Consider the following 57,671-nt stretch of genomic DNA (forward strand, 5'->3'; position numbering starts at 1 on the left):
CCCGTATGTGGCGAAATAGAAGACAAGGTAATAGACTCCCGATTAGCAAAGGATAACACTGCAATTCGAAGGCGCAGGCAGTGTCTCAATTGTCTCAAGAGATTTACCACTTATGAAAGAATCGAAGATATTACTCCGTTTGTAATTAAAAAGGACGGCCGTCGGGAGGCTTTTGACAGGCGAAAAATCGTCGAAGGAATATTGAGGGCCTGCGAAAAAAGACCCATAAGTGTCGAACAAGTTGACGCAGTTGCAGACACCATCGAGCAAGACTTGATGGAAAGATCCGAGAAAGAGATACATGTTTCTTATATTGGCGAGCGAGTGATGCTGGCGCTCAAAAAACTCGACGAAGTCGCATACGTAAGATTTGCTTCAGTATATAGGTCATTTCGAGACATAGATGAATTCATCAATGAAATAAAAGAACTTTATGAACTTAAAGAAACCAAGGAACAACGAATAGAATATGAGCATGTAGATGAACCTGAAAACCCACAATGCGATCCATGAATCGCGTAAGTTTATGTCCCGGGCTCTGAGCTTGGCCAGAAGGGGTCTCGGACGGACATCTCCCAATCCTATGGTGGGCGCAGTCGTAGTCAAAGATGGAAAAATTATTGGGGAGGGTTTCCACCGCGCGACAGGAGAGCCACATGCAGAGGTAGAGGCTATTCGCGCCGCCGGCGTAGAAACTCATGGCGCCGAACTCTTTGTAACATTGGAGCCATGCAACCACTATGGCCGCACTCCTCCCTGTACTCAGGCGATTATGGCGGCAGGGGTCAAAAGGGTATATTATGGAATTGGCGACCCCAACCCATCAGTAATTGGTGGCGGGGCTGAATTTTTACGTAGGGCAGGAATCGAAGTCGTGGGACAAGTCCTGGAAAACCGTTGTAGGGCTCTTAATGAGGTATACCTCGCAAATGTTACACTCAAAAGGCCATTTGTTTATCTGAAATTGGCTATGAGCCTGGACGGTCGTATAGCAACCCGTACTGGGCATTCCCGATGGATAACGTCGGAGCAGTCCAGAATGAAAGCCCACAGGCTAAGAGACCGCGTTTGCGCGATCATGGTCGGCATTGAAACCGTGCTTATCGACAATCCCTCACTTACAACGCGATTGAAGGAACGACAGGGACGCGACCCAATCAGGATTGTGGCTGATTCAAACTTAAGGACACCCCTTGATGCGAACATTTTTAACCAGACGTCTCAGGCTGGGGTAATTATTGCTACAAGAAGCAACCCACCTTCCCGTCTGAAGTCCAGGTTGGAAAAAAAGGGCGCTAAGGTAATCCAGACGACTGGCGCCGATAGGGTCGATTTGAAAGATCTTTTAGCAAATCTGTATAAGATGGGGATTACTTCACTCTTGATCGAAGGCGGAGCAGGATTGGCGTGGGGGGCTCTTGAAGCCAAAATAGTGGATCGATGCATGTTCTTCTACGCCCCCATGATAATTGGTGGAAAATCGGCGCCTACTGGAGTCTCAGGGACGGGAATAAACAGACTTGAGGAAGCCCCTCGCCTGGTCGAAATGAGATCGCTCAAAGTCGGGCCTGACATTCTTGTAGAAGGTAAAGTAATTTATCCAGGCGAACATTAAATGATATTACAGATAAATCCAGTCAACCCTCAGCCAAGACATATTACCAGGGTAGTAGATGTTCTTCGTAAGGATGGGGTAATTGTATATCCAACCGATACCGTTTACGGTCTAGGTTGTGACATCGCAAGCAAAAAGGCGCTGGAGCGTGTACGTCGAATTAAGAAGTTCGACAACAAAAGGCATCTCTCGTTTGTCTTTTCGGATTTCAAGGCTATTTCCCTTTACGCCCAAGTTACCGACAATGACTTCAAGTTGCTTAAGCGCAGGCTTCCCGGCGCCTACACGTTTATTCTCAAAGCCACCAGACTTGTCCCAAGAATTGTCCTCACAAAAAAACATGAGGTGGGAATACGCATCCCGGACAACAGAATCTGCCAGGCTTTACTGGAAGAACTGGGAAACCCGATTCTGAGTTCCTCCGTGAGGCTACCTAATGACCATTTACTTGATGACCCCCGTGAGATTGAAAGAATTTATAGAGGGCAGGTGGATTTGGTGATAGATGGCGGCATTTTCCTACCCGAACCGTCTACTGTAGTGAGTCTTCTTGATGATCCCCCAAAGGTACTGCGTGTAGGCAAAGGCGATGTCAGTCCTTTCGAGGAAGATTAATAAGATCAAAAAGCAGTTCCGCTGTAATTGACGCGCTCCCGGCATGTTTGGTCAACTCATGACGCCCTCGATATCCCAGACGTTTGGAACGTTCAAAATCTTTGAGCGCTTCACGAACCACATGTGAGAGATCTTCGGAATCCCAAACCTCCGTCGCCGCCTCCACACTGACCAGTAGATCCCTGGCGTCTCTAAAATCCTCCATTGAAGGCCCAAAGCACAGCTTTTTTCCCCATGCGGCTGGTTCCAGAATGTTCTGACCGCCTCTTTTTACTAATGACCCTCCCACAAAAACTACGTCCGCTACTGAGTAGAATTTGAACAACTCCCCGGTCGTGTCCAATATGATAATGTTTCTGGAGCCACGCTGATGTCCGGAATCACGTGAACTTCTCAGGAAAGGAGACGGAAGATTTCGGTCCTCAATCGCCGATAAGATCCCAGGAACGGTTTCAATGTGGCGTGGAGCAATGATCAAGATAAGATCGGGAAAGTTATTGAGAAGATCCTTGAAACAGTCCATGACCAGTTCATGTTCCCCCGGATGGGTGCTACCAGCCATAAAAACCTTGTGATCCGGACTTAAATCGAGGACATTTCGCGCTTCTATTAACACCGAATCTGAAATATCCTTAAGAGCAGCGTCGAATTTAGTATTCCCGACAACCTTAACCCGATCCGACTTGGCCCCCATTTTGACTATTTTGTTTCTGTCCGCTTCGGAAACCATTAAGAAAGAGTCAACTTTTTCCAAAATCCTAGAGACTAGAGGTTGGATTTTCATATAGCGAGGGAATGAACGATCCGAAATCCTTCCGTTAGCAAGAGCGATTACAGCTCCTGATCGCTTGAGAGCATATAGCATATTCGGCCAGATTTCGGTTTCCATAAGGACAAAAAGATCCGGTTTTATTCTCTCAATCACGGGATTTAGACACATAGGGGAGTCTATTGGCATATATATAAACGAGTCAGCTTGAGTTATGCTTGTCCTTGCCATCTCCTGGCCGGTTTCAGTCCCTGTTGAGACGATCATAAAACACTCGGGAGCCAGTTTCCTGAATTCCCGAACAACGGGACCCAATGCTACTGTTTCACCCACTGACACAGCGTGAAACCATACAACAGGAGATTTAAGCACGGATTTCGGGAATGTTTCAGGGAGCCTTCCCAGTTTTCCGGACAGTGATTTCCGGTATTTGCCGGAAAAGACAATTTTGGGCGCATAGTAGGCGCATAGGATTGGAGCGCCGATCGCGTGAATCAACAAATTGTAGAAAAAGCGAATCATTTGACAAAGAATCTGTAAAGATTACCGGCAGGTCTCTGTCTTTACTGAAAACGTAGGGTCTATTTGAAAATTTTTTTCAACTAGAAACGGGTTTGGTTCAATCTTGGATATTTTAGCCACTGTGCGCCAACCTCCCAATGGAGAAGCAACCTCAAACTTTCGAGGAAGCCAGCCATTGTCGCCCTGGCTGAAATCTCCGAAGTCGGCGGTCAGATCGATGTCACCTTGTGGATTGATTCTTACCAAGCGCGTCAGGTTGTAGTTGCGGCTATCCAATGTAGCTCCCCACACCCTGCCCTGGAATGTTATCCTAATGACCATCTTCTCCGCGTCTCTTGAAAGAACACGGTCAAAACGAACATCTCGCCATTGGAGCAAAACCATAGGGATGAGCCCCTCTATTTCCGCTACATCCGGAAACTTTCGAGAGAAACATGGCCTGTCACCTTTGATAATTTTGCTTTCTTGAGGAATATAGAGTTCGAACATGTTGGATTTGATAACAAGTTCAAAAAGCGTCGCTCCCCCGGGGCCTAGCCCCTGAAACCGAAAATCACTGGGTCTTCGATAGAGTAGAAAACCCCTGATATCCTGCCTGGATTTGTCGACCTCATTCATTGTAGTTACATTCATGGACGCCTTGAACGCTGACAGGTTTTTTCCACGGTTAAAAAGAAGGTTGGGAATATCTTCAGGCTTTGCGACGGTCTGATCGGCGCAAAAACCTTCACTGAGACAGTACATTACGGAAAAAAGAATCACGATTGCTAAACAGAGATTGGTACGGTGACTGGTCATAGGTGAAACGATACCGGATTCCTCTGGCCCAAGACTTCATTCAACGGTTTTCATAGCAGACAACGTTGTCCAGCGCAACCCACACCGGCATTACAAGGAGGTTGATAAAGTGAAGGATTCAACAATGGAGTACGCAGCCATTATGAAAAGAAGCCACTATCGGCGTCGTCTCTTATTGGCCATCGCTTTTCGGGGATAAACGATAATTCTTCTTAACGGTCCTTCCCCATAGCTCTTGGTATAGACTTCTCGATCCTCCGCAAGAATAAGGTGAATAATCCTGCGTTCGTTTGCAGGCATAGGATTGAGGGCTACCGGTTTGAGAGACTTCTTGGCCTTTTGACTCATCCTGAGAGCCATCTCGCGGAGATTTTCATATTTCCTTTGTCTATAGTCTTCGGTATCGACTATGACTTCGATCTTATCTTCAAGGGGGGCCTCTCTGTTTACCGCCTTGTTGATTATATACTGAAGAGCGTCAAGAGTCTGGCCTCGTTTGCCGATGAGCAAACCACTCTTGTCTCCATCAATCTCCAGCTTTATAGAACCATTCGAAAAGGAACCAGCGACCGTAGCTTCTACTGGAATCCGGACCAGAATGCCTTCAAGCAACTCTTTAGCCTGCGACGCAATTTTTAACTTCTCAGGATCCTGTTCATCAACTAAAGAGGAATCACCCTGTTCCAGAGGAACGACCGGCGGTCGCCGCAAAGATGGTTTCGTCGATTCTGATTCAATTAAAGACACAGGCATCGTGTCCTTAGATTCGGAGGGTAATACTTCCATCACCTGTTTGACTACTTCTCGTTTACGCACTCTGACTCTTGCGTTCCGATGGCCTACCAACCCCAGAAAGCCCCTCGCGCTTTCTTCTACCACTTCTATTTCAAGAAGAGCTTCCTCAGCGTTCAACTCTTCGCATGCCTTTGCAATAGCGTCCTTGACAGTCTTCCCGGTAAATTCCATATAACTCATACTTAAATTCCTGTTCTAGCGGTTAGTCTATTTGTGAGCAATTGTTGTCCGATAGAAAGAATATTGCTGACCAACCAATAAAGGACCAAACCCGATGGAAAACTCAAAAACATATAAGTGAAAACCACCGGCATCAACAGCATCATTTTTTTCTGCATAGGATCCCCTGCCGACGGAGTCATCCACTGCTGTAGAACCATCGTCCCACCCATTAGAATAGGTGTGACATAGTAAGGATCCGGAGCCGACAGATCCTGGATGCACAGGTAGATGGAAGGAATGCACAGAAAAGCCGCGTGCCGTAGTTCAATAGCGTAAGAAAGGGCTTGATAAAGAGCTATAAAAACGGGAATCTGCAAAAACATCGGCCAACAACTGCCGAGAGGATTCACCTTGTTGTCCCTGAACAACTCCATGGTGGCCTTATTGAGCGCAGACTTGTCGTCCTTATATTTCTCCTTTAGTTTCGCTATGTGAGGCTGCAAATCCTGCATTCTCTTCATAGACTTCATGCTTTTGTGAGTTAGAGGGATAAAAAGAATTTTTATCAGTAACGTCAAAATTATTATGTCAATGCCATAATTCCCCGTACCCGGAACCTTGAAACCCAAAACAGTGAAGCCTGAATTGCAAAATCTCAGGAATTTCATCAGGTACTCGGACATAACATTCAAGATTTGATAGTTGCTGTACACTAAGGCCCTACCAAGATTGGCGCCGGCCGTTTGAAGGGCGTCCGCCTCTTTTGGCCCCAGATAAAGGCCTACCTGCGTCTCAGTGGACTTTCCCCCCGATGGGATATTAATTGAGCCGCATCTAACTAGTATTTCTGCGACTCCTTCTTTGGTCGGTTTTAAAAATGTAACCTTGGCCGCAGGCTGCCGGGGAAAAGTCAAGGCCTTGAAAAAATAAACTTCTCCAAGACCGGCCCATTCCACATGCCCTGAAAGTTCTTCCTCGCCCTTGACGTCCTTGAAATAGTAGTCCTTGAGAGACCCATCAAGTAGAACTTCCACACTATTCCAACTGAATTGTTTCGAATCATCGGAGAAATATTTTCTCAATGGCAGAGTGACGAGATAATCTCTGTCTTCATTGGATTTGTTCTCCAGGACATAGGACAGATCAATTAAATAGTTGTCAGCATGGAATGTGAATTTTTTGGATAGGACGAGGCCACTTGATGAAACCCCTCGGAAGACAACCGATTTTTCCGGGGACGCTTTGTCGAGTTCCACCGATAAGTCTTTCATGTCGGAGGTGTAAACTAGCTTGGCGTCCGAGAAAACTTCGTTCGACCGGGTAAGTCTTATGGTTGGCTCAGATGTGTCCGGTCCCTCTGGTGGGAAAAGATTAACCAACTCTGGACTACCAAGATTGGCTGTGTAATCCTTTAGCTTGAAAGAGATTATTTTGCCGCCAATATTGGTTAGGACGGCTTCATACTTCGGTGTCTCAATCTTTATGAGCGATTCTTTGGCTTGAACGCCAGGAACATTTTGATCCACCGACTCTGCGGTTGACGTCGAGGACAGTTCAGGAGCGGTTTTACCCTGTTCCTTTAAGACCTTTGGTTCCTCAGATGCCTTTTTAGCAGGGGTTTCCGTTTTTTTTGTAAGTTCAACTGTTGAAGGCGCGTTGACGGGAGTAGGTGGCGCAAAAGCATTAAAGAAATATTGAAAACCTACGATTATCAACACCGACAAAACAATGGCCAGCAGTAAATTTCGATCCATTATTGGATATCCCGCCTTAAATGTTCCACGAACGGTACATAGTTACGCACTATCGGTTGAGTCCTCAAGGAACCGGGTCAAAGCCTTTTGGTCCAAATGGCCGACACCGCAGAAACCTTCTTAAAGCCAAGTAGGTTCCTCTCAGCGGCCCATGGGATTCGATGGCCTCCAAAGCATATTCGGAGCATGTGGGGATGAAACGACACGATGAAGGAAATATCGGGGATAAAAAAATTTGATAAGATCTTATGAGTGCAATCAAAAATTTTCGGGTCACTACAAAAAACCTTGCTCTACGGCTCTGTCAAGTTCTTCAAAGATCTTTCGCGTATCTAGATCGGATGACCCCTGAGCCGCAACTATAACCAAGTCCATACAACCAGACAGCTTGTGCCTGTTGTGCCTGAAATATTCCCTCAGTCTTCTTTTCACCCTGTTCCGAGCGCAAGAGTTTCCGACCTTCTTGCTCACAGAAATCCCCAATCTTGGAATACCGAGTGTATTTACGCGCCACCGGATAACAAAATGGGGCGTTCTAATCTTTCGCCCCTTCATCATAATTTCTCGGTAATCCTCAGATCGGCGTATTCGGTCTAATTTGGTGAGCTTAAGATCGCAAGAACTAGACGGTAAGCCTTTTGCGTCCTTTGGCTCGCCTCCTCTGGAGGACAATACGTCCATTCTTTGTGCTCATACGAACTCTGAAACCGTGAGTCCTTTTTCGAGACAGATTGCTAGGTTGAAATGTCCGTTTCACTGTTCAATCACCAACCTTCGATCATTTTTCTAAAAGGCTGATTCAATCAGATGTTGAACACTAAGTCAAGACCCTTTTCCCAACTGTGCGGGTAACGCTCCAGTATAACCTGCGGTGGTGAAATTTCTCTCCGTACAGACAGCCAACTGTAAAAATATTTCCCAGTTGGAGAGATCAACAAAATTCGAACATCTCCCAAACCTCTTTGCGCGGTCCCAACATTTGTTCAATACAATCGACTTATTAGAGTCGAAGCAAAAAAAAAGCCCTCGCGGAGGGCTTGAAAAGGTATGGTTTAGTTTCTTCTTTATGCCTGTATATCAAGCAATTATTGTACCATGTCTCGACTAAATATATTTTTGTGGCCAATTCGGCCTTAACACAAAGTTAATAAAATTAATCTACTAAAACAATATATTATGAATATAATATAATATAATTTATTAAATATCATTGCATTTATCTCTTTCTAGTGATAATTCCAGTCATTAATATACTAGAGGTGCTTAATATGGCGCTACAAATCATATTCTCGATACTACAGGTAGCTTGCATTGTAAGCTTGGTCGTGCTTTGGCGAATGTGGATCAAAAAGAAACTTGCTTCATCTTTTCTCATTGAAGATGAAGATAGACTGCTTTTCCCGTTTCGCTATCTTTCGTGGATCATCGGAGGCGTGGTTCTGGTCACCGCTCTGGCCCAAACCCACTTCCTCTGGGTGTCGATAAAGGAAACCAGGGACAACTCCAAGATTAAGGCTCTCTATACCAAGGTAGAGGAGCAGGGCCATTCGATAGACGAAACAAAAAGAATAGTTGAAAAGCTGGGAAGAGATGTGGAGCTTAATTTCAAGGCTCTAAAGGTGTTTGGGAAAGACCAGTTGACTCAAATGAGAACCAACAAACTCACCAGTGACCTCAGGTTGCGACATAATGAGCCCGTTCCGAAAGAATCGGCTCCGCAAAAAGCAAACACTATTAAATCCGCTTCGCTCCAAAACGCTTTTGCTCAGGAAGCCAAGGCTTCGTCCGCTTCCACGTCAGTCCCGGACTCCCAAAAGAATAATGACCACCCGACGGACTCATCTTCGATGAGATTGACCCGCAAGGCCAAGGCTATCGCGGACAACCTCAGGGTTAGGAAACAGCCCAGCGAAGACGCTCAGATTGTTGATAAACTCATGTCAGGACAAGTTATTAAGGTCACAGAGAAAAAAGTGGCAGGAGACAAAGTCTGGTTCAGGATCATCACGCCCTCCGGCAAAGCCGGTTGGGTTGATTACAGCTACGTAAAGCTGGAGGGCGCAGTTTAGTCCTACAGTAGCAAAGGGTAAATCAGTTTGTATCGGCAGTCGAACCTATAAATGAAAAATCGGCTATCTGGCTGAACAATCTTGAAATCTGACGCAACAGGGCCAGCCTGTTTCGTCTGATACCCGGGTCCTCAGCCATGACCAGGACAGAATCAAAAAAAGTGTCTATTGGGTCTTTGAGTCCTGTCATTGTCTCCAGCGCGGACCAGTAATCTCTTTTTTCAAAAGAACTTGCGCACTTTTCTTCCACCGAACACAGTTTCTCATAAAGACTTATTTCAGATGGCGCTTCGAGGAGTTCAGGCATCAACGCTCCTGGTTCTTGGTCCTTCAAAATATTCACAACCCTTTTGACGCCTGTCAGAATGGAGTCAAAATCTCGCTTCTTCCTCCATTCGGCAAGGGCTTCCAGGCGCCGCCTGGCATCTACTATGTCCTGGAAATCGGCTCTGACCACCGCTTCAACAACATCGAGCCCAAAATCTCCGGCGTGAAAATTTACGAATCTGGCTTTAAAGAAGTCCAGGATTTCCAATACGACATCCCCTCTAGGTCGGGTTCGCTTCGATTCCACAAGGCTGACAGACTGATCAATCAACCATGGTAGATCCATCTTCCATTCATGACCTATCAGAATCTGAATTATCGAAAGAGCGTGTCTTCTCAACGCATAGGGATCCGCGGCCCCCGAAGGTATTAGTCCAACAGAAAAACATCCACAGATGGTGTCCATCCGGTCGGAAATTGACACAATCGCTCCCAGGACTCCTTCAGGTAAATCATCACCGGAGCGCGTCGGCAAGTAATGCTCCCTAATGGCGGTAGCGACCTCATCAGATTCGCCATCGAGTCTCGCGTAATAGCTTCCGATGATTCCTTGAAGTTCAGGAAATTCATAAACAATTCCTGTCTCAAGATCGCATTTGCATAAGAGCGCTGTTCGTTCAACTTGCGATATTTTTTCCGGGGCCCATATCTGGGCCAACTTACGAGCCAGATAAGAGAATCTTTCCACTTTTTCGAACGCGGTCCCAAGTTTGGAGTGAAAGACCACTCCCTTTAGAGAGTCCAGGCGACCCAAAAGAGGCTGTTTTCTATCCTCCCTAAAATAAAACCTTGCGTCCTCCAATCTTGCTTTTAGAACCCGTTGATGACCTCTTCTAGAAACCTCCTCGTCTTTTACCGGTGTATTATTGATAGCGATAAACCTGTTTCTGATTCGACCTTGCGCGTCCTGAAGACAGAAATATCGCTGGTGTTTTTTCATACAGGTAATCAGAATCGAGGCAGGCAGTTCCAGAAACTCTTCGGAAAAAGAACCTTCGATTGGATGAGGGCTCTCAACCAGGAAAGAAACCTCGTCCAGCAGAGCTTCATCCTCGAAAGGTCTCAAACCTTCATTTTGGGCCATCTGTTTTACTTTGTCTCTTATAATACCCAAGCGTTTTTCAAAATCTATCTCTATTCCCTGTTCGGCAAGGCGCTCTCGTAATTGATCGAAAGATGAGACAGAAAACGCTTGGGGGTGAACGAACCTATGGCCAAAACTTTGATTTCCGCTGGAGATATTTCCAAAAGTAAACGGTGTTACCTTTCCATTGAGGATCGCTACAATCCAGTGAACCGGACGAACAAATCTTACTTCCAGATCCATCCAACGCATTGTCTTGGGAAAGTAAACCTTTTCAAAGAGTTCTGGAAGCGCCAGAGACAGAATCTCGCTCGTCGGTTTTCCCTGTTCGGTCTTCCTCACTCCCACAACCGACCCTTTGGGAGTTTGGATTGTTATCAGGTCTTCTACCCCAATGCTCTGGCTCCGCGCAAAACCTTCAGCGGCCTTTGTAGGTTTACCCGAGTCATCATACGCTGAAGACAGCGGTGGACCTGTTTTCTCGTAGATTCGCGAATCGGACGAGTCCGCCAGTTCTGAGATTCTTACGATAAGGCGACGGGGAGTGGCGAAGGTCTCAATCAGCCCATAGGTGATCTTGGAGTTCTCCAGAACACGTGACAATAAATCGGCCAGAGATTTGAGCGCCGGCTTTATGTATCCGGCCGGAATCTCTTCTATTCCTATTTCAAGTAAAAATTCGCCTTTCATCTATCCGCCCTTCATCCCCTAAGAAATTAATCGTTCACGTGCCTCAGTAATGGAAATCCCATGGATTCGCGTTGGGTCAAAAAAGCCTGGGCCGCTTTTTTCGCCAGATTTCGGACTCTATGAATGTAAGATGTTCTCTCCGCCACGCTGATTGCGCCTCGGGCGTCAAGTAGATTGAAAACATGGGAACATTTCAAACAGTAATCGTAACCAGGCAAAGCCAATGGTTCGTCACTGTCGAGCAAAGCCTCAGCTTCAGCTTCATACATTGAAAAGAGCTTGATCAGCATGGCTGAGTCGGACCTCTCAAAGTTATAGAAAGATCCCTCCACTTCCGACCTGTGGTGAACATCCCCATAAGTGATTTTTTCGGTCCATTTAAGATCGTATACGCTTTCCGCTCCTTGCAGAAACATACATATTCGTTCAAGTCCGTAGGTCAGTTCTACGGAGACTGGCTTTAAGTCGAAACCTCCCGCCTGCTGGAAGTACGTAAATTGGGTTATTTCCATACCGTCAAGCCATATCTCCCAGCCCACGCCCCAGGCGCCGAGTGTAGGGGACTCCCAGTCGTCTTCTACAAATCTGATGTCGTGGCATAATGGATCAATTCCTATTGAAGCCAACGATTGTATGTAAAGATCCTGAACTTCAAGAGGGGAAGGCTTGAGAATAACCTGATACTGATAATAACTCTGGAGTCTATTTGGATTTTCTCCATATCTGCCGTCGGTAGGCCGCCTGGATGGTTCTACATAGGCCACATTCCAGGGCTCAGGTCCAAGAACTCTGAGGAAAGTCGCAGGGTTCATAGTACCTGCGCCCTTCTCTACATCGTAGGGTTGCTGTATGACACAACCGTGATCCGCCCAAAACCTTTCCAAAGCGAAAATTAATTCTTGAAACGTGAGCATTGACGGAGCCTTCCTGAACTTGATTGATCCCCGACCCTCTTTGTATGAATAAATGCAGAATCGAGTTATCTGTTCTTCGTAACATTAGAGCTTTTGACAAGTCAAGGTCCGCTCTGACATTTGATTAACGCGAAATATCCGGCTATAATCCGGCGACAAACACTTGGAGATCCCACAGGAAAATATTATATGCGAAGAGCAGGACTAAACGATTTGATTCTCTTTATATTCTCATTCTACGCGCTTGTCTTTCTTTGTGACCCTGCCATGAGTCAAGTGGCCTCACCCGATTACTCGAATATTCATCTGATGCTGGAACAGGGGAAATTCCAGGATGCGCTGAATTTGGTGTCCCGATCGAGCGACGCTGCCTCGGATCCTGTCCTTACATATTACAAGGCGGTTGCCCTTGCCGGACTGGAAAAAAGGTCATCGGCAATAAAGGAATTGACCAAGGCCATATCGCTTGATCCTACCAAAAGTCAGTTCTACCTGAGAAGAGGTTCGATATTTTTGGAAAATGGCAGGCCTTCAGAAGCCATAGCGGATTTCACGGCCGCTCTGGAGTTAGCGCCCACGGCGCCTTCAGCTTTGGGCCGTCGGGCCCGCGCGTTCCTTGCGACTGGACAGACTTCAAAAGCCCTTGAGGACGCTAATAGCGCTATTCGCCTAGCGCCATCAAACGCTGAGTTATACAAATTGAGAGCGGACATATTGTCTACCGTGGGAGATTATGAAAACGCCCTGCAGGATTATAACAAAGCGATAGGGCTCGCGCCGAATTTTGTCACGGCCATAAACAACAGAGCCATCGCTCTTGCAAACCTTAACAGGCCAAAGCAGGCGCTCGAGGATCTTAACTCCTCGATGGACCTATCCATTTCAAGACCTAGTCCTTCCAGTCCCTCTGTTTTTCAAGGGTCACAATGGTAATAAATTTTCAGGTTTGATTTAGTATGGGCAAATTCACTTTGCCCAGAATCAAGATTACTATGACGTATACGTTTTCATTAAGCCGTCGTGTATCATTTCTTGGTCAAAGCGCTACGCCCTCCAAATAGGGCTTCCCAAATTTGGGTTGAGAGGTTTCACTATTGGTCATGTCTGGAAGCGAAGAGATGCGGGTGATAATAGTCGGAGGCGGGATAGCCGGACTCGCCGTGGCCCGGTTACTTTCCCAAAATAACTTGGCGTTCTCCCTAATAGAGAAATCCGACAGGTTGGGCGGCCATGTCAAGGAGTGGGCTTGCATGGCCACAGATGAGTGCAAGAATTGCGAATGCTGCATGGTTTACGACTATGAAGACGCAGTGGCGTCATCCTCGAAAAGTGAAATTCTGACGGCACATGAATTGTTGGAGGTCATTAATTCCGAATACGGGATTCAAGGCGTAAAAGTCCGAAATAGGATATCCGGAGCCGAAAAGGTTATTAATGGGTCGGCAATGGTTATCGCGTGCGGTTTCGAGACGTTTGATCCAGTAGACAAGGGCTTCTGGGGCTACGGCCGGATCGACGGGGTGATTACACTGGCTGATCTCAACAGAGCCCTTCGATCCAACCATCCTGAGAAGTCTTTTCCAAATGAAGAGGCTGAACTGGACTTTGCTTTTTTCCAGTGCGTAGGTTCCCGCGACAAAACCATTGGGGCCGACTACTGTTCGCAGTACTGTTGTGGGGCGGCGATCAGGGCTGCCCTCAAGCTGGCCCACAAGCTCCCCAAAGCCAGGATTACCGTCTTCTACATCGACCTTCAGCTTGCTGGGAAAACAGCTCCTACCCTGTTAGACGAGGCGCTCGAAAAAGGAATACGATTTGTTCAGGGTGTTCCGGGTGAAATTTTGCCTCTCAAAGAAGGCGGATTGCAGATAATCACCGAAATTGACGGAAGAAACATTGTAGAGCGTTTTGATCAGATAGCGCTTTCCGTTGGCCAACGTCCACCTGCTTCAGCAACCATGATTTCGTCCTTGACGAAGGTCCCGTTAAATGAGTTCGGTTTCTTTCAGACTCAGTCGGACTTAGACACGGCCAGAAGCGCAGTGCCAGGAGTCTACCTGGCTGGATGTTGTTCAGGACCGGGGTCTATCTCGGACGTTTCCATAAGCGCAGGCAAAGTCGCCTCTGCCATAATTGCCGATATGAAAAAGGCAAATTGAGGTAATTATGAGTAATCAGAATTTTTTAACGAATGATCATCAAGGACTTGAAATCGCCCAAACAGCGATGGTTGTCGGGAATGGCCTTACAGCTTCTATCGTGGCTTCATCGCTAAACAGGCTAGGTGCGCAAGTAACCCAGGTAATCTTTGGACCAAAAGCGGATAGTCTTTTTTACAACTGTGAGAGTTCCCAGTTTGACGCCTTCCTGAGGATACTTTCTGAGAACACTTTTCAGTCCGGGACTGTATCGGCTTCGGCCCCAGTAGAAATCGCGCCCATTCAAAACGGATTCCTGGTCACTTTTGAAGATGGTTATAAATGCGTTTTCAACTCCATTTTCGTGGCTACAGAGGGGGAGTTCAATTCTCTCCCCAGAACAGCGCCTGACACCGTAACGCGTTTCACCCCCGATTGCTTTGATCGGGTTTCGGGTCGATCCGTGACTGTCGTGCTTGATTATGATGAGATTACAGATCCCTCCATAGGGATGCAGGCTATCAAAACGGCTCTCAACAATAAACTGGCGGGGGGGGAGTCATCAATAATCTTCAGACATGCTCCTGTGAGAGGATTATTTGGTGAAAAATTGTACGGCCAGGCACGATCGGGCGGAGTTAAATTTTTTAGGTTCGGAAACATACTCCCACTAATTGAACCGCTTTCCGATGACAAGGATTCAAACGCCAAGTTCAGGATATCAGTTCAAGATGTTATTGAAACAGGAACTGTCTTTACTCTCGAGAGTGAACAGGTGTTCATGGCCTGTAATCCAATCCCCGTTCAAATACCAGGTTTTTTCAGTTCGTTGCTGATCAGGGAGACTGATCATCTAGGGTTCCTCTTGCAGGACAGCGTTCATTGCTCAAATGGGAAATCCTTTTGTAAGGGCGTCTACTGCGTGGGTCCATCCGTGGGAATGGTGGATCTTATGGAAACTTCCTGGTCCGCTGCGGCTGCGGCTGCCGAGGCGTTGTCATGGCCCTCCCTATCTCTTGAATCACCCTCCGAAGCCAAGGTTTCGGTTTCGGATCAATGTATCAGATGTCTTACCTGTCTCAGGTTGTGCCCCCATTCAGCCATTTCCTTGTCGCCGGAACCTTCCAGATCAAGGGTCAGTATTGCTGACTCAAGATGCCTTGAATGCGGAATATGCGTTGCGGAGTGTCCACGAACGGCCATGGATCTCACTAATTTTCCAGAAGAAGGGTTTTCATGCATGCTTGAAAAACTCAGATTCGCGCCTTCAAGCAAACCCTATGTAGTTTTTGGGTGTTATCGGTCTGCAGGTCGGGCCTTGTCCGAGATCAGCTTACCGCCTAACGTCATATTTTCCCCCGTTTCTTGCGCAGGGCGTCTTTCCGAATCCATCTTGTCGGCGACACTTCTTGCTGGAGCCAGAGGATTACTTATCCTGGGCTGCCATCATGGGAACTGTCGCTCCAATAATGGAACAGATTGGGCAAAGGCCAGAGTTAGCTCAGTCGCGTCAAGACTCAATTCCATATTTGGGAACAACTCCCTGGTTTCTCACAAAACGATGGCGGCCAACGAATCCCAGCGCATGTCAAAGCTAGTCGACGATTTTGTCAGATCATTCGAAAAAGAATGAGCTTTGTTAAAGGCAGAGAGACGGTTTTCGCAAGAAAATGACCAACCATTGGAGAAAATAGATGAACAGCGTCACCATTTCTGACACTACCAACCATGCCAGGCCGGATAGCCCCTCAATGTCTTTTGAGAGCCCTGATTTGTGTTTGACCTGCGGAGAGTGCATATCCAGATGCTTTCTCAGTCAGAGTTATCCCGAAATTAATCCTCGTAAAATAATCAGGAAAACCGTTCTGGGACGAGAACAGGAAATCGTGGATTCAGAATTCATCTGGGCATGCACCCTGTGCGCAAGATGCACCACCGACTGTCCAAAAGATATCCACATGGACACTATAATCAGAAGACTCCGTGGTTTGGCCTGGAGCCAAGGCAAGGCTCCGGCTCGTCTCTGTGAAGGGATTGAGAAGATTAGAGAAATTGGTAACAATACTGGTATCGACGGCGAAGAGTTTCGGGAAACAGCGGAGTGGATTGCTGAGGAATGCGAAGAAGAACTGCAGGAAATTTCTGAAAAAGCCTCAGAGGTCCCATTCGACCTTGAAGGGGCCGAAATCCTGTATATGCCTAACCCTAGGGAATACACCTCCAATCCCACCTTGTTTCAGGCTTATCTGAAATTTTTCGCTCATGTTGAGGCTGACTGGACTTTGTCATCCAAGGTGTTTGACATAACTAACTGGCCCTATTACTTGGGCGACCAGGAAGACGCTGTCGCCTTGATCAGGGCCATGGTTGACGAGACTCGAAGACTGGGAGCGAAAATCCTCCTCTCCACAGAATGTGGCCACGGATTCAAGATACTCAGAAAGGACGCAGAAAACTGGCTGGGGGAAAAGATCGATTTCGAGGTACTGTCGATTGTTGAACTCGCCCACAGGTATTTCAAACAAGGAAAGCTCAAATTGAAACAGGGAGCAATCGATACAGCCGTCACCTATCATGATCCATGCAATGTGGGAAGAAAGGTTGGGGTTTATGATGAACCCAGAGAACTCCTGAGATATATCTGTTCAAATTTTGTGGAAATGTGGCCTAACCGGAAATATTCGATCTGCTGCGGTGGCGGAGGCAGCGTCAGTCAAAATTCTGACATGGGGAAGAAACGCTTGGAACACGCTGTCTTGAAAAGAGACCAAATTCTAAGAACCGGGGCGCAAATTCTCACTACATCTTGCCAAAACTGTCTCACACAACTTGGTGACTTGCAGGCCCGTTATGAAATGCCTGTTCAGATTAAATCCGTCATTGAACTGGTTGTGGAGGCTATGGAACCACTAGACTCCTAGTCCTCGTTAGATCAATCATTAACTGTTCTTTGTAACATCTTTGGACGCCATGGGCATGCTAGTCGTGACGTTCGTCGGTTCCAGTGGATTCACCATGAAGAATCTGTTTCAAATTATTGTTCAAAATAAAAACACAGCAACCAAAAGCTAATAAGTTACATTATAGTTTAGCTGTAATATATTAAAATAATGCTGTGTTTTATATATAAATTACTTGACTTTGTGGCTGGTTTGGGTTAGGCATCATAAGCATAGTTTGAAAATTCGCTTTTGCGAAGTTTCAAACCCCAGGGGAAAAAATGGTGCGGCCCGGGGAGAACTAAAGCCCATTCTCGAATTAAAAAGATTTTTCATAATTAACGGTTTTAGACACTCCGGTTCATCACCGGCTGGAGGTACGCTTATGGTAGCAAGGGGCAGAAATCGAATTCCTTGTTTTGTAACTTTGGTCCTAATCATGTTGTTAGGCTTGTCTAGTTTGGCGTTGGCCTGGGAGCGGACGGCCTATCGCTATCCTGTAAAGGTGAATGTTTCAGACGCGAACTCACAGAGTCCCAGTTTCGGTTCGACCCGCTCTTTTCCTAGAATAGGCGAATCAAGTTGGGATGTCGCCGCAGGGCAAGCGCGGGCTGAGATACTTTGCCCCAAGCGCGGTTACAGCTTCGAAGTCGGCATTCGGCCTTTCTTTAGTTCATTAACTGGAGCATCCAAACCAATGAGCCGAGGTGGAGAAGGGTCGTTTCTGAGCTTCCGCGGACATTTACGGCTTCCCGACGAAAAGACGCTATGGGAGTTCTATTCCAAGCTGCGACTCTGGGACAAGGTGGCGCTTCGACTCGAATACGCTCCCTGGACATGGGCTGGTCCCGGTCATATTCCCATTGACGCCAATTTCGCAGGAATGGCTCTAAAGAGCGGGGACGCTATTCAGTCCGACCTTGGTATCACGACATTCACAGTCGGTGGCGATTATGACGTGTCGTTCGGAAGAGATCTCGTATTTGGGCCAAACGCCGATCTAAATATCATCAAATGGACGCAAAAGGTTACCAAGGAGCAGGGAGCCTCAACGGATTTTTCTCAAACGATCCTGCAACCTGCTATAGGCGCCCACGTCCGTTATGAACCCACGAATACCGGTTATTTCTCATGGTTCAAACCCTATCTGGAAGCGAGATTCACCTGGATGAGTTTTGATGGCCTCGGTCTTTCAACCTGGGACATGTTCGCCGGCATAGCGCCTCCCATAAGTAGAAATGTCGACGCTGGTTTCAAGGTTGGTTATAAGCAATGGAAACTTGATGGAAATCGTGGAAGACTGTTTACCGATGTAAATGTAGAAGGCCCTTACATGGACTTTGCCCTCCAGTTTTGAAATTCGCATAGCCCCAAAAGCTATTAACCTCCACCAAAAAAACAGGGTTTACAACCCTGTTTTTTTACTTGTTGAATCAATACTCTAAAAATATTGTCATAGTTGTTGTAAAATGAAGACGCGTCTTAAGAAATTCCGCCGCTGCTCTCAGGTGAAAATCATGCCGACAAGACATACGTGGAAATTTTGGCTCTCAGCGACACTGATCACTTGCCTGGTTCTTTTTGTTTCTGGGGCTGTTTGCCTAGCGGGACCCGTTTCACTGAACAGCGGAGCGTCAACTGACGGTCTTAGATATACTTTGCCACCACAAATTGAGAAGAACGGACTCCAGTTTGCCTCTCAGGACGTTCCCATCAGACGACCGGACGTTCGCAAGAGAATACTCAGAGAAATCAATTACCTGCTTTTGGACAGAAGATCTCGCGTTTTCCACTGGCTTTCCAGGGCGGATTCTCTAAAAACCACGATCGGACCGATCTTAAAAAGCTACAATGTTCCCCCGGAATTTCTTTATCTTGCCGCTATTGAAAGCAACTACAACGGCCGGGCGTTGTCGTCGGCCGGCGCTTTCGGTTACTGGCAGTTCATCAAGTCAACTGCGTTGTGTGGGCCGAGAGGATGCCCCGACTACGATTGGAAGCGAGAAATCAACGCATGGAAAGATGAGCGAGCTGATCTGGTAAAGTCCACACACTCAGCGGCGCGTTATCTAGCATGGCTTAACAGGGTGAAAAGAGTCAGCCTAAACGGCCATGACGACAGAAACGGATTTAATGACTGGTTCCTGACTGCCGCTTCCTACAACGCCGGCCCCACACGCGTCGTGCAAAGGCTCAACGCCTATGGAGTAACAAGCTACTGGGACGACCCCCTTCCGATTGAGACAGAGAAATATGTCCCACGATGGATAGCTTTAGGAGTTATAAGCAGATACCGGGACTTTTACGGCGTCAAGATCAAACCCTTAGGCTCCTCTCCATTTGACACAGTGGAGCAGATCAAGCTGGTCAAGGATCTCAGCTTTGCAGATGTGGCAAAGATGCTGAATACGACGCCCCGAAATATATGGTTTCTGAACTCTCAAGTTCCTGTTGAAAAATCAATATTTCCGGCGAAGCATTCGGGTGTGGTTATAAAACATACCATTCATTTGCCCAAAGGAACCCAAAAGAAGTTTCTGGCGCAGTTGGAAATTCGCGGTTTCAAGAAAAAATAGATCCATAGTCATCGATCAACGTTTGGTGTGGACAATCAACACCTTGGCCAGAGACGGCCGGGCGTTCTTCAGCGTAGCCTCCGCATCCGGAGCCAGGTATACCCCCTGCCCTTCCTTTATGCGCGCCTCGTCCTCTGCAGTCGTCAATATCAGTGATCCACACAGGACAAAAGCAAAACGATCGGTATTTGCGCCCGGGACACTTGTCGGACCAGCATTGGGGAGGAATTCCATCATTTTCGCGTCGAGTCTGTTTAGTGTAACTCCGGAAGTCAAATTGTATTCCATGATTTCATTTCGACTTTTTCCCAGCGGCCTCAGTTCATCCGGATCACATATCAGAACCTTTCTGTAGAATATCTCATCCAGAAATTCGCTGATTTTTACGTCAAAAGCGTCCGCTATTCGCGCCAATGTTTGAAGTGTGGGAGAAGTCTTATTCAACTCTAAAGAACTCAGATTTGACGCTGCTATGCCGGTGATTTCGCTCAATCTGGTCAGCGAGAGCCCTTTGCGTTTTCGATACGATCTGATTTTTGCCCCTGCGTCTATTTCGGACTGATTCATGTCGCAGTTGTCATCCTTCAAAGAGTATTGAGGGCAAATCCCTGATGTGTGAAACAGGAACAAACGAAGCGATTCCCGGCATAGTACACAGATCCAGATTCCTTTTGGGACCTACAATTCTGGTATATCCCAATCTCACCGCTTCGTTGATACGAGAAGCCGCTCTTGCAACCGGCCTGACTTCCCCTGAGAGGCCAATTTCTCCGAAAACCATGGACGAAAAGGGAATGACCTGCTCCAAAAATGAAGATATTACCGCAGCTACAACGCCGAGATCCACGGAAGGTTCAGTAGCCCTGACTCCGCCGACAGCGTTGAGGAAAATATCCTGGTCGTTAAGCATGAGACCAAGCTTTTTTTCGATCACCGCCACCATGAGGGCAAGGCGTTGGGGATCCGTTCCGAGGCAGGTCCTTCTTCCTGATCCCAATGTAGGCCCTGAAACCAGAGCCTGAATTTCCGCCAGTATCGGCCTTGAGCCCTCTACCAAAGATGTGACGACCGATCCTGAAGCCCCCTCGGGACGTTCGGACAGGAAGAATTCCGACGGATTGACTACCTGACTCAATCCGGCGTCTGTCATCTCGAACACCCCAATTTCACTGACTGACCCAAACCGGTTTTTTACTGCTCTTAGAATACGGTATGGATGACCTCTGTCACCCTCGAAATACAATACCGTGTCAACCATATGTTCGAGAACTTTGGGGCCCGCCAAAACCCCGTCCTTAGTTACATGCCCCACGAGAAAACAAGCCGCATGGCCCTTCTTAACTGTTTCAATGGACATGGAGGCGACATGACGAACCTGGTTAATACTCCCCGGATGTGAGTCAACTCCTTGGGCCGACACTGACTGAGCTGAATCCAGGACAACTACGGACGCTCCGGTTGTCTTTATCAGCTCCAGTATCCGTTCAAGCCGGTTCTCCGCTACAACGAGAAATGAAGGGGAATGAATTCCAAGTCTGTCGGCCCTGATCTTGATCTGTTCCAAAGATTCTTCTCCGGACACGTAAAGGACCGTCTCTCCCCGGGTCGACATTGCGCCCAAAGCCTGCATCAGCAGTGTGCTCTTCCCGATTCCAGGATCGCCACCAACCAGAATTACGCTCCTGTATACCAGCCCCCCACCCAGCGCTCTATCCAATTCATCAATTCCTGTTGAAAGTCGAGGACTCCTGTCATCTGAAATATCGAGTATCGAAATGGGCCCGGAGTCGTTTTCTTCCATTCGCACCCTTGATTTGGGGGGGATCTGAGAAATTTTCTCCTCAACTGAATTCCATTGTCCACATTGTGGACAACGCCCCATCCATTTCACTGTTCTTGCGCCACATTCCCGGCATACAAACGCTATTTCCGTTTTCATTCATTGTCCTGAGAAACATCAGTCACAGATCGTCAAGCTGACAAAAAAACCTAAAATAAGTGTTGATCCTTTGTCCGTCTGATCAATCGGAGCAAATTCTGATTGAAAAGTTGTCATTTTCTTCAGGAAGCCTGACAACTACAATTATTGATTGTAAGCTAGGCTTTCAAGAGGTCAACATGACTACTTCCAGATATAGATCACTATCGTCATGGTTAAAAGAGCTTTTCTCCGAACCGGTCCGAAAGATTTCCCTTGACGCGGGTCTCGGTTGTCCAAACAGAGATGGAACAATCGGCAACGGTGGATGCATATACTGCAACTCGAGAGGATCTGGAACAGACGCTCTCGACCGTGGTTTGTCCGTTCAGGAGCAAGTCGATCAGGGAATCGAGTTTTTGTCCCGACGTTACAAGGTGAACAAATTTATAGCCTATTTTCAATCTTTCACTAACACATATGGAGATCCTGAGCTACTTCAAAGGATTTATAGCTCTGCTCTACTCCGTAAAGAGGTTGTCGGACTGGCGATTGGAACCAGACCTGATTGCGTTCAGGAAAGCGTTCTAGAACTGCTGGCCAATTTGAGCAGAGAAAGACTCGTTTGGCTTGAGCTTGGCCTGCAATCATCTCATGAGAAAACTCTTAAGCTAATCAGAAGGGGGCATGGTCCGGAGGTCTTCTTCGAAACGGCGAACCGCGCTCTGAAGGCAGGTCTCATAGTGGTCGCTCACACAATTTTGGGATTACCCGGTGAATCCACAGAAGACATGACACTAACGGCCAGAATGATCGCTGCTTCTGGAATCCAGGGCATAAAGATCCACCCGTTATATGTAGTCGCTGGTACCCCCTTAGAAGACATGTTCAGAGCTGGGAAATTTTTGCCCATGACGATGGAACAGGCTGTTGACGCTACTTTGGCGGTCCTGGAAGTCCTGCCGAAGCAGATGGTCATCCACAGACTGACTTCCGACCCCCACGCGGATGAACTTGTAGCGCCTGCCTGGATGCTCGATAGAATCAGGGTAAGGACTTATCTAAACTCCGAGATGGAAAGTAGGAACGTATTCCAGGGCTCCAAAGCGCAGTCTGCCTGGAGGATTTGGTGAGGCAGCGTCGAGACATTGGTATGAATAGACGCAATACCTATTCTAGAACGAATATAACCTCAGCCCTAATACGGTATTCCTGAATCTCTCCCGCTTCACACATGACTGTCATATCGACAATTTTCATGCCGGTTATGTTTCTTAAAGTCTTGTTTGCGCGCTCAAAAGCCAGCTTAACCGCTTCATCAAAGCTGGTAGGAGAACCCGCAATTACCTCCGTGACTCGAGCAACTCGTCCTGGCATAATATCCTCCTGACTAGCTTGCCTCACCAGATAACAGAGTACGGAATCGATTGACAAATTGTCAACAAGACAAGTTGATCAAACACACTTTATTGCACATAAAACATAGTAGGGTCTTACGGCGCAGGAATAAATCATCCAAGATGTTGTGATATATTTTTCGTTCTATGACCTGGCGCTACCGTTTGGGGCGCGTCTGGCCTTTGCCTGGTCCTTTAGGAACGTTACTTGAGGATCTTGGTCTTGTTTCAGATTTAGAGCGCGATTCGCGTCTTGGTTGTGGCTCGTTTTCAATCAGTTCCATCAACTTCCTTCGTTCATCCGCCGTCACTAGTCTCCATGCCCCCGTTTCCAGACTCCCCAAGGTTAGAGGACCAAAACTTATTCTTCTCAGTTTTCTCACAGGATAATTGATACGAAAGAATATTCTCTTGATCTCATTCTTTTTTCCCTCGTAGAGGACGACCTTGAGCCATGATGTGGTTTCCTGGCTTCGTAAGAATGTGACGCTGATCTCACCTACGCGCACGCCGTCATCGAGCCGCATGCCTCTTTTTATCATTGCCATGGACTTTGCGTCAGGTATGCCCCTAACTTTCACAAGATACGTCCTCGGGATTTTTCTTGAAGGGTGCGTAAGAGCCTGCGCCAGTTGTCCATCATTGGTAAGGATCATGAGTCCTTCAGCGTCAAAGTCGAGCCTGCCGACAGGAAACACGGGATCCTTGATATTACGTGTGACATCACCCAGGCAAGGCCTCTCCTCAGGATCTTTCATAGTGGAAACGACATTACGCGGCTTATTAAAAACATAGATAAGTTGGGTAGAATCGATCCTTTTGAGTAGCTTGCCGTCGACCTTGATGTAGTCTGCCCCGGAATCGACCAGAAAGGCAGGATCTTGAATCACTTGTCCATTAACAGTGACTCGTCCTTCCCGTATAGCCTGCTCGGAAAATCTCCGAGATCCGGCTCCCGAGTTACGAATTCTAAGTTGAAGTTTTTCTTTTGTCATGGTTTGTTCCAGCAATTTGAATCAATTTCGTGGATGGGCTCCAAAGCTTGACAATCAGGCTGTGATAACCCATTTTAAGAATATGAGTAGATTTAATTGTTTACCTAATCCAATCGTGATATAAGTTCAAGAAAACCGTTAATAAACATTGTGATCGGAGTTTTTGTTGAACAACATATACAAAAATTTGGGGTTGTGGCTTGTCATATTTCTAGTGATGATCTTCCTTTTTCACCTGTTTAATCAAACAAAATCTCCCCAAAAGGAAATTTCATACAGCCAGTTCAGACAAGATCTCGATCAGGGCGCCATAAAATCCGTAATACTCCAGGGAAACCACGTCAAGGGGACCTTCCTGGATGGTAGTGGAGCCTTCAGGACCCTTGCCCCTACGGATCCTGGCCTGATTCCTTCACTCATGAAGAACAGAGTAGATATACAGGTAACACCCGAGGATGACAATCCTTGGTACTTGACAGCCCTTATCTCGTGGCTGCCGATGATCTTTCTGATAGCCATTTTTGTGTTTTTCATGCGGCAAATGCAGGCAGGGGGCGGCAAAGCAATGAGCTTTGGGAAAAGTCGAGCCCGTCTCATTTCCGAGGATCAGAACAAATTTACTTTTGCCGACGTGGCCGGTATTGAGGAGGCCAAAGAAGAGCTTTCCGAGATAATTGAATTCTTGAAGGATCCGAAAAAGTTTACTCGGTTAGGCGGCAAGATTCCCAAAGGCGTGCTGCTTATGGGTGGCCCTGGAACGGGCAAGACGTTGCTGGCGAAAGCGGTAGCAGGCGAGGCGGGGGTTCCTTTTTTCTCGATTTCGGGGTCGGACTTTGTTGAAATGTTCGTTGGGGTTGGGGCCTCGAGAGTGCGAGATCTTTTTATTCAGGGCAAGAAAAACGCTCCGTGTATTATTTTTATAGATGAAATTGACGCTGTAGGTCGTCATCGAGGCGCTGGTCTGGGTGGCGGACACGATGAAAGGGAACAAACCCTCAACCAGTTGTTGGTTGAAATGGATGGATTTGAAACGAATGAGGGCGTCATTCTGATAAGCGCCACCAACAGACCGGACGTACTGGATCCTGCGCTATTAAGACCCGGACGATTCGACAGGCAGGTTGTCGTTCCTCCTCCTGACCTGAGAGGCCGTGAGGCAATACTCAAGGTCCACACCAAAAAGACCCCTCTTGGCGACGAGGTTGATCTTCGTTCAATCAGCAGGGGAACACCTGGTTTTTCAGGGGCTGATCTGGCCAACCTCGTAAATGAAGCGGCCCTGAACGCCGCGAGGCACGATCAGAACTTTATCAACATGTCGGATTTCGAATTTGCCAAGGACAAGGTTCTCATGGGGGTTGAACGTCGCAGTCTCGTTATCAGCCTTGAAGAGCGCCGTAATACAGCTTTCCACGAAGCTGGTCACGCATTTGTGGCAAGAAAGATTCCCGGCACTGACCCCATACACAAGGTCACCATCATACCAAGAGGCAGGGCGCTCGGTGTAACCCAACAACTCCCGCTTGATGATCGTCACACATACGAAAAGGATTTCCTGCTTGCCCAAATTGCGGTGCTCATGGGAGGCCGGGCAGCGGAAGAGATTTTTCTCGAACACATGACCACCGGCGCTGGAAATGACATCTCACGCGCCACAGAATTGGCGCGAAAGATGGTGTGTGAATGGGGCATGAGTGAGAGTCTGGGACCTTTGACTTTCGGTCAGAAGGAAGAACAGATATTTCTGGGTAAGGAGTTGACCCGTCATCGTGACTATTCTGAACGAACAGCCATAATGATCGATGATGAAATCAGAGGGCTGGTGACCACCAATTACGAACGGGCCCACAAAATCATTATGGATCACGAACAAACCGTCCGTAAAATAGCCGAGGCCTTACTGGAAAGGGAAACTCTCAACGCTGCCCAGATAGAAACTATAATTGAAGGCAAGGACTTACCCAAGCTGGAGAGTCCTCCCGATCCACCGCCAACGGAGCCTCAGAATCCGGCCGAAGCGACAGTTGAAGCTTCAAGCAAGGCTGTGTTAGAGAATCCCCCGGCTACGCCTGATCCTGAAAAAGCTTGAGTCTAGACAGGCGCGAACGGTAAATCTCGATCAGCTATGTATACGTTCACATTGGATCGAGATTTGATCATGGTGGAAATACCCTTCGGTGGTTGAATGGTTTCGTCTTACTGGCGTCATATGACTTTGACAATTAAGGGATCCCGACCACTCTTGATTCTAACCTGCCAAAACCTCACATTGGAGTCAAAATCTTGATGCCCAAGGCTCGACTGTCTCCGATTCAAAAATTTTCCAACGTACTCTTCCACGAATCTCGCACAAAGGTGATGGGTGTAATAAACACAACCCCTGACTCATTTTCAGATGGTGGGATTCATTTCGAGCGTGATGCGGCAATAGCAAGCGGCCTCGACATGCTTGAACAGGGGGCGGATATCCTGGATATCGGTGGCGAATCCACTCGTCCAGGCTCCCTACCGGTTGGGGTTGATGAGGAAATACGCAGGACAATTCCAGTCATCTCAGGTATCTGTTCCCAAGCCCCGGACGCTGTGGTATCAATCGACACCCGCAGAAAAGCAGTAGCTGACGCGGCTACTGAAGCTGGGGCCGTGATCATTAACGATGTCTCCGGATTTCGCGATGACCCGGAATTAGCCCAGTCAGCCAGGGATAATGGGGCTTTTCTAGTTGTCATGCATATGCTGGGCGCTCCGCGAAACATGCAGACAGACATCCATTATGACTCGTTTCCCGGAGACATCGTCACCTTTTTCAAGCAACGGATAGCCGATCTGGAAAAGATCGGAGTCGCCCCTGAAAAAATAATACTTGATCCTGGGATTGGTTTTGGCAAAACGTTTAACCAAAACCTGATTCTCATCAACCGCTTGCAGGAATTCTCGGAACTGGGTAAACCATTGCTCATGGGGCCCTCCCGGAAAGCGTTCATCGGAACAATCATAGGTGAACCTGAAGCTTCCAAGCGGGATGTAGCCACAATGGCTGCGATATGCATGTCCATCTGCCGTGGGGCCGCGATTGTGAGGGCTCACGACGTCAGATCAACTGTTCAGGTCGCGAGGGTTACGGACGCCATCTTACGGGAAAGAGTAGAGATGTGATAGTCGGAATAGGAATTGACCTTGTAAGCGCATCCCGGATAAAACGAATTCTGGATCAATCGTGGGGGAATAGATTTGTCACGAGAGTTTTTGGCCCGGAAGAAATATCTTACTGTCGCTCCGGCTCCAAACCGGAAGAGGCGTTTGCGGCGAGATTCGCTGCAAAAGAAGCCATGGCAAAGGCTTTGGGAACCGGGTTTTCCAAAGGGGTAACTCCGGCTCAAATAATAGTCCGCGGAGGCGACAGACAAAAACCGTCCATTGTCCTGTCGTCCGTGGCGGGGAAGATCGCCGAGTCCATGGGGATCAGCAACCTTAGTGTTTCCTTATCTCACTCAAACGGTATGGCTTGCGCTGTTGTGATTGCCGAGAAGATTTGAATCGATCATCCTGTATTTGCCTAAATTTCCCAGCCCCGGGCTTGTGGAAGCGTATCGACTGCCAACCGGAGCGATTTATACCGCTTGCGCCACAATCACCTTCAAGTATCTTGTTTCCGGCATAGCCATAAGAGTCGGATGGTCCGGCCCCTGTCCCAAAATTTCGAGTAGCCTCAGGTTTTTCCCACTTCTGTGAGCCGAGACATTTAGGACTTCCAAGAAATCAGTCAACTCCATATGCCCGGAACAGGAACAGGTCACAAAAATTCCTCCCTGTTTCAATCGAGCAAGAGCCTTCCGATTTACGTCTATGTAACCCTGCCGACCTTCACGAACCTTGGAACGACTCTTTATAAAGGCTGGAGGATCCAGTACAATAACATCCCACTGGTCTGGACAAGTACCTAAAAAGCGCAGGACTTCTTCACGCACAAAATTGACATTGGGCTCGTATCTATTGAGACGAGCGTTTTCCATAGCCAGCTCAAGAGCCGGCTGGGACGAATCAACACAAGTGACAGCGCCAGCTCCGCCGGCAAGCCCATGCAACCCCCACGCCCCGGAGTAACAGTACAGATCAAGTAAAGTGGCTCGATCCGGAATATATTTTCTCAAAGCGCTTCTGTTGAATTCCTGATCCAGGAAAAATCCAGTTTTCTGACCATCAAGCAAATCAGCGACAAAATTTAAACCGTCGGACCCGAATTCGACCCTGTCAACATCTGATCCATATCTGAGGAGTTTGTACAAGGGAATCCCTTCGAGATTCCTGACCGATAAATCATTTCTCAGAACTATGGATTTCGCAGAGAACAAATTCATGGCCAAGTCCACTATCATATCCAGGATCTTGTCCACGCCGGCGGTTGAGCTTTGAATCACAAGATTGGGCCCGTAGCGATCGATTATAAGACCAGGCAAGAGGTCCGACTCTCCAAAGAAGACTCGATACGCCTCCCTTTCTCTACAAAACGGCTGTCTACGGTCAAGGGCTTCCTTGAGCCTGTTCATGACAAATTCAGAATCAATGGCGCTCCGTTTCCTGGAAACGAGTCTGGCGGCAATCAGACTGTTGGGGTTTACATAAACCATTCCCAGAAATTCCCCAGAGAAATCAACTAGCTCGTGTATCTCTCCAGGCTCAAGCTCCCTAACGGACGGAGCTTCGATTTCATTCGAAAAAATCCACAGCCCCCCTCTTCTGACTTTACGATCCGCGTTTTTTCTTAGTTTTATCAAATTATTAGGTCCAGACAACGACTGGTGTCATTTAGAGTTCTTTGGTTCTATCTTTTCCCTCCCTTCCATGAGAGGCCTAAGAACCTTGGGTATCGTCACACTTCCATCAGCGTTTTGAAAATTTTCAAGTATAGGAATCATGATTCTGGGAGACGCTATGGCGGTATTGTTAAGGGTATGGCAGGGCCGGGTCTTACCGTCCGAGCCTCGGTATCTGATTCTAAGGCGCCGGGCCTGAAACTCATGAAGCGTCGAACATGAATGTGTCTCCGAATATTTTCCCCTGCTCGGCATCCACGTTTCTATTTCGTGCTTCAGCACCTGTCCCTGGCCTATTTCAGCGCCGCACGCCAGGGCCACGCGATACGGTAGACCCAACGCCTGCATCAGTTCTTCGGCGTTCTCGAGTAACAGACTGTGCTCCCTTCTGGAGACTTCGGGATCATTCGCGCAAATTACTACCTGTTCTACCTTATTGAACTGATGAAGCCTGTAAAAGCCTTTCGTATCCCTACCGTAGGAACCAGCTTCCCTCCGGAAACACGTTGAATATCCGCAGTAACGCTTGGGCAACTCTGACTCATTCAATATCTCGTCCATATGGTATGACACGAGCGAGACCTCAGCGGTACCAACCAGATACAGGTCATCCTTGGTTACACAGAATGTGTCTTCTTCTCCCAATGGGAAAAACCCGGTTCCTACAAGGGCTTCCCTGCGCACCAACTGGGGAACTATCATCGGATGAAAACCCTTGGAAACGAGGTGATCAAGGGCGAATTTGAACAATGCGAATTCAAGGAGAGCCCCTTCATTTTTCAGGAAATACATTCGAGCGCCGGCGAATTTGACGGCTCTCGGCATATCTACAATGTCAAGGCTTTCAGCAAGCTCAAGATGGTCCTTTGGAACAAAATCGAAATTAGGAATTTCTCCCACTGTCCTTACAACAACGTTGTCGTCGTCGGAATCTCCTTCCGGGACCTCCGGAGATGGTGGATTGGGCACAAAAAGCATGAGGTTCTCGAAACGTTCTTCGAACGCCTTGAGCTTTGGTTCCTTTACCGCAAGGCTTTCCTTAATAAATTTTATTTTTGAAATCAGTTCTTCCCGCTCGGACCCGGAACTTTTCGCAACATCCTTCGAAATCCTGTTTCTATCTGCCCTGAGAGTTTCAACTTCGGTCTTTAAACTCCTCATTTCAGTATCGACGTTCAGGAGTTCATCCACATCCATCTTCATCCGTTTCTTTCGGATTCCATCTTTAACGATCTCAGGATTATTTCTAATAAAAGCTATATCTAACATTCAAATCTCCAGATCTTGGCGTAATTTTGAAAACCTACGCGGGATTACTTGCCAAACGGGCTTTTAGCAATTTGGACCTTACCCAAAACATTTTTCAAACCAGTCGAAGGCTCAGACCATATCATCTTTTCCATCACGGTAATGGGGTCTTCTTTGGATTCCGTTCCTGTGTCATCGCCTTTTCCGAACTTTGTTTTAATATAGTCGAAAAGTTCCTGCTGTTCAGCCGGGAGCATTTCAGCGTAAAGTTTTTCAAGGGTCTCCCGTTCTGTCCGTGTCATCGTTCCGGGTCCGATTTTGCGAGAAGTTTCCATCCACCGCCGCTGCTTTGGGGTCAAATCTTTATCCTTCACCTCATTGGTCTCCCTGATACAAGAATCTAGTCACGCCATATAGTTTATAGTCATCCACGATAAATTATCAAATAAAAGCCTCTTTTACCAATGGTTTCATGCGGCTTGTCGTCACAAGCTTGCGATATGTCGCCTTATATACAATAATAACTTAATTAATGGACCGAGCGGTTGACATATCTCAAACACCGCGGTAGTCGGACTAGCGACGCAGTCAAATCCAAGAGTAGAGGAGCCTGATGGCGTTTAATAAATGTTTCCTGTCCCTGATAGTAGCTCTGTTGGCCTTTTGCGCAGGATGCAACGAAAAGGCGGAAAAAAATAACGCGGCTGAACAAGGCGCCACGACAGAAACCAGCTCAAAAAAGGCCGCCGAAGTGGATACAAAACCCGCATATGGCGACATGCTCATAGTGGGTAGTATAGGAGACGCATCCGTACTCCTGCCGGTCCTGGCTTCGGACTCGGCGAGCGGAGACATAAACGGTCTGATCTATAACGGTCTTGTCAAGTATGACAAGGACATCAGGCTGGTAGGCGAACTCGCGGAAAAATGGGATGTTTCAGAGGATAAACTGAAAATTCGCTTTTTCCTCAGGAAAGGCGTCAAGTGGCATGATGGGCAGCCATTCACCGCCAAGGATGTGGAATATACTTACAAGGTTTATGTTGACCCCAAAACCCCAACCGCTTACTCGACTGATTTCCTTAAAGTAAAGGAATTCCGGGTTCTTGATGATCACACTGTAGAGGTCGTCTATGACCATCCCTACGCGCCTGCCCTGGGATCCTGGGGACAGGGAATATTACCCAGCCACCTGCTCGAAGGCGTAGACATCACAGAGAGTCCTCTGAAACGACATCCTATCGGCACCGGCCCTTACAAGTTCAAAGATTGGGTCACAGGGGAAAAAATCACGGTAGACAGCTTTCACGATTATTTTGATGGACGTCCATACATCAATAGGGTTATGACGAGAGTCATACCGGATCTAGCCACCATGTTCCTCGAATTGAAGGCTCTTTCCATTGACGAGATGGGATTGACTCCTCTCCAGTACGTCCGTCAGACCGACACCCAATGGTTTAAGGATAATTTTAACAGGTACAAGTATTTAGGTTTTGGCTACTCATATTTGGGTTACAATCTTCAGGATTGGAAATTCAAGGATAAACGGGTTAGGCAGGCTCTCACAATGGCGATTAACAGGGAGAGTATAGTTGAGGGAGTTCTGCTGGGCCTTGGAACAGTGACCGACACCCCTTATAAGCCCGACACATACTGGTACAATCCAAATGTTAAGAAATTCCCATATGATCCTGAAAAGGCAAAGCAAACGCTTGCTGAAGCCGGGTGGAAAGATACCGATGGTGATGGTATACTGGACAAAGACGGTAAACCGTTTGAATTTACGATAATAACAAACCACGGCAATGAACTTCGAAAGAACGCCGCAATAATAATACAGAGAGACCTTAAAAAGGTCGGGATCACGGTCAAGATTCGTGTAATAGAATGGGCTGCATTTCTAAAAAATTTCATTAACAAGCGGAAATTTGAAGCCTGTCTTTTGGGGTGGGGCATTGGAATTGATCCCAGCCAGATAGATATATGGAATTCAAAGAAAACCGGCGAAAGTGAACTGAATTTTATCAATTATCAAAACCCCGAAGTTGACAGGTTGCTCGATTTGGGAGCGTCAACCTATAACCGGGAAGAACGAAAGAAATATTACGACCAGTTTCAGGAAATCATAGCGGAAGATCAACCCTATACTTTTCTGTTTGTCCAGTACGCTTTACCGATCATCAATTCACGTTTTCATGGAATCCAACCTGCTCCCATCGGTATCAGTTACAATTTTCCAAAGTGGTACGTTCCCAAGGCTCTGCAAAAATACACGATCCAACAGTAACGGAATCTGAATGAACTTCCTGGTTAAAAGAATAGCTCTAATGATCCCGACTTTGATCGGGATCACAATTATTTCCTTCGCAGTGATGAAAATGGCGCCGGGTGATCCTACCAGCCTAATGACGGACCTGAATCCGAACATGAATGAAGAGGCGGTAAAAAGGATCAGAGCCCACTACGGGCTGGATCAACCATGGTCGGTCCAATATTTTAAGTGGTTGAAAAGCATGGCCTTACTGGACTTTGGGAGGTCGTTCGCCCCTGACAACAGGCTGGTCATAAACAAGATCTCAGAACGAATTCCAGTTACTCTTATGATTAATGTCCTTTCCCTGGCGCTTATTCTATCGGTTTCAATTCCGATTGGCGTCATGTCCGCTGTCAAACAGGACTCCCTCTTTGATCGAGTGTCGTCGCTTTTTGTTTTTTTAGGATTCGCCATACCAACTTTCTGGTTAGCTTTACTGTTGATGATTCTGTTTGGCGTCAAGCTCGACTGGCTTCCAATATCGGGATTGCGTTCTCTGAACTACTCGCATTTGACTTTTTCGGGGCAGGTATTGGACGTGGGGCGGCACCTAATATTACCGGTTTTTGTTTCAGCGTTCGGGGGACTTGCAGGAATGAGCCGTTACATGCGTTCCAACATGCTGGAAGTCATAAGACAGGATTATATCACCACCGCTCGAGCCAAAGGCCTCGATGAAAGGACTGTAATCTTCAAGCACGCCTTGAGAAACGCCTTGCTCCCGGTAATAACCATCCTCGGACTGTCTGTTCCGGGCTTGATCGGTGGCAGTGTAATCTTTGAGACGATTTTCGCGATCCCCGGTATGGGCCAGCTTTTCTACCAGTCCGTGATGATGCGGGATTATCCCACAATAATGGGAATACTTGTGATCGGGGCCGCTTTGACCCTGATTGGGAACCTCCTGGCCGATCTCCTTTATTCCTGGGCTGATCCAAGAATACGCGTCGGCGGTTAATAACTATGGGGAAGCGCTAGTAGATATTTATAGCAGGCTCGGACGTACGATTAGATAATGTTTTTAAATGAAGATTTTGTAAAACGAATCCGAAGGAATAAAATGGCGATGATCGGTCTGATCATCGTCGCCACATTGTTTTGCGTCGCGATTTTCGCGAATCAACTGGCGCCCTATTCTCCTTCAAAAATAGATACTTCAAACATCCTGGCCCCTCCAACGTGGAACCACGTCCTTGGCACTGATGTCCTCGGACGGGATGTCCTATCCCGGATTATACACGGAGCGGGTGTTTCATTAAGTGTAGGCTTTGTGGCTGTGGGAATTTCCACTTTCATTGGAATGTTACTGGGCGCCGTCTCAGGATACTACAGCGGTATCCTGGACAGGATAGTAATGCGCTTTGTGGACGTGATGCTTTGCTTTCCGTCATTCTTTCTCATCCTCGCTGTAATTGCGTTTGTCGGGCCAAGTATATGGAACATCATGATTGTAATTGGAGCGACATCCTGGATGGGAGTGGCCAGGCTGATCAGGGCAGAGTTCCTGAGCATCCGCGAGCGTGATTTTGTTCAGGCTGCAATAGCTCAGGGAGCAAGTGACGCCAGGATCATCTTTCTCCACATCCTCCCAAACGCGATGGCCCCTGTCCTGGTCGCTGCAACGCTAGGGATAGCGTCCGCCGTCTTGATTGAATCAGGACTGTCGTTTCTGGGGATAGGTGTTCAGCCTCCTGATCCATCTTGGGGTAACATGCTTACCGAAGGAAAGGACAACATCGAGATAGCGTGGTGGTTGTCGCTGTTCCCCGGTATGGCCATCCTGATTACCGTCATGGGATACAACATGCTCGGCGAAGGCATCAGAGACTCCCTGGATCCCCGTCTCAGGCGATAGGCTTTTCTTCCATTATCCGCACATGGAGGCTAAACAGTATGACGCTTAAAATAGGCTGGTTTTCAACAGGTCGCGATCCCGCCGCAAGAAACCTGCTGAAGACCGTTCATGATTATATAGCGCAGGAACACTTACCGGCTGAAATATCCTGGGTTTTCTGTCATCGAGAAACCGGGGATGGTCCATTCAATGAAGAATACAAGCAACGAGAGATGTTTTTCGACCTTGCCGCGGGTTTTGACATCCCCGTAGCTACTCTCTCCCACGTAAAATTCCTGCCTGATTTGAGAAAAAAGGGCCTTGCGGAGAGCGCATCAGCCGAAAAAGCTTCTCCGTCTTTACAGGAATGGCGGGACAAATTCGGACGAGAAGTCGTCAGAGTTGTAGAAATGCTCAGCCCGGCGGACCTGATCGTAATGGCCGGATATATGTTGATCATCGGCAAACCGGAACTCGAAGCTCTCGATATGGTCAACATACACCCTGCCCTGCCTTGGGGACCGAAAGGAACATGGCAGGAGGTTATCCATCAGTTGATAGGCGAAGACGCTTCTGAACAGGGGATAATGACGCATCTCGTGACCAGCGAACTCGACCGTGGCCCAGTGATTTCGTATTCCAGTTTCCCGATCAAGGGACCTGACTGGGACGAACTGTGGGTGAATTGGAAAGCCGATATCCAGCCTTCTGACGGCCTTGAAAAGAGAGAATCACATCCGCTTTTCACAAAAATCCGTCATGAAGGTGAAATACGGGAATTACCGCTGTTAAATTCCGCTATCAGGGAGCTTGCTACAGGCGCAATAATTGTTCGAGACAAAAAGATTTTCACTCACGGCTCTGTCCAGGATTCCGGTGTTGATCTAACTTCTGTGATTGAGGAGTATATTTCTTCCTGAGAATGCGAGTGAGCTAGTTCAATGGCAGTCAGCGCACACATTTCCGCGCAGACTTTCAACGCCCTCGCGGGCAATGATTGGAACCATTACAAGACCCGCTATCGGGTCAGCCCACCACCAGCCAAAAAGAGCGTTAAGAACCAGGCCTCCAAGCAATATAGCGGAGAGGTAGGCGCACAGATCAGTCTGCCGGGAGTCAGCGACCAGGGATTGGCTTTGCAAGCGGGCCGCAACTCGACGCTTGGCTCTCGCAAGAAGCGGCATCACGATCAATGAGGCGCAGGCTAGAGCGATACCTATGACACTAACCTCCGGCTCCTCGCGTAATACCAGCGTTTTAGCGGCGTCAATGCCAACATAGGCCGCCAGAATTATAAAACTGACGCCAACCAGCTTCACGGCAATTCTATCCCTGCTTTCATCGGCCTCGTGCAATTGCAGCCGCCAAAGCAATATCCCACCAGACAGGCATTCGATAAGGGAATCGGCCCCAAATCCTAGAAGAGCTATACTACCTGCCGCTATGCCGGAGGCTACCGCCACCATCGCTTCTATAAGGTTCCAGCCTAACGTGAAATATTCCAGGCGCCGACCTTCCTGGGCGTGACGGGCTCGGGAGGCCATGCATTCACCTGAACAACATCCATCGAATTCATCCATGCTGCTTTAATCTCCATCCAAACAGCCTAGTTCTCGACAGGAGCAGTTGGATTTTCGGGGGCGCAATAAGCGCAGGCTTTTAAACCCACCATCATCCAAATCGCAGGAGGCAACGATAAACGAGGTCGATTAGCCCCCCACGATGCGCTCTGTCACCACCAACACCACCAAAAAAATCATGTCCAAGCTAAGCCACTTCTCTATAGATTTGTCAAACAAGATGGTGGCAGACGCAGGGAATTCATCATCCTCTTTCCAAAGGACATACGTGACGGGAATTTCGGGAAACGGGAAAAAGGTCATGCCCTTGTCACCATGGGCAGAGGGCACGGCTCCTAATTCTCGGCCCCGCTTTTCAAACGCGTCCGGACCCGAGCCGTACATTTTTACTATCGGGCTGACATGAAGGGCGTGAGGCCCCTGAAAGAAAGTAACTCCACCCTGCAAATCCTTCTCGCTTATTTCTTTTCCCGCTATGGGACCGCTATAATCCGCCACAAGATATCTTATCAGCAGAATCTGAAACTCTTCACTGAGCGGATTGATGGGGTTAGGATTAATCTCAACTATCCGACGCCCCAAAGGATCCACAAGATATAACGCGTTGAGGAACTTCACTTCATATGAATGACCATCCTGGGAAAGTCCTACTCCCGGTTGTTTCAGGACTTTTTCGACCGAACGGCCGGCAAGGTCTTCCCAATGAAAAGGATTGGGAGAAGCGCAACCCATTTTTCAAACTCCGAATCTTGATTATTTCGTGCTGTATCTTCACCTTATCAGGCGCCTTCCACAACAGGCAATATTCAATTTACCAAAAAAATCATTTGGAGGCGCGGGATTTAATTGTTTGTACGGTATGTATCTACAATGCGAGTGAATCGCGGCCGATAAATTTAGTGAGTTTATGGGAAAATTGCTTGACTTTAATTAGTGTGAAATTAGATTAATTTAGTAAAGAATATATTAAGGCGACAGATGTTACTTCTCAAGAAAGCTCTTGTAATTGTCTACTGCCTGTCATTCATAGGAATGACGGTGTCGCCTTCTTCCGCGATTCCCTGTTGTTGTAAAACCAGGACCCCCTCTTCAACATCAGATGATTTTTCTGATGCTGACCAACCACCTCCCTCCGACTCGTGCTGCGCAGCGAGAAAAGCGCAACCGCAAAACTGCTGCGCAAAGCACGCCCCAGTTGAGAACCATTGCTCATTCACAAAGACAACCAACCTCAACTGCGGTCATTGTTCGTGCCTGAAACATCTGCAACTAATCGGTATATCCGAGAATCTCGGCGCTGATCGCGTTGAAAAATCTGACGCGCTGCTGGATGTTCCAGTTGACCCGTTGATCACTTCAACGACTTGCCATCAGACGGTTCTGGAAGAGTCCGCCATTTCGTCTTTAGATCACACCTTTATCCTCCACTGCTCTCTTCGTATTTGATTCTATAAGTCTGTTTTCAGCTCATTAAATACAACACCCTGATTATACACGTATTATATGTCTAGGATGCGCTATGACGCTCGCGTCGTGGCTCCCCGAGGCAAAGCAATAAGCCGGTACAAGGAGTCAACAGATGTCTGAAGAAAGACAAGTAAAAAAGATTACCCTCGATACTCTCGAGGATAAAGAAAAGAAAGTAAGCACGGCAAAAATCAAGAAATTGGCCGCAGCGGTCATGGTGGTCGTGGTTACGGCATTCGGCGGGTATTTCGTTTATCGAATGCTGTCTGGCGATCTGGTAGCGACCCGATTTGCAGTAAACAACATGACCTGTCCCGCATGTGTGCTCACTATCAAGGAAGCCACAGAAAAAGCTCCCGGAGTTGTGGGAACGGACATCAGTCTCGCCGGAAGGGAGATTACGGTCCAGTACTATGACAAGAAAACATCCCCTGAACAAATCGAAAAGGTGATAGAAAAGGCTGGGTATCCTGTGAAGCTGGATGGGCTTTTCAGGCCCGCCTCCATCGGTAAGAATGATGTGGTCGTAGCCGGCGTTAACGGCAGGCCCATCTTGATGACCGATCTCAAGACCCCTCTTGATGTTGATCTTACTTCACCCAGATCATCCGATTTCTCCTCCACTTTTTTCTCTACGGTTGGGAAGGAAATTCTTTTGCAGGCAGCAGACAAGGAGAAGGTGGTTGTCCAGCCGCAGGAAGTCGAGACCGAGATCAAAGAAATAATGGAACGGCAGCCAATGAATGAAGAGCAGTTCAAACAGAAGGCCAAAGAACAATTCGGCTCGTTGGAAAAATTTACGCAGGTAGTGGGCCAACGTCTTGGGATTCGAAAGCTCTTGGAAGAGAAGATCCCTGAAAACATTCAGGACCCAGCCGAGAGACAGCAAAAGGCAATAGAGTTGATCGGCGGTCTTTTCAAGGACTCGGATGTAACCATTTTTGATCCAAATGTTCGTGAAAAAGTTCGGGCAACATCGGGACAGGATGACTGGAAAGTGTTTTGGCCACGCATGATAGCCTCTGACACGGACCTTAAGCGCCTGCTTTCCCAGAACAATTAATATCGCAATATAAAACAAAGTTTAAAAGAAAGGTGTACCTAGAATGAAAAAAATAAGCAACTCAAGCAAGATGATGACTTTGTCCATGACCTTTTTGTTAATCGGCCTGGCCTTAACTCCGCTCATGACGGCAGACTATGCTTTTGCAGGTAATTTTACGGTTCCTGCGGTTAACGCTCAACCCCAGAATGGCTTCTTTTCATTTCCCGTATCAGAATTTCAGGATGGTAGGGCAAGACATTTCAGCTACCAGGTTTCTCCGAATAAAACGATCCGTTTCTTCGTCATAAAGAGTTCCGATGGAGTTATCAGGGTGGCTTTCGACGCCTGTGAAGTTTGCTACAGAGCCCAAAAGGGTTACGTGCAACAGGGTGACAACATGGTTTGTATGAACTGCGGCATGAAATTCAAGAGCGTCAAAGTAAATGAAGTGACGGGTGGATGCAATCCTTCCGCTCTCAGGAGAACCGTGAAAGACGGCAAGGTCCTGATCAGCCAGAAGGATATGCTTGTCGGCGCGAAATACTTTCAATAAAAGGGGCTGAAAATGAAACTTCACAACATAGCGATAAATAACTTGAGACGCCGTAAAGGTAAGGTCTGCTTCCTGGTTCTCGGTCTCCTGGTGGGTGTAGCGGCGGTTGTGGCGCTCTTATCCACTACACAAACTCTGGCGGAAGACATGCTCCACAAGATGGATGAATTTGGGGCCAACATCCTCATCACACCCAAGTCCGAGGGACTCTCGTTGACCTATGGCGGACTTGATCTTGGGGGAGTGTCTTTCGATCAAAAAGAAATCCATCAGGAAGACCTTGCGAAAATCAAGACCATAGAGAATGCCGCCAATATAAGACTGGTAAGCCCCAAGGTTTTCGATGTCCTTGAAACCGAGGGTCATAAAGCCCTTGCAGTCGGCGTGGACTTTCCTTCTGAACTGGCTCTCAAGAAATGGTGGAAGATTAATGGAACAACCCCAAAGGATGATTCCGACATCCTCGTAGGCCGTGAAGCGGCTGAAAAACTGGGTGTAAATGTTGGATCAAAACTCAACATAAAGGGAACTGATTTTTCGGTGTCGGGTGTCCTGGATCCCACCGGTTCACAGGATGACAGCCTTGTTTTCATGTCACTCCCCGTTGCCCAGAAGACGTTTGGAAAAGAAGGAAAGATCTCTATGGTCGAGATCGCTGCATTGTGCAAGAACTGCCCTATTTCCGAGATCGTCACACAACTCTCGGACAAGATTCCAACTGGAAAAGTGACGGCGGTGCAGCAGGTCGTAGAGGGCAGAATGGACACTTTGCACAGTTTCCAAAGGCTTTCCCTTGGGATATCTGGGCTTGTTTTGTTCGTCGGGGCCATGGTGGTCTTCGTGACTATGATGGGAAGCGTTAACGAACGCACCCGCGAAATAGGAATTTTTAGCGCCATTGGTTTTCGAAGTTCCCACATAATGAAAATAATACTGCTTGAGGCGCTTGTAGTCTCATTCTCCGCCGGTCTTCTCGGGTATTTGGTCGGAATGGGGGTGACTTACGGGATCCTGGCAGTAATTCTGGAACACGCTCCGCATATGGCGTTTGATTACACGATGGCTGTAGGTTCAGTTTTTCTGGCGATTGTCGTCGGTCTGCTGGCATCTTTTTACCCGGCCAGATCGGCTTCGGCCATGGATCCGAGTGAAGCGTTACGCACTTTATAGGAGATGGAAATGAGTTATATAGAAGCGAACCAGGTCAGAAAAGAGTTTGGAGTCGGCGACGCCAAGGTAGCGGCTGTAAGTTCCATTGACCTTTCAATAGGACAATGCGAATTTATTTCGATAATGGGAGAGTCGGGATCCGGGAAAAGCACCTTGTTGTCCATGTTAGGCGGATTATTAAGCCCCACAACGGGATCCATAACAATTGAAGGAATCGATCTCTATTCTTTGAAACGAAACAAACTGGCCGATTTCAGGCGTGAGTTTATGGGGTTCATCTTTCAATCTTTTCAGCTTGTGCCATATCTGAACGTAATTGAAAACGTTCAGCTACCTCTAGCCGTTACCCATCATTCAGAAAAGGAAAAGAAACGTCTTGCGCTGTCGGCTCTCGAACGGGTTGGCTTGAAAGATAAAGCTTTCAGGCTTCCAAACCAGATTTCCGGGGGTGAACAGGAACGAGTCGCGATAGCTCGGGCAGTGGTTAATGAGCCGCCAATACTCTTTGCGGATGAACCTACCGGAAACCTTGATTCCAGAAATTCTGAAGAAGTCATGAAGCTCCTGATCAAGCTGAATTCCGAAGGCCAGACCATCGTGATGGTGACTCATAGCAGGGGCAACGCAGAATATGCGCACAGAATAATAGAAGTCGCTGACGGACGTCTGAAACATACGGAAGCGCCCATCAGATTGGCTATGTAGGATTTTCAACGTTTTTCCCCCGACGCTAGCGTACGCCGAGACTTGCTTAGCCCATGGAGGCCGCCAATGAATACGATAGATTCGAAACCCGGGCACCCAAAGACAAAAGTCGCATTGTGGGTAGGACTGATATTGGTGGCCTTCCTTGCCGGATACTATATCTCAAACGCTCCTACCCCTCCGCCGCCCGGTGTTGAACCCTCGGCCAAAGCGGACTCATCTGATACATCAGCTCACCAGTCGATCGAAAAGATATCCGACCATGACCATGAGGCCACAATATGGACATGCGCCATGCACCCGCAGATCAGAATGTCCGGTCCGGGAAAATGTCCAATCTGCTACATGGATCTGATACCTGTCGAAGACAGCGGAACTGACACTTCGGTTAGTCGGGACATGTCTAAGGTGACATTGTCGGATTACGCGAAAAAACTCGCGGAAATTCAGACCACCGAAGTGAAAAGGGACAGAGCCAAAAGACTTATCCCTATGGTTGGGATGGTTTTCGAGGATGAAACTCGCGTCGCAGTCATAACTTCCCGTGTAGATGGCAGGCTGGATGAAATCTATATAACCTTCACCGGCGAAAAGGTTAACAAAGGCGATCCTCTGGTAAAAATATGGAGCCCAACCCTGATCAAGAGTCAGGTCGAACTGTTTGAAACCATCAGGAGTGACCCAAACGACAAAGAACTCATTAAAGGGGCTGAAGAAAAACTGATACAGTACGGGTTGGATCGTGAACAAATAGACAAAATCGAGGCTCAAAAGCGACCTACGCTTTACGTCACCCTCAAAGCGCCGATCAGTGGAATAGTGACAAAGAAAAACGCTCTGTTGGGTCAATTTGTGAAGGAAGGGACCGAGATGTTCGTCATTAACGATCTCTCTGACGTGTGGGTCAAAATGGACGCCTATGAAACCGATTTGCCGTGGATCAGGTACGGGCAGGACATCACATTTACCACACCGGCGGTTCCTGGAAGGATATTTAAAGGTAAGGTTCTATTTATAGACCCTACCCTCGACACAAAAACCCGATCGGTCAAAGTTAGAGTTGAAACGCCAAATCCGGATTATCTCTTAAAACCCGGGATGTTTGTCAGCGCGGAATTGGAAGCTGAGTTGGACGATCAGGGCAGAATCGTAAAACCAGAGTGGATAGGAAAATACATCTGCCCGGTTCACCCTAGAGACGATCCGAGTTCCACTCCGGGCGTATGCCCGGATAGTAAGATGCAGTTGAGACCTGCCTCTTCTTATGGTTACGCCGATGACAACGATTCGAAACCACCGTTGCTCATTCCTAATACTGCGCCTCTTATTACGGGCAAACGCTCGATTGTGTATGTGGAGGTCCCAGGCGCGTCGAAACCTACATACGAGTTGCGCCAAGTTACTCTCGGACCCCGCGTCGGAGACCAATACATAGTGGACAAAGGCCTTAAGGAAGGTGAGCGGGTTGTCACTAAAGGCGCTTTCAAGATTGACAGCACTATGCAGATCCTGGGGAAAACAAGCATGATGGCCCCCGCGGAAAAGATGGCTTCTATGGGAAACGAACCGCCTTCGGACAAGAAGCCTGAAGAAAAATCCGATGAAGAGATTGTAGAAAGACTGACCGCTCCCAAGGTTTTTGTCGCCGGATTGACCCCGGTTTATACCGATTACCTCAAGATAAAGGACGCCATTAGGGAAAAAGATCCGGACGTGGCCATATCATCCGGGACAGAATTGATAAAAGATTTAAAGAACATCGATAGCTCTGCGCTTGATCCGAAACAAAAGAGGAAGTGGAATCAACTCTCGAACGGTGTTCTGGCTGCGAGCGCCAAAGTCGTAAGTACCAGGAACCCCGTCGATCAACGCCGCTTCTTTAATACTCTGTCTGAAACAATGGTTAAAACCCTTATGACATTCGGCCAAATGACCGACGAGGATTTGACCGTCTTCTACTGTTCGAAGTCATTTGACGGCGAAGGCGCATACTGGATCGGTAAGGCTGGGGACAACAAAAACCCGGTTTATCAAACAAAATCTGAGACCAACGAAAAGTCGGATGAATGCGCCGAACTGGTCGAGAAGATTTCTCCCGAGAAACCCTAACGGGCTTGGTGGTGAAACATGGATTCGGTTAAATCAAAACTTGAGAACCTGCAGGGAAATAACGATGGTTTGTTTTCAAGGTTCATGCGTTTCTGGATCGAACGGAAACTTTTTATGGCTTTGGTTCTGGGTTTCACCCTTCTGGGCGGAATCTCCGTCGCTCCGTTTGATTGGAACATTTCATGGCTACCAAGAGCGCCTGTCCCGGTTGACGCCATTCCGGACATTGGGGAAAACCAGCAGATCGTGTTTACCACCTGGGAGGGGCGATCCCCTAAGGACATCGAGGACCAGATAACATATCCGTTGACAGTCGCACTGCTCGGTGTCCCTGGAGTCAAAGTAATCAGGAGCAATTCTTTTTTCGGTTTCTCCACAATTTATATAATCTTTAAGGAAAATATAGACTTCTACTGGTCAAGGTCCCGGATTCTAGAAAAATTAAACTCACTTCAACCGGGCACACTGCCTGAGGGGGTTCAACCTACTCTGGGACCCGACGCGACAGCCCTAGGTCAGGTCTTTTGGTACACGGTTGAAGGTGAAGGATTCGGGCTCGACGAATTACGGACCATCCAGGATTACTACGTAAAATATTATTTGCAGTCCGCAGGTGGCGTAAGCGAAGTCGCTTCAATCGGTGGATACGTAAAAGAGTACCAGGTCGACGTCAATCCGGACGCAATGCGGGCTCATAACGTGACATTGCCGGAGGTTTTCTCCGCAGTGCAAAATTCGAATATTGACGTCGGAGCAGGTGTCATTGAGGTAAACCGGACAGAGTACAGCATACGTGGGCTTGGATTCATAAGATCGGTTCAAGATCTTGAGAACAGCGTGGTCAAGGTAAATGACAACGTTCCTCTGTTCATAAAGGACGTCGCGACGGTTTCTCTGGGGCCTGCAATGCGACGAGGGGCTTTGGACAAAGAGGGGGCTGAGGCTGTAGGAGGAGTTGTTGTCGTAAGATTTGGCGAAAATCCTCTCCAGGTGATCAAGAACGTAAAGAAAAAGATAGCGGAAATTAGCCCCGGCCTTCCCACAAAAAAACTTGAAGACGGCAGAGTGTCCCAGGTCAAGATTGTTCCATTCTACGATCGAACCAATCTCATCTACGAAACTCTGGATACTCTGAATCGCGCCCTTCACGAGGAGATTCTGGTATCGATAATTGTTGTCATCGTGATGATGAACAATATTGTGGGTTCATTGCTCATATCATCAGTTCTCCCACTGGCGGTTCTCCTGACGTTCGTGATTATGAAATTTGTAGGGGTAGACGCCAATATCATGGCGCTTTCGGGCATAGCTATCGCCATCGGGGTAATGGTCGACATGGGTATCATCCTTTGCGAAAATATACTTAAACGCATAGAGGAAGCCCCAGCCGACGCAAGTATGTTTGATATTGTCCACGCCTCTGCGGTAGAAGTCGGCGGCGCAGTCGTAACATCGTCTCTGACGACAATCATATCATTCCTGCCGGTCTTCACGTTAACTGGCCCTGAGGGCAAACTATTCGGACCTGTGGCCTACACCAAGACTTTTGCTGTGGCCGCTTCATTGGTTTTGGCCCTGGCTCTGGTCCCTCCTCTGGCTCATATCGTCTTTACAAGGCGCAAAATAACCAAACACGCTCGCTTGGTAATTTATTTGATTGTGGGCGCAGTGGGGTCATGGATTGGGCTGTCGACTTCCTGGCTGATAGGCGCTCCGCTTATTTTCGTTTCCATTGTAAAAATTATTTCCCAAGCTTTACCCAAATACATTCAGGACAAGATCCCAATTTTCTTTAATATCGTCGCCCTGATTTTTGTAACATATTTGTTAACATCACATTGGCTACCTTTAGGGCCGGAGAAAGGCCTCGTTAGAAATTTCATCTTCGCCTCAGGTATAATTTTTGGGCTGCTGGCGGTCCGAAAGATTTTCACAGCAAATTACAGGGTAATTCTCTCCTGGAGTCTCAACCACAAACCTGTTTTCCTAGCCCTCCCTGTATCGCTTGTAATATTTGGATGTGTCATTTGGCTTGGATTCGATAGAGTATTCGGAGTCATTCCATGGACGGTGGGTAAGACTGTTTCCATTTTTTCGATCAAGTCAGTCGATAAAGCAAACCTTGCCCAAAACTGGGAAAGTCTTATCAGGACCAACCGACTGTGGTCGAGGCTGGCTCGTGCTTTTCCCGGACTTGGAAAGGAGTTCATGCCGGAACTTGATGAAGGCTCCTTTCTCTATATGCCCACGACCATGCCGCACGCTTCGATTGGTGAAGCGCTGGATATCATTAAAAAACAGGATATTGCAATCCGCTCCATCCCTGAGGTGGAGTCGGTTGTAGGCAAAATAGGCAGAGTAGAGAGCGCACTAGACCCTGCGCCGGTTTCCATGATCGAAACCGTCATCACATATTTGCCTGAATACAAAATCGACCCGGTAACTGGGCAACACGAAATTGACCCAAAAACAGGCAAACCGATCCGAAACTGGCGGCCTCAAATCAAAACGGCTAACGACATCTGGAAAGAGATTATCGAAGTGTCGAAACTTCCGGGTGTGACATCCGCTCCCAAACTTCAACCGATAGCGGCCCGTATAGTGATGCTTCAAAGCGGCATGAGGGCCGCTATGGGCGTTAAGATAAAAGGCAAGAATTTAAATGAGATTGAAAAATTGGGGTTTGAGATTGAAAAATATCTGAAAGAAGTCCCATCCATAGATCCTACTACGGTTGTCGCTGATAGAGTCGTCGGAAACCCTTATCTTGAAATTGATATCGATAGAAAGGCCATAGCCAGGTACGGTTTGTCAATAAAGGATGTTCAGGACATTCTGGAAATCGCCATTGGGGGTAAAAAGATCACCACAACGGTTGAAGGTCGGGAACGTTATCCTGTGCGTGTAAGATATCAAAGAGAACTTCGGGATTCTCTGGAGTCGCTGGAAAAAATCCTTGTGACCAACAAAGAGGGAGTTCAAGTCCCCCTGTCCGAGGTCGCCACGATAAAATACACTCCTGGACCAATGACCATAAAATCAGAAGACACATTTCTCACCAGTTATGTCCTTTTTGACAAAAAACCCGGATTTGCGGAAGTAAACGTTGTTGAAGCCGCTGACAATTTTCTGAAACATAAAATAGAGACCGGCGAGTTGAAGCTTCCAGCCGGTTCATCAATAACCTTCGCAGGGTCTTATGAAAATCAGGTTCGTTCCGAACAAACGCTCAGAATCGTAATACCCATAGCGCTGTGTCTAATCTTCACAGTCCTTTATTCGCAGTTCCACTCCATACCAACTTCGCTAAATGTTTTTTCCGGGATCTTCGTCGCGTGGTCCGGCGGCTTCATGATGCTGTGGCTATACTCCCAACCATGGTTCCTCGATTTCAGTGTGTTCGGGGTCAACATGAGGGAACTGTTTCAGGTTCATCCATACAATTTGAGTGTGGCCGTATGGGTGGGATTCCTGGCCCTTTTCGGTATAGCCACCAATGATGGGGTCATATATTCCACGTACCTGGACCAGGTATTTGCGAGACATTCTTTTAGTTCTGTCCAGGAAATCAGGGAAGCCACGGTAGAGGCTGGATTAAGAAGAGTGAGGCCGGCCCTTATGACTACGGCTACCACGATTCTTGCTTTGATACCGGTTCTCACATCTCAGGGGAAAGGGGCGGACGTCATGATTCCCATGGCTCTTCCGAGTTTTGGTGGGATGTGTATTGATATAATTACCATATTTGTTGTCCCAAACATCTATTGTCTTGTGAAGGAAATTCAGTTCACCAAGCTGACTCAATCTTGAAAAACACAGGAGAATTCATCATGAAAAATAACATATTACGTTCAATCTCAATGATCGGGTTTCTGTTTCTGATGGTCGGCGCAGCGTCTTATGCGTACGCTGCCCAAAGTTTAGAGACACCGGATGGTTCGAAGATCGAACTCCCTGCGACATGTCCGGTTTGTGAGATGAATATGGCGTCGGATGCGGATGTGAACGCGGTAATCGTTTTTTCCGATGGAAAAGTAGTTCCATTCGACAAGATTTCGGATTTCTTTCGCTACCTGCTCGCTCCGGACACATTCGGCTTTGATCCGAAAAACGTTAAAAAGTCCTTCGTGTTAGAGCATGATTCCAAGAAACTTATCGAACCTAAAAACGCCGTATTTGTATTGGGGCCGGAGACGGTTCCAATGATGGGACCCGAAATGGAGGCTTTTTCAAACAAGGCGGACGCTGAAAAATTCGCCTCAGGAGCCAAAGACAAAAAGGTTCTTGCATTTTCTCAAGTCTCACTCCAAGATGTTGGTCCGAAAAAAAAGATGATGAAAATGAAGCACTAGGAATTGAAAGCGCCTGGAAAGACGGTAGAAAACGATCGGAACTTGTCCCCCATTGGACTCGACGATCTGCAGGAAACGTTCCAGGCGCTGTAACCATTTTACCCTGGTATAACTTATGTCTTTGGAACGACGGTTTTTTCTTTTCTTGCTTGTTCCGGTAGCAGTAATAGTAACTGCTTTCGGTTTTTGGGGGTTCTTCTTCGCAAGAGCCTATCTCCTCGACCAGTGGCTGGTATCAATCCATCTTCAACTGGAAAAGGCCGCTCATGAAATCAGCATGTCGCTAAATGAAAAGCTTGAGCTGATTAATTTGATTGCAAAGGCTGAAGATACGCCCGACAGAAACATTACCCAGGCATTCCTGATTCAGGAGTTACTGCAGAAGCCGGGGGTTCGATTCGTTGATGTTGTCAAAGAAGCCAATGCCCAACACGGCAAAACGGCTGCGGGGAATGAACTCGACGAGTTGGACCGGGGAACGTTGACTGGCAGCTATACCATGGAACTTTGCGGGGACTTTGGGTTTTGCGCTCCGGTAATGGACCCGAACTCACCTGATAAGAACCTGAGAATCATAAGGAACCTCGACACTGACAATCCTGAATCCGGCAGAAAACTACTTGTCAGAATTAGTTTCGATTCCTTTCTCGATCCGATTAAGAAAATGACACTTATGGAAGGTGGTTCGGCGTGGCTGGTTACAAGCACGGGGCAGTTCCTCGCCGTTACGGACAAAAGCTATGCGGACAGGAAAAAAGTCGGGGACAATGGTGACCAATTAGAACTAACAATTCTTAATGACATCAGGAATAAACCCTTTGGGAACGTTTTTGGACCGGGACATCCTCCCGATGTCGTGGCGGGGTTCTATAAAATCCCGTCGATAAATTGGTATATCGTCTTGATTTCGCAAGGTCGGATCACGCTAGAGCCGATAATTCAGTTCCGGTTTTATTACGCCGTGGCCGGTCTCCTGGCCTTAACCATCATCCTTTCATTGATTCGGATTGTCACACGACCAGTGGTTCATTCGATATCAGATATCTCAGAGGCTGCGGCAAAAGTTCAGGGAGGAGATTATTCTTTTAAATTGTCCGATACACGGTCTGATGAAATAGGACAACTCTATAGAAGTTTTAATCAAATGGTGGAGGGGCTCAAACAGCGAGACCTGATAGAACAGACTTTCGGACGATATGTTGACAAGAAAGTGGCTCAGGATCTCATGAGCAGACCTGAAGCGCTACGATTGGGAGGCGAAAAGGGTGTTGTTTCCATAATGATGTCCGACTTGCGAGACTTCACCGTTATTTCTGAAAAGTTGAATCCTGAAACCGTCATTACAATCCTGAACAGTTATTTTTCGCGTATGATATCGGTAATAGAGAAACATCGGGGCATCATCGTAGATTTTTACGGTGATTCGATAATGGTTTTTTTCAATGGAGTAGACTCTGACATCAAGAAACGAGCCTATGACGCTGTCTATTGCGCTCTGGAGATGCAAAGAGAGATGGACGGTTTCGTCAAAGAAAGTGTTTCGAACGGCTTTCCCGCTTTGTCGATGGGCATCGGAATCAATACCGGTGAAGTCGTAATCGGCAACATAGGCGCAAAAACAAGAGCCAAATACGGAATTGTCGGGGCGGATGTGAACCTGACGGACCGAATTCAGGCAACTGCGAGCCCGGGAAAGGTCGTAGTTTCTGAAGTGACTTACGGACTTGTCCGAGACCGGTTCACGGTCATAAGAGAATTCGAGGTTTGCTTGAAAGGCGTGGAAGACCAAAAGAGACTTTATGAGATTGACTCAACCTGCATTAAGGACTCATGCGCCTAGGCGCTCTCCAAAGACATTGAAACCTTTCAAATCCGCCAAGACTCATGATCTCTATTCTTTTTTGGGTCTGTCCACATCCTCCGGGCGGGCGGAGGAGCGTTGAATAATACGTTTACCTCCATACTCGGTCATGAATTGCTCTGCGTGCGCTTTTGTGGAGAAAGGGATGAGATCGTAGCCCATGAACCCTAGTACTTTGGTACCCATAACGAAAAAAGCATCGTTAACATCAATAAATTTCCTGGTTGCAAAATCTGTAACGTAAGAATGTTTAATCTTAGTCACGTCAATACCAAATCTCTTCGGAATCGTATTGTAAACAAACAGACACCTCGCCCCATCGAACCCTACAACCGACCCGTTCTCGAAAACGGATGCGCTCGCCCCGGCAAAACCAACAAGTTTTGTTTCACTATAAGCATAAATGGCTTCCGCTCCAAGCTCACCACCAACTTTCATTCCACAAACAGGGCACAAAGTACCTAACTTGAGCGTCAGTCCGTCAGGTAGGCCTACATGATCGGAAGCCTGCGTCCGCAATGGCGTTGTGACGACAAGCAAGGTCACAATTACAACAGCTATCCAGGGCTTTCGGGAAAGCTCCTTTACCTGCTCGAACCATTTCATGTTAGCCCTCCTAAACAGATTTTCGTTCTTGTCTGTTCCTATAACATATCTTCTTGAAATAGATTACGCCCTAATCACAAAAACTGCTCAAAGTTTCCGGGGACTCGACAAAAGTCGTTTCCATGTTTGGTTGTTCTGATACCCCTGAATCAATAAACTATTGAGGCGTACCCGACAAAGCTTGAGCCCGGCATTACGTCATAACTCGTGTAGTAATCGATAAGGGTTCCCTTGGTTACGCCGCACAACCTGGCTATTTCGATTATTGAGGCGATGGGGCCGGCTGAGCATGTATTCTGCCTTACCGGAGCCTCCCTCAAGATTTCCGACGCTTTCATATCGAGCGCCTTATCAATCAGGACCTTATCATTCTCTTCTTTCACCCATTTTATGGCCGCAGCCCCTGTTCCTTTTGGGGTAAAGCCATAGTTTGGACCATAATGCGTAAGGTCGGCTGAGCCTAGAAACACTGCTTTAAGGGCTTTCTCATCAAGCAATTTCTTAATTACCCTTGCCAGAGTAATTGATTCTTCGGAAGATGGAGAATGAACTGCGATTATCTTTGCAGCAGGGAAGAAATATCGAACGAGAGGGGCCTGGATCTCAATCGTATTGTCCGAGAATCCCCTGGGAGCAGGACGAGCATGCCCATCAGCGACAAATTCGTACAAGAAGTCAGCGTCCAAATCCTGCTGCCCCAAAGGGGTCTCCCATGATTCTTCCATGTAGGCTATTGGAGCATTGCCGCCGGGGAGATGTCCCCCAAAAATAACCACCCGGTCGATTGCCCCCCTGGAAGATAAGGTCTTGACAACACGGGCCGCAGCCCTTCCGGAAAACGCCCAACCAGCGTGCGGAGCCACTCCGGCTGTCCACTTTCCTTCCGGCGGTTTGAACCCTTGCAGAAAGAAGGTTATTTCCCGTTCGCATTCTTTAGCCGAACCAGGATACCAGCCTACCGGTAACATGCGAGATCTGAAACTCATGAATACACCCCCTTTTCAGATTGTTACGGATCAACCATCGGCGCCAAGTATTGGCCTTATTAACAAATCAGGGACGACAACTTGTCAGAAATTGTTTGAATAGCAGTTTACCAGCCTGCCTGCCAATGAAAGTCGATGATACTCCTGGAGGGACATCACCTTGAATTCATCCCCCCTGCAAACGCTTTTGAGGCCGAGCGACAACGCGTTTGCCCCTGCCAGAGTGGTGAAGTATGGGACATTGCGATTCAAAGCTTCCAGTCGAATGTCCAAAGAGTCTTTAAATGATTTCTTGTCGGCCGCAGTATTGATCACCAGGACGATTTCATTCTTCTTAATCAAGTCAATCACGTCCAATTGGCCTTCCTCGTGAACCTTCGCCACCACCAAGCTGGGGATGCCCGCAGCCTCCAACGCTGCAGCCGTACCTTCTGTACAAACAAAAGTAAATCCGCACTGGCTCATCCTGCGGGCCACTATCACGGCAGTGGCCTTGTCCCGGCCGGCTACGCTCAAAAAGACCCTCCCACCGGTAGGAACAGGGAAATCAGTGCTGTATTGCGCTTTAAGGAAAGCCTGACCGAACTCCATGTCAATGCCCATGACTTCGCCGGTTGACTTCATCTCTGGTCCAAGCACCACATCAACGCCAGAAAACTTAATGAACGGAAAGACAGCCTCCTTAACGCTAACATGGTCAGGAATAATCTCATTTGTGAAGCCGACTTCCTCAAGACTCTTGCCCGCCATTACTCGGGCCCCAATCTTGGCGAGAGGAACCCCAATGGCTTTCGAAACAAATGGAATAGTTCTGGATGCTCGAGGATTTACCTCCAGAACATATATTTCCCCATCTTTGAGAGCAAGTTGAAGATTCATCAATCCCCGGACTTTAAGCTCTAGAGCCAGCATCCGTGTTATCCTGCGAATCTCATCAAGGTGGTATCTCCCAAGACTGTATGGTGGCAGAGAGCATGAAGAATCTCCGGAATGTATGCCGGCCTCTTCGATGTGCTCCATGATTCCGCCTATAACTACTGTTTTACCATCGGAAACGGCGTCAACATCTATTTCAACGGCGCCTGTCAGATACCCGTCCACGAGGATCGGATGATCAGGGGAGGCTTTAACAACTGCCGTAAGATAGCCCTGGAGATCTTCCTGATTGTGAACTATTTCCATCGCACGGCCACCTAGCACATACGAAGGCCGTACTACCAAGGGGTATCCAATTCTCTTGGCTACTTCCATGACCTCGTCGTATGAGTGGGCTATGTCATTAGGGGGTTGGTTCAACCCAAGTTTGAGAAGCATTTCCTTAAATCGTTTTCTGTCTTCAGCCCTGTCTATAGCGTCAGGAGAAGTTCCGATTATCGGAACGCCAGCCTCCCAGAGAGAGATAGCGAGCTTTAGAGGCGTCTGGCCGCCAAATTGTATAATCACACCATCAGGTTTTTCCCGGTCAACAATTTCGAGGACGTCCTCAAGTGTCAACGGCTCAAAATAGAGTCGATCGGAAGTGTCATAGTCAGTGCTCACCGTTTCGGGATTGCAGTTCACCATAATGGTTTCAAATCCATCTTCTTCAAGGGCGAACACACCGTGAACACAGCAGTAATCAAACTCAATTCCCTGGCCTATCCTGTTTGGGCCACCACCCAGAATCATTATTTTTTTTCTGTCCGTAACACCGGACTCATCTTCATCCTCGTATGTAGAATAAAGATAGGGCGTATGGGCTTCGAACTCCGCGGCGCAGGTGTCTACTCTCTTGAAAACAGGCCGCACATTCGACTTTATCCTGAGGGAACGAATATCATCTTCCTCGCGCTTGACGAGTTCGGAAATCCGTATATCGGAAAATCCCATGGATTTTGCCTTGCGTAGGTTGTCCTCACATGACTGCCCTTCAAGCCAACCCGGTTTGGCGATTTCGGATTCCATATCAATAATCTGTCTGATTTGATCCAGGAACCACGGATCAATTTTGCTCGCCTCATATATTTCAGGAATGTCAACTCCTGCGCGAATTGCGTCTCCAATTTGCCATAGTCGATCCGGGGTCGGTCGTCTCAAATAGCCGAGAATCTGGTCTTTTTTCAGTCCTGCCGGAAGAATGGGCTCAAAACCATGGACATCTGTCTCCAGAGAACGAATAGCTTTTTGTAACGATTCCTTGAAGGTTCGGCCAATGGCCATGACTTCGCCAACGGACTTCATCTGAGTGCCCAGCGTGTTATCCGCCCCGGGGAATTTCTCAAATGTGAAGCGGGGTATCTTGGTGACGACATAATCTATGGTTGGCTCGAAAGAGGCGGGGGTCTTCAAGGTTATGTCGTTAGCTAGTTCATCGAGCGTATAGCCAACCGCAAGTTTGGCCGCGATTTTAGCGATCGGGAAACCAGTGGCCTTTGAAGCGAGGGCGCTGGACCTACTGACTCGAGGGTTCATCTCGATCACTACTACACGGCCATTTTCAGGATGGACGGCAAACTGGATGTTGGAACCACCCGTGTCCACCCCTATCTCCCGTATAATCGCGACGCTCTGGTCTCTCAGTATTTGATATTCCTTGTCTGTTAGAGTCTGAGCCGGAGCGACAGTAATTGAATCCCCAGTGTGAACTCCCATAGGGTCAAAGTTTTCAATAGAACAGATGATGACAACATTGTCACCCACGTCCCGCATCACTTCCAGCTCAAATTCTTTCCATCCAAGGACTGATTCTTCTATAAGGATTCGTCCCACAGGCGAGGCTTCAAGGCCCCATAAAGCGAGCTTCTCGAAACTTTCTTCGGTAAAAGCTATGCTTCCTCCTGTCCCTCCAAGGGTAAATGAAGGACGAATAACATTTGGAAATCCGATTTCCCGCGCAATCTTCCACGCGCGTTGCAAAGACTCTGCATATCCACTTTTGGGCAAATCCAGCCCAATGTTCTTCATGGCGACCTTGAACTGGTCTCTGTCCTCCGCCTTGTTAATTGCCTCGATTCCTGCTCCTATTAACTCGACTCCGTATCGTTCGAGCACACCGGCTTCATGCAGTTCCACCGCCCTATTCAGCGCGGTCTGTCCTCCCAGAGTAGGCAATAGAGCGTCAGGACGCTCCTTTGCGATAATATTTGCAAGCACATCTATCTTCAGGGGTTCTATGTAAGTAGCGTCCGAAAATTCCGGGTCAGTCATGATGGTAGCTGGATTCGAGTTTACCAGAACTACCCGAAAGCCCTCTTCCTTAAGGGCTTTCAGAGCTTGAGTACCCGAGTAGTCGAACTCACACGCCTGACCTATAATTATAGGCCCGGAACCTATGAGCATTATCGATTTGATGTCTTTTCTCTTGGGCATAAAAATGTTCTCTTCCGCTACCTTTTGAAATGTTAATCAAGAATCCTAAAGTCGCCATGCAAATCTTTCAGACTATATGGCTGTTGGCCTAAAAATTCAAGACCGTCCAAGCGCCCTCGAAGCGGAATTCTTGACATCTGCTTGAATGAAACAGACTTTCTGGATTATGTTAAGTTCTATTATTGTTAGAATACATTTCTTTCAGTTGCTCTAAATATGGGCTGCCCCAATTAACACAAATTTTCAAGACAGTAGATGCTCATTTTAAACTTACGCGCAATTTTCCCCTACATCAGAGAATCATGGACTGTCGCATGGCCCATGATCCTGGTGATGTTCTTTCAGTTTTCTATAGGGATCGCGGACGTTTATGTGGCCGGACTGTTGGGATCCCAGATTCTGGCGGCTGTAGGATATGTAGGACAGCTATATTGGACTCTGATGATACTTGCGAATGCAATTTCAGTCGGAACAGTTTCCATGATATCGCAGGCTTATGGAGCCAAATCCAGACTGGGAGTCGGGCAGATTTCCTCCAATTCACTGATGATGGGATTGCTTGTATCAGGAGTAATATCGCTGCTGTCGAGGATATTCGCATACGAACTTGTTAAAATATCAGGAATGCCGGAAGAGATCAGAGGTATTGCGGAAACCTTTCTCAAGATTTTCTCCCTTGTGCTTACGCCCACGTATCTCATGATAATAACAGCCGGAATACTAAGAGCTTCAGGAAGGGTAAGAACAGCCATGGTGAATAGCTGTTCCGCCTCTCTCCTGAACGTGATCGGTGACTTTGTCCTGGTTTTTGGTCTCGGTCCTATCCCTCCACTGGGATATGAGGGTATCGCCTGGTCAACCGCTTTCGCAACAACTGTCGGTATGACTCTCAACCTTTTTAGAATATTTACAGGTCCATATAGAATTACCATAGACTCAGTGCGAAGGCCTCTCGGCAGGTGCGTTCGCAACCTGATAAAACTGGGAGTGCCAACCGCTCTGCAACAAACAGCCTGGAACGCCGGGACCCTAGTAGTTTATTTCTTGATCACCCGATTGCATGGCTCTCAAATAACAGCTCTAGCCGCAATGACCGCTGGAGTTAGAATCGAAGCAATTATTTTTCTGCCTATTTTTGCGTTAAATATGGCTGCGGCTGTTGTGACAGGAAATCGACTTGGAGGGAAAAACATAGAAGCGGCAAGGCAAGGCGCAAAGGCGACAGCAGGGTTATGCCTGGCTATAGTATCCCTTCCATGCGCAGCCTTGTTTGTATTCGCTCCTGAGCTTTCCAGTTATCTAACCACAGACCCGGCCGTGCTCGAAGAAATGACGCGTTACCTGCGTATTAATATGCTCGCTGAGCCGTTTTTCGCAGTTGGGATATCGCTTGCCGGCGCATTGCAGGGAGCAGGAGACACATTCGGCACCATGCGAATTATTTTCACCGGCATGTGGTTGCTAAGGATTCCATTCATCCTGGTGGCGATCTATATCCTTAAGACTGGTCCAACAGGGATATGGTGGTGCATGGCGCTATCTGTCGTCATCATGTGCGGTATGCTCATCGCGAGGTTCAGAGGCGACAAATGGATACACGCGTCCATGGACAAGACTACGAAGACGATGCTCTGGGAGTCTTGTTTGCCTGTAGACCCATCCATACCTTCAGTCGCAGCCAAACGAGAGGATGATAGCCTCGATAGATAGCCATGAATTTGAGGGCAGCCATTTTCGGTGAACCTACGCTGACCCCCCCCAGCGCCTGTATGCAGTGTCCTCTAGTCCTCAGATTTCTTTCCCGTTTTTTGTCAATTTTTCCCTTGACCTTTGCATCGGATCATAATGTATAGTCACGCTATCGAAAATTCATAAAGAGCGGGGTCGAGTTGAAATGAAATCCGAACATTCAGGATCCAAGCGGTATTCTTGTCTGCGATCAGCGAAATTCTTTCTAGCGTGCCTGATCACCTTGTTTTTTGTGTCCATTGGAAGCCTGAGCCAGGCTCAAGACGCTAACCCCGCCTACAAACAATTGAGAACGGTAGTTCCAGTCGATTTATCCCCTTCTAAACCAACTTCTTTGCCAGGAACTTCAGGACCGCAATTTGGCGGGGGTGTGGAAGCGGTTCCAATCTCAAGCGCATTGGTCCGCAATTGGTTGCCTGTAATCCCTAACCTGCAGTTCGGATTCAATTACCTGTTCGGAAGAAATCTCAGTCAGACATGGTGGTCAGCGGACTATGTGTTGCCAGTGTCTCTGACAAGCAGTGATATCGTGTTCGGTGAAGCTCACGTTGACTCTGCTAGTTCAGCGTCTACAGGCGGTTTCCCGTTCCTGAACAATTTTTGGCAGCAAGGGCCTGCCGGACTCCAGAACAGGATCGATCTTTCATTTGGTCTCGGGTATCGAAAGCTGTTTGGAGACAATTTGCTCGTTGGAGCGTATGGATTTTATGATTCTACACGTTTGACAGGGTCATGGAGATCCGCAAGAAGTGTCGGATTCCAGGCCGCAGCCAACGGGCCCGGCGATTCGGCGGTTGACCTCAATTTTAATTATTACTCCGATTCTTATGTGGGTTACGACTCCCGTGGGAGTGTCTTCCCGACTTTTAACCTTTTTGGAGCTATCGCCAGTGGGACTGGGAACTATGATTTCGAGGCCGGGCTTTCACAGCCGCTGTTTAATCGAGCGTATGATTTCCGAGTCAAGGCGGCCGGCTACAAATACGAAGTTGGTAACTCAAAGGTTTATGGCGTTCGTTCCGGCGCGGATGTAACCACAGCCGATGGAGTCTTTAAGGTATCCGCAGAATATGGAAACGACAGGCTGGTTGGTCAGTATGGTCAGATCGGGGCGTATGTCAATATCGGATTTCAGGCAGAAAATATAGTTAAAGGCGAAAATCCTTTCACCAAACCTGAGCCGATTTTCAAGAGCCCACGACACTTGAGGCAATTGGCCTCACAGCCTGCCAAGCGTAACTGGCGCAAACCCTCTGCAGTCATCACCAATGCCAAATGCGAAGGATTACCAGATGATTCGCAGTTTTCCAGTCCTGCAAACATGGCTTGTTTCTTTAGTGGTGGGGCTGCGGGTGCTAAATGTACGGCAGATGGCTATACTGTGATAGGAGACACGCCCGGGGGACAATGGGCCGATGCATATTCTAACCAGTTCCCCCATCCTTTTGTTGGGAGTATTTATGACTACAAAAGAGATATAGAACCCTTTTTCAATTGCAGTTCTGCCGCTTTTGCCAGAATGGCGTCCGGTACGGTTCACGCTTATGTGATTTCCGCTTACTATCCCTGCAAAGACACTATCTTCTGGAAAGTTGAATTGCCTATTCTGAAAAGTAGGGGAATCGAGGTATTGTTGTTTACTAACACCGGGCCCGGGGGGGCTTGGGTGCAGGTTGATGTTCCTGATTGCGGTTTCTAACCAAAATTGATTCCCGATATTATGATCTAGAGATTCCTTTATGAATTGTCAAAAGCGGAATCATTTTGGTAATAATATTTTACATGTTCAAAACCCAAATTCAGGTTTGAGTTGTTTTATGCGCCTAGTATTTCATAATATTTTGCGTAAT

General features: G+C 47.6%; 50 protein-coding genes (1 of these 50 only partly in view). 28 read left to right on the plus strand and 22 right to left on the minus strand.

Annotated elements, in window-relative coordinates:
* The 3 genes in view from nrdR to WC647_11650 are tightly spaced (each overlapping or abutting the next) and all read left to right on the plus strand, a layout consistent with a single transcriptional unit that may run on beyond the window.
* On the plus strand, nt 1–513 hold the 3' portion of the coding sequence (gene nrdR, locus WC647_11640) for a transcriptional regulator NrdR (GenBank protein MFA6222954.1). The gene continues 9 nt to the left of window position 1, outside the view; 513 of the gene's 522 nt are visible here — the last part of the coding sequence; its start codon lies off the left edge, out of view; it ends in the stop codon at nt 511–513.
* On the plus strand, nt 482–1,615 hold the full coding sequence (gene ribD, locus WC647_11645) for a bifunctional diaminohydroxyphosphoribosylaminopyrimidine deaminase/5-amino-6-(5-phosphoribosylamino)uracil reductase RibD (GenBank protein ID MFA6222955.1): 1,134 nt from the start codon (nt 482–484) through the stop codon (nt 1,613–1,615). Before nrdR ends, ribD begins: the two co-directional genes overlap by 32 nt.
* Nucleotides 1,616–2,230 carry an L-threonylcarbamoyladenylate synthase gene (locus tag WC647_11650; GenBank protein ID MFA6222956.1) on the plus strand — a complete coding sequence of 205 codons (615 nt, stop codon included), beginning with the start codon at nt 1,616–1,618 and terminating at the stop codon, nt 2,228–2,230.
* On the opposite strand, the gene WC647_11655 is transcribed toward WC647_11650, so the two are convergent.
* The 7 genes from WC647_11655 to rpmH form a co-directional block, all read right to left on the minus strand.
* On the minus strand, nt 2,208–3,521 hold the full coding sequence (locus tag WC647_11655; GenBank protein ID MFA6222957.1) for a 3-deoxy-D-manno-octulosonic acid transferase: 1,314 nt from the start codon (nt 3,519–3,521) through the stop codon (nt 2,208–2,210). The two genes, WC647_11650 and WC647_11655, sit on opposite strands and share 23 nt — an antisense overlap.
* 21 nt (nt 3,522–3,542) lie before the next feature.
* Nucleotides 3,543–4,319, minus strand: a complete 777-nt coding sequence (locus WC647_11660) for a hypothetical protein (GenBank protein MFA6222958.1) — start codon at nt 4,317–4,319, stop codon at nt 3,543–3,545.
* Nucleotides 4,320–4,475: 156 nt separating this feature from the next.
* Complete coding sequence (gene jag / locus WC647_11665; protein MFA6222959.1) at nt 4,476–5,294, minus strand: RNA-binding cell elongation regulator Jag/EloR; 819 nt, start codon at nt 5,292–5,294, stop codon at nt 4,476–4,478.
* Nucleotides 5,295–5,296: 2 nt separating this feature from the next.
* On the minus strand, nt 5,297–7,030 hold the full coding sequence (gene yidC, locus WC647_11670; GenBank protein ID MFA6222960.1) for a membrane protein insertase YidC: 1,734 nt from the start codon (nt 7,028–7,030) through the stop codon (nt 5,297–5,299).
* 64 nt (nt 7,031–7,094) lie between these two features.
* Nucleotides 7,095–7,307, minus strand: coding sequence for a membrane protein insertion efficiency factor YidD (yidD, locus tag WC647_11675; GenBank protein ID MFA6222961.1), 213 nt, complete (start codon nt 7,305–7,307; stop codon nt 7,095–7,097).
* Nucleotides 7,307–7,711 carry a ribonuclease P protein component gene (gene rnpA / locus WC647_11680; protein MFA6222962.1) on the minus strand — a complete coding sequence of 135 codons (405 nt, stop codon included), beginning with the start codon at nt 7,709–7,711 and terminating at the stop codon, nt 7,307–7,309. Before rnpA ends, yidD begins: the two co-directional genes overlap by 1 nt.
* Nucleotides 7,653–7,787 carry a 50S ribosomal protein L34 gene (gene rpmH / locus WC647_11685; GenBank protein ID MFA6222963.1) on the minus strand — a complete coding sequence of 45 codons (135 nt, stop codon included), beginning with the start codon at nt 7,785–7,787 and terminating at the stop codon, nt 7,653–7,655. The genes rnpA and rpmH overlap by 59 nt, the downstream gene beginning before the upstream one ends.
* Nucleotides 7,788–8,298: 511 nt before the next feature.
* Here rpmH and WC647_11690 point away from each other — a divergent pair.
* Nucleotides 8,299–9,099: an SH3 domain-containing protein gene (locus WC647_11690; GenBank protein ID MFA6222964.1), complete on the plus strand. Its 801-nt coding sequence runs from the start codon at nt 8,299–8,301 to the stop codon at nt 9,097–9,099.
* 22 nt (nt 9,100–9,121) lie between these two features.
* On the opposite strand, the gene glyS is transcribed toward WC647_11690, so the two are convergent.
* Complete coding sequence (gene glyS, locus WC647_11695) at nt 9,122–11,200, minus strand: glycine--tRNA ligase subunit beta (GenBank protein MFA6222965.1); 2,079 nt, start codon at nt 11,198–11,200, stop codon at nt 9,122–9,124.
* Nucleotides 11,201–11,226: 26 nt separating this feature from the next.
* Nucleotides 11,227–12,114 (minus strand): glycine--tRNA ligase subunit alpha, encoded by an 888-nt coding sequence (locus WC647_11700; GenBank protein ID MFA6222966.1) that lies wholly within the window; start codon nt 12,112–12,114, stop codon nt 11,227–11,229.
* Nucleotides 12,115–12,303: 189 nt separating this feature from the next.
* Between WC647_11700 and WC647_11705 the strand changes: the two genes are divergently transcribed.
* The 6 genes from WC647_11705 (at nt 12,304) to WC647_11730 (ending at nt 19,767) form a co-directional block, all read left to right on the plus strand.
* Complete coding sequence (locus WC647_11705; protein MFA6222967.1) at nt 12,304–13,047, plus strand: tetratricopeptide repeat protein; 744 nt, start codon at nt 12,304–12,306, stop codon at nt 13,045–13,047.
* A 167-nt stretch (nt 13,048–13,214) separates the two neighbouring features.
* The gene (locus tag WC647_11710; GenBank protein MFA6222968.1) at nt 13,215–14,273 is read left to right on the plus strand and encodes an FAD-dependent oxidoreductase; all 1,059 of its coding nucleotides are present in this window, start codon (nt 13,215–13,217) and stop codon (nt 14,271–14,273) included.
* A gap of 7 nt (nt 14,274–14,280) precedes the next feature.
* A complete protein-coding gene (locus WC647_11715; GenBank protein ID MFA6222969.1) occupies nt 14,281–15,885 on the plus strand; it encodes a hydrogenase iron-sulfur subunit in 1,605 nt (534 codons plus the stop codon).
* A 61-nt stretch (nt 15,886–15,946) separates the two neighbouring features.
* Nucleotides 15,947–17,173 carry a (Fe-S)-binding protein gene (locus tag WC647_11720; GenBank protein MFA6222970.1) on the plus strand — a complete coding sequence of 409 codons (1,227 nt, stop codon included), beginning with the start codon at nt 15,947–15,949 and terminating at the stop codon, nt 17,171–17,173.
* Between the two features lie 403 nt (nt 17,174–17,576).
* Complete coding sequence (locus WC647_11725) at nt 17,577–18,548, plus strand: hypothetical protein (protein MFA6222971.1); 972 nt, start codon at nt 17,577–17,579, stop codon at nt 18,546–18,548.
* A 160-nt stretch (nt 18,549–18,708) separates the two neighbouring features.
* A complete protein-coding gene (locus tag WC647_11730; protein MFA6222972.1) occupies nt 18,709–19,767 on the plus strand; it encodes a lytic transglycosylase domain-containing protein in 1,059 nt (352 codons plus the stop codon).
* 15 nt (nt 19,768–19,782) lie between these two features.
* Here WC647_11730 and WC647_11735 read toward each other — a convergent pair whose 3' ends face one another.
* Nucleotides 19,783–20,334, minus strand: a complete 552-nt coding sequence (locus WC647_11735; protein ID MFA6222973.1) for a helix-turn-helix domain-containing protein — start codon at nt 20,332–20,334, stop codon at nt 19,783–19,785.
* Nucleotides 20,335–20,344: 10 nt separating this feature from the next.
* Nucleotides 20,345–21,706 (minus strand): DNA repair protein RadA, encoded by a 1,362-nt coding sequence (radA, locus tag WC647_11740; GenBank protein MFA6222974.1) that lies wholly within the window; start codon nt 21,704–21,706, stop codon nt 20,345–20,347.
* 179 nt (nt 21,707–21,885) lie between these two features.
* Here radA and WC647_11745 point away from each other — a divergent pair, with 179 nt between their 5' ends.
* Nucleotides 21,886–22,818, plus strand: coding sequence for a TIGR01212 family radical SAM protein (locus WC647_11745; protein MFA6222975.1), 933 nt, complete (start codon nt 21,886–21,888; stop codon nt 22,816–22,818).
* Between the two features lie 37 nt (nt 22,819–22,855).
* Here WC647_11745 and WC647_11750 read toward each other — a convergent pair whose 3' ends face one another.
* Both WC647_11750 and WC647_11755 read right to left on the minus strand, forming a co-directional pair.
* Nucleotides 22,856–23,062 (minus strand): dodecin family protein, encoded by a 207-nt coding sequence (locus WC647_11750; GenBank protein MFA6222976.1) that lies wholly within the window; start codon nt 23,060–23,062, stop codon nt 22,856–22,858.
* Between the two features lie 178 nt (nt 23,063–23,240).
* On the minus strand, nt 23,241–24,077 hold the full coding sequence (locus WC647_11755) for a pseudouridine synthase (protein MFA6222977.1): 837 nt from the start codon (nt 24,075–24,077) through the stop codon (nt 23,241–23,243).
* Nucleotides 24,078–24,243: 166 nt separating this feature from the next.
* Between WC647_11755 and ftsH the strand changes: the two genes are divergently transcribed.
* From ftsH to acpS, 3 genes are all read left to right on the plus strand, one after another.
* Nucleotides 24,244–26,166: an ATP-dependent zinc metalloprotease FtsH gene (gene ftsH, locus WC647_11760; protein MFA6222978.1), complete on the plus strand. Its 1,923-nt coding sequence runs from the start codon at nt 24,244–24,246 to the stop codon at nt 26,164–26,166.
* 197 nt (nt 26,167–26,363) lie between these two features.
* Nucleotides 26,364–27,233 carry a dihydropteroate synthase gene (folP, locus tag WC647_11765; GenBank protein MFA6222979.1) on the plus strand — a complete coding sequence of 290 codons (870 nt, stop codon included), beginning with the start codon at nt 26,364–26,366 and terminating at the stop codon, nt 27,231–27,233.
* Nucleotides 27,230–27,613, plus strand: coding sequence for a holo-ACP synthase (gene acpS, locus WC647_11770; GenBank protein ID MFA6222980.1), 384 nt, complete (start codon nt 27,230–27,232; stop codon nt 27,611–27,613). Before folP ends, acpS begins: the two co-directional genes overlap by 4 nt.
* Before the next feature lie 75 nt (nt 27,614–27,688).
* Here acpS and WC647_11775 read toward each other — a convergent pair whose 3' ends face one another.
* Genes WC647_11775 through WC647_11785 form a run of 3 tightly spaced genes read right to left on the minus strand, consistent with a single transcriptional unit; the run spans nt 27,689 to nt 30,513 of the window.
* Complete coding sequence (locus tag WC647_11775) at nt 27,689–28,852, minus strand: class I SAM-dependent rRNA methyltransferase (GenBank protein MFA6222981.1); 1,164 nt, start codon at nt 28,850–28,852, stop codon at nt 27,689–27,691.
* A gap of 27 nt (nt 28,853–28,879) precedes the next feature.
* Entirely contained in the window at nt 28,880–30,160 is a 1,281-nt protein-coding gene (serS, locus tag WC647_11780) for a serine--tRNA ligase (GenBank protein MFA6222982.1), read from the minus strand.
* Nucleotides 30,161–30,204: 44 nt separating this feature from the next.
* Nucleotides 30,205–30,513, minus strand: a complete 309-nt coding sequence (locus WC647_11785; protein MFA6222983.1) for a hypothetical protein — start codon at nt 30,511–30,513, stop codon at nt 30,205–30,207.
* A 239-nt stretch (nt 30,514–30,752) separates the two neighbouring features.
* On the opposite strand from WC647_11785, the gene WC647_11790 reads away from it, so the two are divergent.
* From WC647_11790 to WC647_11805, 4 genes are read left to right on the plus strand one after another with little or no spacing between them, the layout of a single operon-like run.
* Nucleotides 30,753–32,429 (plus strand): peptide-binding protein, encoded by a 1,677-nt coding sequence (locus WC647_11790; GenBank protein MFA6222984.1) that lies wholly within the window; start codon nt 30,753–30,755, stop codon nt 32,427–32,429.
* Between the two features lie 10 nt (nt 32,430–32,439).
* Nucleotides 32,440–33,414: an ABC transporter permease gene (locus WC647_11795; protein MFA6222985.1), complete on the plus strand. Its 975-nt coding sequence runs from the start codon at nt 32,440–32,442 to the stop codon at nt 33,412–33,414.
* A gap of 57 nt (nt 33,415–33,471) precedes the next feature.
* The gene (locus WC647_11800) at nt 33,472–34,311 is read left to right on the plus strand and encodes an ABC transporter permease (protein MFA6222986.1); all 840 of its coding nucleotides are present in this window, start codon (nt 33,472–33,474) and stop codon (nt 34,309–34,311) included.
* 38 nt (nt 34,312–34,349) lie between these two features.
* Nucleotides 34,350–35,210: a formyltransferase family protein gene (locus WC647_11805; protein MFA6222987.1), complete on the plus strand. Its 861-nt coding sequence runs from the start codon at nt 34,350–34,352 to the stop codon at nt 35,208–35,210.
* 18 nt (nt 35,211–35,228) lie between these two features.
* Here the strand turns inward: WC647_11805 and WC647_11810 are convergent, their stop codons facing one another.
* From WC647_11810 to WC647_11820, 3 genes are all read right to left on the minus strand, one after another.
* A complete protein-coding gene (locus WC647_11810) occupies nt 35,229–35,870 on the minus strand; it encodes a cation transporter (GenBank protein ID MFA6222988.1) in 642 nt (213 codons plus the stop codon).
* A gap of 129 nt (nt 35,871–35,999) precedes the next feature.
* A complete protein-coding gene (locus WC647_11815) occupies nt 36,000–36,602 on the minus strand; it encodes a DUF3786 domain-containing protein (GenBank protein MFA6222989.1) in 603 nt (200 codons plus the stop codon).
* Between the two features lie 278 nt (nt 36,603–36,880).
* Complete coding sequence (locus WC647_11820) at nt 36,881–37,087, minus strand: hypothetical protein (GenBank protein MFA6222990.1); 207 nt, start codon at nt 37,085–37,087, stop codon at nt 36,881–36,883.
* A gap of 362 nt (nt 37,088–37,449) precedes the next feature.
* On the opposite strand from WC647_11820, the gene WC647_11825 reads away from it, so the two are divergent.
* From WC647_11825 to WC647_11860, 8 genes are all read left to right on the plus strand, one after another.
* Nucleotides 37,450–38,400, plus strand: coding sequence for a heavy metal-associated domain-containing protein (locus WC647_11825; protein ID MFA6222991.1), 951 nt, complete (start codon nt 37,450–37,452; stop codon nt 38,398–38,400).
* 43 nt (nt 38,401–38,443) lie between these two features.
* Nucleotides 38,444–38,935 (plus strand): DUF2318 domain-containing protein, encoded by a 492-nt coding sequence (locus WC647_11830; GenBank protein ID MFA6222992.1) that lies wholly within the window; start codon nt 38,444–38,446, stop codon nt 38,933–38,935.
* Nucleotides 38,936–38,947: 12 nt separating this feature from the next.
* Nucleotides 38,948–40,105 (plus strand): FtsX-like permease family protein, encoded by a 1,158-nt coding sequence (locus tag WC647_11835; GenBank protein MFA6222993.1) that lies wholly within the window; start codon nt 38,948–38,950, stop codon nt 40,103–40,105.
* Nucleotides 40,106–40,114: 9 nt separating this feature from the next.
* Nucleotides 40,115–40,810, plus strand: a complete 696-nt coding sequence (locus WC647_11840; GenBank protein MFA6222994.1) for an ABC transporter ATP-binding protein — start codon at nt 40,115–40,117, stop codon at nt 40,808–40,810.
* Between the two features lie 66 nt (nt 40,811–40,876).
* Nucleotides 40,877–42,919 (plus strand): efflux RND transporter periplasmic adaptor subunit, encoded by a 2,043-nt coding sequence (locus WC647_11845; GenBank protein ID MFA6222995.1) that lies wholly within the window; start codon nt 40,877–40,879, stop codon nt 42,917–42,919.
* Nucleotides 42,920–42,937: 18 nt separating this feature from the next.
* Entirely contained in the window at nt 42,938–46,729 is a 3,792-nt protein-coding gene (locus tag WC647_11850; GenBank protein ID MFA6222996.1) for an efflux RND transporter permease subunit, read from the plus strand.
* Nucleotides 46,730–46,749: 20 nt separating this feature from the next.
* The gene (locus WC647_11855) at nt 46,750–47,271 is read left to right on the plus strand and encodes a nitrous oxide reductase accessory protein NosL (GenBank protein MFA6222997.1); all 522 of its coding nucleotides are present in this window, start codon (nt 46,750–46,752) and stop codon (nt 47,269–47,271) included.
* 115 nt (nt 47,272–47,386) lie between these two features.
* The gene (locus tag WC647_11860) at nt 47,387–49,111 is read left to right on the plus strand and encodes an adenylate/guanylate cyclase domain-containing protein (GenBank protein ID MFA6222998.1); all 1,725 of its coding nucleotides are present in this window, start codon (nt 47,387–47,389) and stop codon (nt 49,109–49,111) included.
* A 51-nt stretch (nt 49,112–49,162) separates the two neighbouring features.
* Here the strand turns inward: WC647_11860 and WC647_11865 are convergent, their stop codons facing one another.
* From WC647_11865 to carB, 3 genes are all read right to left on the minus strand, one after another.
* A complete protein-coding gene (locus WC647_11865; protein ID MFA6222999.1) occupies nt 49,163–49,738 on the minus strand; it encodes a nitrous oxide reductase accessory protein NosL in 576 nt (191 codons plus the stop codon).
* A 149-nt stretch (nt 49,739–49,887) separates the two neighbouring features.
* On the minus strand, nt 49,888–50,724 hold the full coding sequence (amrB, locus tag WC647_11870) for an AmmeMemoRadiSam system protein B (GenBank protein MFA6223000.1): 837 nt from the start codon (nt 50,722–50,724) through the stop codon (nt 49,888–49,890).
* An 84-nt stretch (nt 50,725–50,808) separates the two neighbouring features.
* Nucleotides 50,809–54,072, minus strand: a complete 3,264-nt coding sequence (carB, locus tag WC647_11875) for a carbamoyl-phosphate synthase large subunit (GenBank protein MFA6223001.1) — start codon at nt 54,070–54,072, stop codon at nt 50,809–50,811.
* 255 nt (nt 54,073–54,327) lie between these two features.
* Between carB and WC647_11880 the strand changes: the two genes are divergently transcribed.
* Together WC647_11880 and WC647_11885 are read left to right on the plus strand one after the other, a co-directional pair.
* A complete protein-coding gene (locus tag WC647_11880) occupies nt 54,328–55,782 on the plus strand; it encodes an MATE family efflux transporter (GenBank protein ID MFA6223002.1) in 1,455 nt (484 codons plus the stop codon).
* A 184-nt stretch (nt 55,783–55,966) separates the two neighbouring features.
* The gene (locus WC647_11885) at nt 55,967–57,520 is read left to right on the plus strand and encodes a hypothetical protein (protein MFA6223003.1); all 1,554 of its coding nucleotides are present in this window, start codon (nt 55,967–55,969) and stop codon (nt 57,518–57,520) included.
* The last annotated feature ends 151 nt before the right edge of the window (nt 57,521–57,671 follow it).

Source organism: Desulfomonilaceae bacterium (assembly GCA_041662605.1).
GTDB lineage: Bacteria > Desulfobacterota > Desulfomonilia > Desulfomonilales > Desulfomonilaceae > CAJBEZ01.

What these genes read in the sequence shown, in the direction of transcription:
- radA (MFA6222974.1), bottom strand. Translation starts at nt 21,706, where the DNA reads ATGAAAACGGAAATAGCGTTTGTATGCCGGGAATGTGGCGCAAGAACA.
- WC647_11865 (MFA6222999.1), bottom strand. Translation starts at nt 49,738, where the DNA reads ATGAAATGGTTCGAGCAGGTAAAGGAGCTTTCCCGAAAGCCCTGGATA.
- WC647_11705 (MFA6222967.1), top strand. Translation starts at nt 12,304, where the DNA reads ATGCGAAGAGCAGGACTAAACGATTTGATTCTCTTTATATTCTCATTC.
- WC647_11795 (MFA6222985.1), top strand. Translation starts at nt 32,440, where the DNA reads ATGAACTTCCTGGTTAAAAGAATAGCTCTAATGATCCCGACTTTGATC.
- WC647_11845 (MFA6222995.1), top strand. Translation starts at nt 40,877, where the DNA reads ATGAATACGATAGATTCGAAACCCGGGCACCCAAAGACAAAAGTCGCA.
- WC647_11860 (MFA6222998.1), top strand. Translation starts at nt 47,387, where the DNA reads ATGTCTTTGGAACGACGGTTTTTTCTTTTCTTGCTTGTTCCGGTAGCA.
- WC647_11755 (MFA6222977.1), bottom strand. Translation starts at nt 24,077, where the DNA reads ATGACAAAAGAAAAACTTCAACTTAGAATTCGTAACTCGGGAGCCGGA.
- WC647_11730 (MFA6222972.1), top strand. Translation starts at nt 18,709, where the DNA reads ATGCCGACAAGACATACGTGGAAATTTTGGCTCTCAGCGACACTGATC.
- folP (MFA6222979.1), top strand. Translation starts at nt 26,364, where the DNA reads ATGCCCAAGGCTCGACTGTCTCCGATTCAAAAATTTTCCAACGTACTC.
- ribD (MFA6222955.1), top strand. Translation starts at nt 482, where the DNA reads ATGAACCTGAAAACCCACAATGCGATCCATGAATCGCGTAAGTTTATG.
- WC647_11750 (MFA6222976.1), bottom strand. Translation starts at nt 23,062, where the DNA reads ATGCCAGGACGAGTTGCTCGAGTCACGGAGGTAATTGCGGGTTCTCCT.
- WC647_11715 (MFA6222969.1), top strand. Translation starts at nt 14,281, where the DNA reads ATGAGTAATCAGAATTTTTTAACGAATGATCATCAAGGACTTGAAATC.
- WC647_11835 (MFA6222993.1), top strand. Translation starts at nt 38,948, where the DNA reads ATGAAACTTCACAACATAGCGATAAATAACTTGAGACGCCGTAAAGGT.
- WC647_11690 (MFA6222964.1), top strand. Translation starts at nt 8,299, where the DNA reads ATGGCGCTACAAATCATATTCTCGATACTACAGGTAGCTTGCATTGTA.
- WC647_11650 (MFA6222956.1), top strand. Translation starts at nt 1,616, where the DNA reads ATGATATTACAGATAAATCCAGTCAACCCTCAGCCAAGACATATTACC.
- WC647_11830 (MFA6222992.1), top strand. Translation starts at nt 38,444, where the DNA reads ATGAAAAAAATAAGCAACTCAAGCAAGATGATGACTTTGTCCATGACC.
- carB (MFA6223001.1), bottom strand. Translation starts at nt 54,072, where the DNA reads ATGCCCAAGAGAAAAGACATCAAATCGATAATGCTCATAGGTTCCGGG.
- WC647_11735 (MFA6222973.1), bottom strand. Translation starts at nt 20,334, where the DNA reads ATGAATCAGTCCGAAATAGACGCAGGGGCAAAAATCAGATCGTATCGA.
- jag (MFA6222959.1), bottom strand. Translation starts at nt 5,294, where the DNA reads ATGAGTTATATGGAATTTACCGGGAAGACTGTCAAGGACGCTATTGCA.
- WC647_11725 (MFA6222971.1), top strand. Translation starts at nt 17,577, where the DNA reads ATGGTAGCAAGGGGCAGAAATCGAATTCCTTGTTTTGTAACTTTGGTC.
- WC647_11790 (MFA6222984.1), top strand. Translation starts at nt 30,753, where the DNA reads ATGGCGTTTAATAAATGTTTCCTGTCCCTGATAGTAGCTCTGTTGGCC.
- WC647_11815 (MFA6222989.1), bottom strand. Translation starts at nt 36,602, where the DNA reads ATGGGTTGCGCTTCTCCCAATCCTTTTCATTGGGAAGACCTTGCCGGC.
- WC647_11800 (MFA6222986.1), top strand. Translation starts at nt 33,472, where the DNA reads ATGTTTTTAAATGAAGATTTTGTAAAACGAATCCGAAGGAATAAAATG.
- WC647_11885 (MFA6223003.1), top strand. Translation starts at nt 55,967, where the DNA reads ATGAAATCCGAACATTCAGGATCCAAGCGGTATTCTTGTCTGCGATCA.
- WC647_11840 (MFA6222994.1), top strand. Translation starts at nt 40,115, where the DNA reads ATGAGTTATATAGAAGCGAACCAGGTCAGAAAAGAGTTTGGAGTCGGC.
- WC647_11855 (MFA6222997.1), top strand. Translation starts at nt 46,750, where the DNA reads ATGAAAAATAACATATTACGTTCAATCTCAATGATCGGGTTTCTGTTT.
- serS (MFA6222982.1), bottom strand. Translation starts at nt 30,160, where the DNA reads ATGTTAGATATAGCTTTTATTAGAAATAATCCTGAGATCGTTAAAGAT.
- WC647_11805 (MFA6222987.1), top strand. Translation starts at nt 34,350, where the DNA reads ATGACGCTTAAAATAGGCTGGTTTTCAACAGGTCGCGATCCCGCCGCA.
- amrB (MFA6223000.1), bottom strand. Translation starts at nt 50,724, where the DNA reads ATGAGTTTCAGATCTCGCATGTTACCGGTAGGCTGGTATCCTGGTTCG.
- WC647_11700 (MFA6222966.1), bottom strand. Translation starts at nt 12,114, where the DNA reads ATGCTCACGTTTCAAGAATTAATTTTCGCTTTGGAAAGGTTTTGGGCG.
- WC647_11720 (MFA6222970.1), top strand. Translation starts at nt 15,947, where the DNA reads ATGAACAGCGTCACCATTTCTGACACTACCAACCATGCCAGGCCGGAT.
- WC647_11745 (MFA6222975.1), top strand. Translation starts at nt 21,886, where the DNA reads ATGACTACTTCCAGATATAGATCACTATCGTCATGGTTAAAAGAGCTT.
- WC647_11710 (MFA6222968.1), top strand. Translation starts at nt 13,215, where the DNA reads ATGTCTGGAAGCGAAGAGATGCGGGTGATAATAGTCGGAGGCGGGATA.
- yidC (MFA6222960.1), bottom strand. Translation starts at nt 7,030, where the DNA reads ATGGATCGAAATTTACTGCTGGCCATTGTTTTGTCGGTGTTGATAATC.
- WC647_11810 (MFA6222988.1), bottom strand. Translation starts at nt 35,870, where the DNA reads ATGGATGAATTCGATGGATGTTGTTCAGGTGAATGCATGGCCTCCCGA.
- WC647_11825 (MFA6222991.1), top strand. Translation starts at nt 37,450, where the DNA reads ATGTCTGAAGAAAGACAAGTAAAAAAGATTACCCTCGATACTCTCGAG.
- glyS (MFA6222965.1), bottom strand. Translation starts at nt 11,200, where the DNA reads ATGAAAGGCGAATTTTTACTTGAAATAGGAATAGAAGAGATTCCGGCC.
- WC647_11655 (MFA6222957.1), bottom strand. Translation starts at nt 3,521, where the DNA reads ATGATTCGCTTTTTCTACAATTTGTTGATTCACGCGATCGGCGCTCCA.
- WC647_11880 (MFA6223002.1), top strand. Translation starts at nt 54,328, where the DNA reads ATGCTCATTTTAAACTTACGCGCAATTTTCCCCTACATCAGAGAATCA.
- WC647_11850 (MFA6222996.1), top strand. Translation starts at nt 42,938, where the DNA reads ATGGATTCGGTTAAATCAAAACTTGAGAACCTGCAGGGAAATAACGAT.
- rnpA (MFA6222962.1), bottom strand. Translation starts at nt 7,711, where the DNA reads ATGGACGTATTGTCCTCCAGAGGAGGCGAGCCAAAGGACGCAAAAGGC.
- WC647_11660 (MFA6222958.1), bottom strand. Translation starts at nt 4,319, where the DNA reads ATGACCAGTCACCGTACCAATCTCTGTTTAGCAATCGTGATTCTTTTT.